Origin of the sequence: Pseudomonas sp. B21-051 (genome assembly GCF_024748795.1) — a bacterium.
GTDB classification, from domain to species: domain Bacteria; phylum Pseudomonadota; class Gammaproteobacteria; order Pseudomonadales; family Pseudomonadaceae; genus Aquipseudomonas; species Aquipseudomonas putida_A.
On the sequence record NZ_CP087166.1, the window covers coordinates 3089688 to 3147358 of the forward strand.

Genomic DNA, 57671 nt, shown 5'->3' on the forward strand with positions numbered 1-57671 from the left:
GAAGTCGCCGCGAAAGCTGAAGTTGTCCTGGCTCCAGATCCCGCGCAGCGAGCGAATGAATTCCTCGGAACGCCGATAGCGCTCGTCGTGTTCCAGCCAATGTTCGCCGATGGCCTGGAATTCGCCCTTGAACCAACCGCTGACGATGTTCACCGCAATCCGGCCGCTGGTGAGTTGATCGATGGTCGCCAGTTGCTTGGCCGCCAGCGCCGGTTGCCATGGGCCCGGCAGAATCGCCGCGATCACCTTCAGCTTGGTGGTAGCCGCCAGCAGCGCATGACTGAACGCCACCGACTCATGCTGGAACTCGGCACCGTAACCGGCGGTAAAGCGGATCTGCGTCAGGGCGTACTCGAACCCCGCCGCTTCGGCGAGTTGCGCCAGTTTGCGGTTGTAGTCGATGCCCCAGTCGGTGCGCTGCTCGATCTTGCTGACCACCAGGCCACCACTGACGTTCGGCACCCAGTAGGCGAATTTCACGGCTTGCTTGCTCATTGGCGTGTCCTCGGGACATTGGGAAGGTCAATGGGACAGAGCAGCAAGCGTGCCAGGCTTCGGGCGCCCGGTTTTATTGTGCTTGAGGCTGATGGAGTTGCGTTGTTGGAGGGTGATTTGTTGTCGAGGTGTTGGTTGGGCAACAGTTTAATAGTTGGTGTCTGAGCTGACCTCATCGCTGGCAAGCCAGCTCCCACAGGTTTCCGGTATGTTCGCAAAATTTGTGTTCACTAGAGATCTCTGTGGGAGCTGGCTTACCAGCGATGGGGCTTTACGGGTCGCCGCAACACTTGGAAATGAGTAACATGTCAGCCCTTCCCCGCAGCCCTTCTGCGCCCTGCCGAATAAGCCGATTCCATGCCTTTCGAACTCAGCGTTGACCTCACCACCCTGGCCGTTCTGGCCCTTGTCGCTTTCATTGCCGGTTTCATCGACGCCATTGCCGGCGGCGGCGGTCTGTTGACCACCCCGGCGCTGCTCACTGCCGGCCTGCCACCGCACCTGGTGCTGGGCACCAACAAACTGAGTTCGACTTTCGGCTCGGCCACCGCCAGTTTCACCTTCTACCGACGCAAACTGTTCCACCCTCGACAGTGGATGCACGCGATCGTCGGCACCCTGGTCGGTGCGCTCACCGGTGCCATCGTCGCGCACTACCTGCCGGCGGAATGGCTGAACAAGATGCTGCCGGCGATCGTCTTCGCCTGTGGCCTGTATCTGTTGTTCGGCGGCACGCCCAAAGCGCCGCTGGACAGCGACGCGCCGATCAAGAAGAAATGGCAATCGACCCAAGGCTTCAGCCTCGGTTTCTACGACGGCGTGGCTGGCCCTGGCACGGGTGCGTTCTGGACCGTCAGCAGCCTGCTGCTCTACCCGATCGACCTGGTCAAGGCCAGCGGTGTGGCGCGCAGCATGAACTTCGTCAGCAACATCGCGGCGTTGTCGGTATTCGTGTTTTCCGGGCAAGTGGACTGGATCATCGGCCTGAGCATGGGCCTGTCGGTGATGGTCGGCGCATTCTTCGGGGCGCGCACCGCGATCAGCGGCGGCGCCAAGTTCATTCGTCCGGTGTTCATCACCGTGGTATTGGGTTTGACCGTGCGCCTAGCCTGGCAACACTGGTTCAGCGTGGCCTAAGCGGCGCGCCACGTAGACGTCGATCAGGTAACGGGCAATCGATTTTGACGCCGGCAACGGCGGCAGATCGTGCACGTTGAACCATTGGGCGTCCTCGATCTCGTCCTCCTGACAGACGATCTCGCCCCCGGCATATTCGGCATGGAAGCCGAGCATCATCGAATGCGGGAACGGCCAGCACTGGCTGCCCATGTACTGGATGTTCTTCACTTCGATGCTGACTTCCTCGCGTACTTCGCGAATCAGGCAATCCTCCGCCGACTCGCCCGGCTCGGCGAACCCGGCCAGCGTGCTGTAGACCCCGGTGACGAAACGCGGTGAACGCGCCAGCAAAATCTCGTCTCCGCGCGTGATCAGCACGATCATGCTCGGCGAAATCCGTGGATAACTGCGCAGGTCGCACGGCTGGCAATACATCGCTCGCTCACGCGGCACCTGCGTCATCGCCTGCCCACAGTTGCCGCAAAAGCGATGTTCACGCGCCCAGGTACCGATCTGCGCGGCATAACCCAGCACTTTGTAAATCGTGTGATCGCCTTCGAGCATGAACGCCCGCAGACCTTTCCAGTTGCAGCCCGGCACGTCGCTGGAACTGCGCAGCTCCAGCAGATACACCGGCTCGCCATCAAGATGGCCGATGCCATGTTCGGCGAGGACTGACAGGTCTTGACGCTTGAGCCATTCCCGCGGGAACAGCGCGCCGTTGTCATCGAACAGAAAGCCTTCGGGGCTGCGCGCCACGGCCCAGCCGCCGGGTTGATCGGTGTCCAGTACTGCAGTGGTCCAGCGAGCTGTCATGGTTTCTCAATCCAGAAATTCGGGTTTCTGTTTACTCATATGGGCGGCCATGGCCACGCGCAAGTCGGTGGATTGCAACATGGCGGCGTTCCAGGTGGCAACGTATTCGAGGCCGTCGTCGATGCGATGATCGCGCATGTAGCTGATCATTTCCTTGGTGCCGGTGACCGCGATTGGCGATTTGCTGGCAATGTCGCGAGCAATGTCCATCACGCCTTCAAGCAGCAGCTCCTTGTCAGCGTAAACGCGATTGACCAGACCGATGCTGCGCGCCTCTTCGGCGCCAAAGGTACGCCCGGTGTAAGCCAGTTCACGCAGCATGCCGTCACCGATGATCCGTGGCAACCGTTGCAAAGTGCCAACATCGGCGGCCATGCCGATATCGATTTCCTTGATCGAGAATTGTGCGTCTTCGGCAGCGTAGCGCATGTCGCACGCGGCGATCAGGTCGATCGCACCGCCGAGGCAATAGCCCTGAATCGCCGCCAGTACCGGTTTGCGGCAGTTGTCGACGGCGTTGAACGAGGCTTGCAGGGTGAGGATCTTGCGCCGCAGCAGGCGCGCGTTACGGCCGACGTCCTTGCCCAGTTCGTTGGCGACGCCAGCGAGCATCATCAGGTCGATGCCGGAGGAAAAGTGTTTGCCGTTGCCGCTCAGCACCACCACCCGCACCTCATCGGTGTCATCGATCCACTGGAAAATCTCGACGATCTCGCTCCAGAACGCGGCGTTCATCGAGTTGATCTTTTCCGGGCGATTGATCTGCACATGCGCGATGTTGTCGGCCAGTTCGACGCTGAAGGCGGTGTATTGAGTCATGGCAGTGATCCTTTACCGGGCAGAAAATGAGGCCCGAACTATAACAAGGCATCACGATGGCGGTTCGGCCAAATGCGGGACTGACTGCCACAAGGTCAGGTAGGTGCCATCAATCCGTGTAGGAGCTGCCGAAGGCTGCGATCTTTTGACTTTGAAGATCAAAAGATCGCAGCCTGCGGCAGCTCCTACAGGGTTTTGTATGTGCAGCAAAGAATCTAACCGCCCTTCACCGCCACATACGCCGCCGTCTCATAAGGCACTGTCAGCACATGCCGGCCACGCAACGCCGGCTCCGAGGCAATCAGCGCGCGGATCTGCTCATCGACCTTGTCGCGCTGCGCCTGCGGCAAGGCCGCAATGAAACTGGTGGAGCGCACCCGATTGAAGATCACGTCTTCCGGCGAGCCGGTGTGCCCGTGATGAAACTGCTGCAACTGCAACGGCCCGAACGCCGGATGCGGAAACGCCTGACGCCACTGGCCGGTGTAATAACGCGGCGTGTCCCCTTCCAGCGCATTGACGATAGCGTCGAGTTTCGGTACCCAGCTGACCTGCGTATCGCGCAGGTTCCAGATCAGCCCGAGTCTGCCGCCAGGCTTGAGCACGCGGGCGATTTCCGTCAGGGCTTCCGGGGTGGCGAACCAATGGAACGCCTGTGCGCAGACCACTGCATCCACCGAAGCGTCGGGCAGTGGCAGATCGGTCGCGGTGCCGCTCACCGCCAACACCTGCGGCCAGGCAGCGGAAAGTTTTTCCAGCATCTGCGCCACCGGCTCCACGGCGATCACCTGCGCGTCGGTGGCCGCCAGCCGTCCGGTGAACTTGCCGGTACCGGCGCCCAGATCGATGACAGTCTTGTGACTGTCCAGACCCAACGTCTGCGTCAGCCACTGACTGACCTGCGGCGGGTAGTCCGGGCGGCCCTTGATGTAGGTGTCGGCGGCAGTCTTGTAGCCGGCAGCAGCGGAGTGATGGACCTGATCTTTCATGGCAGTTCCTCATGTGTCAGCGCCGGGTGATGGCAAAGCGCTGGATGGACGGCAGGCGTTCCCGAGCATAACGCCGAGATTTGCGCGTACCTTGAACAGAGCCTGACAAAGCAATGAATAAAATGCCGGGCTGTGGTGTTCAAAGTGAAACATAACCCTCAGTGGAGCCTTGCCCATGACTATCCGTTCCGTTATGTTCGCCGCCCCGTTGCTGCTTGTGACCGCACTGTCTGCGTCGATGGCGTTTGCCAACGGTGATGAAAGTGCGCCCGTGCAGAAACCCAACTGCCCCAAAGGCCAGGTCTGGGACAGCAAATCGCAGAAATGCGTGCTGCAGACCAGTAGCGCCGTACCGGATGCCGATCGTACCGATTACGCCTACAGATTGGCCAAGGACGGTCGCTACGAAGAGGCCCTGGCCCTGCTCGACACCCTGAAACAACCGAACACCGCCAAAGCCCTCAACTATCGCGGTTACGCCACACGAAAACTGGGGCGTACCGATGAAGGCATCGGCTATTACCTGCAATCGGTGAAACTCGATCCGCAGTACGCGCAAGTGCGTGAATACCTCGGCGAGGCCTATGTGATCAAAGGCCGCGTCGACCTGGCGCAGGAGCAGTTGCAGCAGATCAAATCGATTTGCGGCACATCCTGCGAGGAATACCAGGACCTGGCTGAAGCCATCAACGATTCATCGAAAACCTGACATAGATAAAGGAACGCCATCATCGTCAGCGATCAGGCATTCAGGGCGGAACTCGGACAGCATCTGGCACGGCTGTGGCGCTACGGCCTGCTGCTGTCGCGCAATCGGCACGTGGCCGAGGATCTGGTGCAGGCCACGTGTGTACGGGCGCTGGAGCGTGCCGGCCAATATGTGGCCGGCACGCGCATGGATCGCTGGTTGCTGAGCATCCTGCATTCGATCTGGCTCAACGAAGTGCGCGCGCGTCGGGTGCGTCAGGGTGCGGGACAAGTCGATGCCGACGGGCAACTGGCGTTCGACGGCGAATACGCCGCACAAACTCACGTGATGGCGGCGCAGGTGATTCGCCGGGTCGATGCGTTGCCGGAAACCCAGCGTGAAACCGTGTACCTGGCTTACGTCGAAGGCCTGTCCTATCGCGAAGTCGCCGAGATCCTGCAAGTGCCGATCGGTACCGTGATGAGCCGTCTGGCCACCGCGCGCCTGAAACTGGCCGAGTACCCGCCGCTGCAAGCGGTGCCGAAAACCACCGGAGGTGACCACCCATGAACAAGCCCTCCGACGAACAACTGGTGGCCTACCTCGACGACGAGCTGGACCCCGCGTATCGCGCCCAACTCGACAGCGCGATTGCCGACGACCCGTTGCTCAGCCTGCGCGTGCAATGGTTCGAACGCAGCAGCTTGCCTTACAAGGATGCCTATGACGAACTGGCGCAACAGGCACCGCTGGAACGTTTGCAGGCGCGCCTCAATGCCATCCCCGCCCCTCAGCGGCCTGGCCTGAGTCGACGCTGGTTTATCGGTGCGGCCGCCGCGAGTCTGCTGGCTGGCGGTGTATTGGCTGATCGTCTGTTTCTCGCCTGGCAGTCACAGCCAGCGCATAACTGGCGCGCCCTGGTTGGCGACTACATGGCGCTGTATGTGCCGCAAACGCTCGATCATTTGCCGAGCGACGAGGCCAGCCAACGCGCGCAATTGCGTACGGTGGACGCGCGGCTCGGCCTGAACCTGTCACCGGCGCTACTGAAGTTGCCGGGTGCCGAACTCAAGCGCGCACAAATGCTCGAGTACGACGGCGTACCGATTGCGCAACTCACCTATCTGGACGCCAGACATGGGCCGCTGGCCTTGTGCGTGACCCGCTCCAACAGCGGCAGCCGGCCATTGGCGCACGAACGACGGCATGAAATGAACGTGGTGTACTGGACCGAAGGTGAGCATGCGTGGATGTTGATCGGGCACAACCCGGCGCCGGAACTGGAAGATCTGGCCAAGCGCTTGATCGGTCGGTTGAGCGCATGAGTGCTGCTGCCATTATGCTGAGCGCGTGATTATCCAAGGAGGAAGCATCGATGCAGATTTCACCCCGCAGCGCCCTGCTGGTCATTGACGTGCAGAACGACTTCACCCCGGGCGGCCAACTGGCCGTCCCCGAAGGCGATCTGATTGTCCCGCTGATCAATCGCCTCAGCGGCTTGTTCAAACAAGTGATCATTGCCCAGGACTGGCACCCGACCGGCCACGCGTCATTTGCCTCCAGTCATCCCGGACGCAAACCGTATGAGGTCATTCAGTTGCCCTACGGCGAGCAGACCCTCTGGCCGGATCATTGCGTGCAAGGCACGTCCGGTGCCGAGTTTCATCCGAAGCTGGATCTGCCTCACGCGCAACTGATCATCCGCAAGGGCTGCAATCCGGACATCGACAGCTATTCGGCGTTTCTCGAGGCGGACCGGCGCACCACCACCGGTCTGGCCGGATACCTGAAAGAACGCGGTATCGATACGGTGTACATGGTCGGCCTGGCGCTGGACTTCTGTGTGATGTTCTCGGCGCTGGATGCGCGGGCGGAGGGGTTCAACGCGTTTGTAGTGCTGGATGCCTGTCGCGCCATTGATATGGATGGATCACGGGCGACGGCGATGGAACGAATGCAGACGGCCGGGGTTGGCCTGATTCAGTCAAACCAACTCCTCTGAGCAACACGCCACTCCCAGTAGGAGCTGCGGCACGCTGCGATCTTTTGATTCTGATTTCAAGAACAAGATCAAAAGATCGCAGCCTCGTTTCACTCGACAGCTCCTACAGGGGCTTGATGCTCAGCTGGCAGTGGGCAACCACAATCTGAACCTCGCCCCACCCAATGGCGAACTCTCCACCGTCAACGTCCCGCCTTGCGCCTCCAGCGCCCGACGGCTGATGGCCAGACCCAGGCCAAACCCACCAGTAGCCCGATCACGACTGCGATCGAGGCGATAGAACGGTTCGAAAATCCGCTCGCGCTCGTCATCCGGGATGCCAATGCCATCATCGTCGACCCAGATCCCGCAGCCATCAGGGGTGACCTGCACGCCAATCTGAATGCGTTTTTCGCAATAGCGCATGGCATTGCGCAGCAGATTCTGGATCGCCCGGGCAGTCAGGCGCGGATCCAGCGAAAAGCGTTCGAGCTGACCATTCAGCAACACATCAATGACGATGTCCGGTGATTCCAGCTCTTCATCGACGCTGCCCAGAATGCTGTCGATGAACTCATCCAGCGAAACCTCAACCTGTTCGGGCAATTGCGCCGGGTTCTGCAGACGGCTGTAAGACAGCAATTCCAGCACCAACTCATCCAGTTCGCGAATGTGCGCAACCAGCCCTTGCAGGCGCTCGCGACTGGTCGCCGGTAAGTCATCCGATAGCGCCAGGGCCAGACCGAAGTCCAGACGGGTCAGCGGTGTACGCAACTCATGGGACACCGCATTGAGCAGGTCGCGCTGCTGATTGAGCAGATTTTCGATGTCGCCGGCCATGGTGTCGAACACGTTGGCCAGGCTGCCGATGTTGGAACTGGCGGGGATTTGCGTGCGCTCGTTCAGATGCCCCTTGCCGAAGCGTTCGGCAGCACCCTTGAGACGTTCCAGATCGCGCCAGTGCGGGCGAATCCACAGCAGCAGGCAGGCGAGCATGCTCGCGCCGATCAGCACGTTGATGCTCCAGTACAACAGATTGACGTCCAGCGGATCCGGCGGCACCACCATTTGCACGGCGACGTCATCGTTCAGCGGCGTGACCGCCAAGGTGCGCCAGCCCCAATCGCCAATGCGCACCACGTTTTCCCCTGCGCGCAAACGCACCTGCTCTGCGGCGGTGAACCCGGCGTCGTCGATGCGCGCCAGATCGATGTGCAGCGGCTGGAAGTCCTTGTCCATCGACTGCGCCAGTGCCGGCCACTGATCCTGCGGCACCGAGTGAAACTGCCGGGTGATCAGCGATTGCAGGCCGCGCGAATAGTCGAGGTTGTAAGTGATGAAGCGCTCGCGGAACGCCATGATCACCAGATCCGGCACCAGATAGATCGCCGCACTGTAGGAGACGATCGTCACCAGATACAGGCGAAAGAGAATTCTGAACATCAGCTCAGCATTCCCACTCGGAGCGGCTGAACAGGTAGCCCTTGCCCCATACCGTCTTGATCTTGCGCGCCTCGCCGGCGTGGTCGTCGAACTTGCGCCGCAGCTTGGAGATCGCCACGTCCACCGAGCGGTCGGTGCCGTTGAACTCGATGCCGCGCAGGCGTTGCAGGATCTGGTCGCGGCTCAGCACTTCACCGGCATGCCGGGCCAGCACCACCAGCAAATTGTATTCGCCGCTGGACAGCTCCACCGGTTGCTCGCGCCAGGTCACGGTGCGCTCGGACAAGTCGATGCACAGATTGCCCATCACAATCCGGTCATTGACCGTCATCGGTTCACCGAGGCTGCTGCGCCGCAGCAAAGTACGCACCCGGGCCAGCAGAACCCGTGGCTCGCAGGGTTTGGTGACGTAATCGTCGGCGCCCATTTCCAGGCCCAGCACCTGATCGTGGCTGTCGTCGCGCGCGGTCAGCATCAGGATCGGCAGCGTCGCCGAATCGGCCCGCAGCAAGCGGCAGACTTGCAAGCCGTCGAGGCCCGGCAGCATCAGGTCGAGGATCACCAGATCGGGCGGATTGATCCGTGCCCGCTCACGCACGTGGTCACCACGGCCGATCACGCTGACGGAATAGCCGTTGCGCTCCAGGTAGCTGGAAATCAGTTCGGCGAGGGCGGTGTCGTCTTCGACCAGGAGGATGTTGGGCATGGGGGTGTTCCAGATATTGCTGTGGTGGATGTCAGACCCTCTTCGCGAGCAGGCTCGCTCCCACCTTGATTTTGCGTCGATCACAAAACCTGTGTGGGAGCGAGCCTGCTCGCGAAAGCGGTCCAACCGTCACAAAAGAATTCAAGGCGTAAAGGATATACGCCCTCACCCGTCACTGAGTAAAACCCTTACACAATTTCACACAGCGCCTACAAAGCTTCACCGCTACCCTCGGCGTCTGGCCTTAGGATGCGGGCTTCAATATTGGGGGTGGTACATGTCGAAAAATCTGCTGGCCGGGCTCGGCCTCATCGCCGCTGCGCTGTTGCTGAGCGCCTGTGATTCGTCCTCGAAGGCCGAAGAAGAAGCGCCGCCGGCCACCGTGCGCATCGAGACCATCGAGGCCCGCCCCCTGTCGATCAGCAGCGAACTGAGCGGGCGTATCGCCGCCCCGCGCATCGCCGAGGTGCGCGCCCGGGTGGCCGGTGTGGTGTTGCAACGGACCTTTCGTGAAGGCAGCGACGTGAAGAAGGGCGACGTGCTGTTTCGCATCGACCCGGCGCCATTCAAGGCTGATCTCGATAGCGCCGAAGCCGCGCTGCGCAAGGCCGAGGCCAATGCCTTCCAGGCCAGGCTGCAGGAACAACGCTACGCGCAGTTGATCGACGACAAGGCCATCAGCGCTCAGGATTACGACAACGCCCGCGCCAATGCCCGGCAAACCGCCGCCGATGTGGCAGCCAATAAGGCTGCGGTAGAACGCGCGAAGCTGAACCTCGGCTACGCCACCGTCACCGCGCCGATTTCCGGGCGTGTCGGCCGCGCCCTGGTCACCGAAGGTGCGCTGGTCGGGCAAAACGAAACCACGCCGCTGGCGCTGATTCAGCAGCTCAATCCGATCTACGCCGACCTCACCCAGTCGACCCGTGAGCTCAACGAATTGCGCCGCGCGTTCCGCTCCGGGCAATTGCAGGAAGTCGGTCAGGATCAGGTCAAGGCCACGCTGATTCAGGATGACGGCAGCCTCTATCCGTTGCCGGGCAAGTTGCTGTTCAGCGACATCACGGTCGACCCGGGCACTGGCCAGATCATCCTGCGCAGCGAGTTCCCCAATCCCGATCTCGATCTGTTGCCGGGCAGTTTCATCCGCGTACGCCTGCAACAAGCGACCGTGCAGAACGGCATCACCGTACCGCAACGTGCAGTGCAGCGTGACAGCGCCGGTATCGCTCAGGTGCTGACCGTCGACCAGCAGATGCGAGTGGCCCAGCAGCCGGTGCAACTGGGCGCGGTGCAAAACGACCGCTGGATCGTCATCGGCGGCCTCAAGCCCGGCGACCGCATTGTCATTGAAGGCCTGCAGCACGCCCGTCCAGGCGAAAAAGTGCAGATCGACGACACCCCTCTTCCACTTGCCCAGACCTCTGGTCAGTAAGCAGGACGCTTTCTTATGCCGCAGTTTTTTATCGATCGCCCGGTGTTCGCCTGGGTTGTCGCCCTGTTCATCCTGTTGGCCGGTGCGCTGGCCATTCCGCAATTGCCGGTGGCGCAGTACCCCGACGTCGCGCCGCCACAGATCGAAATCTACGCCGTGTACCCTGGCGCCTCGGCGCAGACCGTCGATGAAAGCGTGGTCAGCCTGATCGAAGAAGAGCTCAACGGCGCCGATCACCTGCTGTACTTCGAATCGCAGAGCAGCCTCGGCAGCGCGACGATCAAGGCCACCTTCCAGCCAGGCACCAACCCGGAACTGGCGCAGGTCGATGTGCAGAACCGTCTCAAAGTGGTCGAGTCGCGCCTGCCGCAGGCGGTGAACCAGCAAGGTTTGCAGGTGGAGAAAGTCTCTGCCGGTTTCCTGCTGCTGATCACCCTGACCTCCAGCGACGGCAAGCTCGATGACGTGGCGCTCAGTGATTATCTGGCTCGCAACGTGATGAACGAGATCAAACGCATCGACGGCGTCGGCAAGGCGCAGCTGTACGGCGCCGAACGGGCGATGCGGATCTGGATCGACCCGCAGAAGCTGATCGGTTTCAACCTGACGCCAGCTGACGTCAACGCGGCCATCGTCGCGCAGAACGCGCAGGTTTCGGCAGGCAGCATCGGCGATTTACCCAACCCGTCTACGCAGGAAATCACCGCGACCATTCTGGTCAAGGGTCAGTTGTCGACGCCGGAAGAATTCGCCGACATCGTGCTCAAGGCCAACCCCGACGGCTCCACCGTGCGCATCGGCGATGTGGCACGGGTCGAAGTCGGCAGTCAGGAATACCAGTTCGGCACGCGCCTGAACGGCAAGCCGTCCACCGCCGTCGGCGTGCAGTTGGCGCCTGGGGCCAATGCGCTGGCGACCGCCACATTGATCCGGGCGAAGATGGACGAGCTGTCGCGCTACTTCCCGGCCGGCGTCGAATACAAAATTCCGTACGACACCTCGCCGTTCGTCAAAGTCTCGATCACCAAGGTTGTCTACACCCTCGGTGAAGCGATGCTGCTGGTGTTTGCGGTGATGTTCCTGTTCCTGCAGAACATCCGCTACACGCTGATCCCGACGCTGGTGGTGCCGGTGGCCCTGATGGGCACCTTCGCCACCATGCTCGCGCTGGGTTTCTCGATCAACGTTCTGACCATGTTCGGCATGGTGCTGGCGATCGGCATTCTGGTGGACGACGCCATCGTCGTGGTGGAGAACGTCGAGCGGATCATGGCCACTGAAGGCCTGTCGCCGAAGGAGGCTACGCGCAAGGCCATGAAACAGATTACCGGGGCGATCATCGGTATTACCCTGGTGCTGGTGGCGGTATTCATCCCGATGGCGTTCATGCAGGGTTCGGTGGGCGTGATTTACCGACAGTTCTCGCTGTCGATGGCGACTTCGATCCTGTTCTCGGCATTCCTCGCCCTGACTCTGACGCCTGCACTGTGCGCCACGCTGCTCAAGCCGATTGCCAAGGGCGAGCCCCACCAGAAGAGCGGATTCTTCGGCTGGTTCAACCGCCGCTTCGAGCAACTGACCGATCGCTATCAAGGCTGGGTCGGCTACGCCCTGAAGCGCAGCGGACGTTATCTGCTGATCTACGGCGTGCTGCTGATCGGTATGGGCTTGTGCTTTGCACGCCTGCCCTCCTCGTTCCTGCCGGTTGAGGATCAGGGGTACACCATCACCGATATCCAGTTGCCGCCGGGTGCAAGCAAGAACCGTACGGTGCAGGTGGTCGAGCAGATCGAAGCGCACAACGCCAGTGAACCGGGGGTGGGCGACAGCACGGTGATTCTCGGCTTCAGCTTCTCCGGTAGCGGGCAGAATGCGGCGCTGGCGTTCACCACCCTCAAGGACTGGTCGGAGCGCGGCAGCGACGATTCGGCTACTTCGATTGCCGACCGCGCCAATATCGCCCTGAGTCAGATCAAGGATGCCATCGCGTTCGCGGTGTTGCCGCCGCCGGTTGACGGCCTGGGGACGTCGAGCGGCTTCGAATTCCGTCTGCAGGATCGCGGCGGTCTCGGTCACGCCACACTGATGCAGGCGCGCACTGAACTGCTCGCCGCCGCAGAAAAAAGCCCGGTGCTGATGAACGTGCGCGAAAGCGCGCTGGCCGAAGCGCCGCAGGTACAGCTGGAAGTGGACCGCAAACAGGCCAACGCATTGGGCGTGTCGTTCGCCGACATCGGCAACGTGTTGTCTACCGCCGTGGGTTCCTCCTACATCAATGACTTCCCCAATCAGGGGCGCATGCAGCGGGTGGTGGTACAGGCCGAAGGCGATCAGCGCAGTCAGGTCGATGATTTGCTGAAAATGCATGTGCGCAATAACGCCGGGCACATGGTGCCGCTGTCGGCGTTCGTTCAGGCCAAGTGGACGCAAGGCCCGGCGCAACTTACCCGTTATAACGGTTATCCGGCGATTGCGATTTCCGGCGAACCGTCGCCTGGCCACAGCACCGGTGAAGCAATGGCGGAGATTGAACGGCTGGTCGCTCAGGGGCCGAAAGGTCTGGGTCAGGAATGGACCGGGCTGTCATTGCAGGAGCGGTTGTCCGGCAGCCAGGCGCCGATCCTGCTCGGTCTGTCGCTGCTGATCGTGTTCCTGTGCCTGGCGGCGCTGTACGAGAGCTGGTCGATTCCGACCTCGGTGCTGCTGGTGGTGCCGCTAGGTGTGCTCGGCGCAGTGTTGGCGGTGACCTTGCGCGGCATGCCCAACGATGTGTTCTTCAAGGTCGGGCTGATTACCATCATCGGTCTGTCGGCGAAGAACGCAATCCTGATCATCGAATTCGCCAAGAGCCTGTATGACGAGGGCCACGATCTGATCGATGCGACGCTGCAGGCAGCGCGCCTGCGCCTGCGGCCGATCGTGATGACTTCGCTGGCGTTCATCCTGGGCGTGGTGCCGTTGGCCATCGCCACCGGCGCCAGCTCGGCAAGCCAGCAGGCAATCGGTACCGGGGTGATCGGAGGGATGATCACCGCAACCCTGGCGGTGATCTTCGTGCCGTTGTTCTTCGTGGTGGTGATGAAGCTCGTACAACGCTTCACCAGACACCACTGATCCCACTGTAGGAGCTGCCGAAGGCTGCGATCTTTTGATCTTGATAAAAAAGACTCAAAAGATCGCAGCCTGCGGCAGCTCCTACAAAAGCACGGTTGCGTGCGCTAAGGTGCAGGGATTGATCATCACTGTGAGTCCCCATGCGCTTTCTCGCCCGCACCCACCCTCGCCTGTCCGCTGCCGCCCTGGTCGGCCTTGCCTCCGGCCTGCTGGTTCCTGCCGACTCCATCGTCAGCAAAATCCTCATCGGCTGGAATGCCGGCGTCTGGACTTATTTGATCCTGATGTTCTGGCTGACCGTTCGCGCCAAGGCGCCAGACGTCAAGCGTATCGCCGTCGTCGAAGACGAAAATGCCGGACTGGTGCTGTTCGTGGTGTGTATCGCGGCGTTGGCCAGTCTGGCCGCCATCACGCTTGAACTGGCAGGTACCAAGGATCTGGATACCCATCGCAAACTGCTGCATTACGCTTTCACTGCCGTCACCGTGGTGGGGTCATGGCTGGTGATCGGGGTGATCTTCTGTGTGCACTACGCGCGCCTGTTTTACACCTGGGACGGCAAGGAACCAGCCCTGCGTTTTGCCGAAGGCCTGACCACACCCAATTATTGGGACTTCCTTTACTTTTCGTTCACCATCGGCGTGGCGGTGCAGACTGCCGATGTCGGCGTCGCTACCCGCGACATTCGCAAGATCGTGCTGGCACAGTCATTGATCGGGTTTGTGTTCAACACGGCGATTCTGGGCTTCTCGATCAATATTGCGGCAGGGTTGTTTGGTTGAAGGTCATTCAGCAACACAAGAATCGACGCCAATAAAAAATCACATGAAAACGGCGTTGTATACCTGTCAAGTCTGACAGTTTACAGCTTCGCCCGGCTGGCATCTCATAGGCTATCCCGCCTCTATTGAGTGGCGAGATATCACTTGTCATGACAGCCGAGGATGTTTTTATGAACGCAATAGCAAAAGTGACACACCAATCAGTGATGGCAGGCACATGTAAAGGAACAATCAATGGAACGGAGGATTTCGAGGCCGGTTTGGTTGTACTTTCTGAGGCGCACTACCCCCCGCCTCTTGGTGTGGCGCACGTCATGCAGGCCACACAGAGGGGGGCAGCTCCGAAATACGAAACCAAGGAACTCAAGGTTTCTTTTACCAAGGGTCTCGCGGACGGCAAATATGGATTGTTGCCCGACTCTACCAGCGTCCGTGTACTTTTTGTCGATAGTTCTACACCCGACAAACCAGTCGCCTATACCAACAGCATTGGAATAGCTGAACTCGCATTCGACGCTGACAATTCCATTTTCAGTGGCACTATTAGCGCCACACTCGAAAATCGGGATGAGGACACAATTAGAAACGTCAATCTGCGAGTCGACTTTAAAGCCCTGCCAACACCACCTACGCGGCGAATTCCGCGTCCACCGTCATCCCGCAGGGGTCCATGCTGATTGATCGACGCCAGGCCAGTTAGCCATCTAAAAGAAAAGGAGGCCGAAGCCTCCTTCTCTCATTTCCAGGACGCCGATCAGAACGCGTATCGCAAGCCCAGGGTCAATCCGGCGGGTTGACGGAAGTTCTTGCCGTGGCTGTATTCATAGTCGGCATGCATTTGCAGGTTTTTCGATACCGATGCCGCGATACCGGCTCCGACCATTCCCCGAGCCCCGGAAAGATCGTTCTTGAACACGTTGTCATTGACCTTCACTTCGTTGTTTTTGGCGAACTCATAGCCGCCACCCACCCGCAGATAAGGTTGCAGTTCAACGTCATTGTTCAGTTTGAAGTTGCGACCCGCCGTCACACCCGCTTCACCGAGGAGTGAACGTGCGCGGCCACCGTCTGCCTGCAAATCGTTGTCCAGCGAAAAGTCCTTGCCTTGAATGACCACAGTCGACCACTTGGTGAACAGCTCGACGAAATAACCGTCGTCAAGCTTGATGTGCCGACCGAATTCCACCGATCCGCCTACCCCCGTGTTGTCATAGTCACCTTTGGCCCGGGCGCCGTCGCTCAGGCTGACCTTCGCTTCGTTGCGAAACCGGTTCACTTTCAACACTGCATCGGCGTAGTAACCGCTTGCATCCAGCCAGGTGGCGTAGGTGCCCAGGTAGTAACTGTCGACATTGCCCGACGTGCCCGCATCCAGATCGAGGTCGGACTTGCTGTGGCCGCCCATCACACCAACCAGCCACTGACCGTCCCCTACCGGCAGGATGGTGTCAGCCCCCAGGGTGAACCCCACCTGACTCTGCCGGTAGCCGACACCGGATCCGTCAGCGATCTGATATTGATTGCCATAGGTCCGTCCCCAGGCGCCGCCCTGCCCGCCATTGAAACGCAACTCACCCATCCGGCTGCGCAACGAGGTCAGCTCGCCATACCAGGTCGGCAGCGGCGTATTGAACAGGGCCAGTACCGAGCGTGCGCCCGGGCTGACAATGCGAGAGGTCGGGTCGAGAATCCAGTCGTTGCCACTCTTGGCCAATGCGTAGGAATACGCGCCTTGATCGACGACATTGCCCTGCAGCGAAAATTGTGCGGAGCCACCGTTGGTCTTGACCACCGTCACTGGCTGACCCGCAGGCGGTTCCGTACCGCTGCTGTCGATGAGCAATTCGTGCGAACCGCTGGCTGTGCCGGTGACGTTGAGCAAATCGGTCTGGCCGGTCGCCAGATCGGTACCCATGATGAAACGGCCGTTGCCGGACAGATTGGTCACATCCAGTTGATAGAACGCGTTGTCTGCCCCGAATTTGACGGAACCGCCATTGAGCACAAGATTTCCGACTTGGCTGTTGTCCACCAGCACCCATTGTGAGTTGTCGTTGATCGTGGCGTTGGCCACGTTTCCAAGGCGGCCAGTCAGCACCGAACTGTTCTGCAAGGTCAGCCCGAACGTGCTGCCCGCCTCCGTCACGATATCGCCGTTGAGTGTGCTGCTGTTGACGGTCATCGAGACATCGGAACCGCCCCTGACCTCAACCAAGGTGTTGTTGCTCGCCAGAAGTCTGGAGTTGGAGAGTGTCAATGTCGCGGTGGTCCGCTCGACATTAGCGAAATCCACCAGAATGGCGGAACCGTTTTTACCCTGAACAGTGGTGTTGTCCAGATTCAACGTGGCGGGTGCTACGCCCGTTACATCCAGCGCGATGAAGACACCGTTCCGAGCACCCGTGAGGGTACTGTTTCTGGCAACGGCATCAGCACTCTGCAGCCACAGGCCATAACCCGAAGGGCCGGTTCCCTCAAGGGTCGAGTCGGCGACATTGATCAGGCTGTGGGAGGTGGCCAGGGCGCCAGCGGTCACGCCGGTGATGATGCTGTTATTGGTGACATTGGCTGTCGAGCCCGCCTGCGTGCCGGACACGCGCGCCGCCGACAGGCCGATTCTGTCCGCATTGATCGTGCTGTTGTCGACGTTGCCCAGACTTGAGACAAGCTGCAAACCCGCTCGGGCACCTACGCTCGACAGGTTGGCGCCGCTCAGATTGACCGTCGAGTTGTTGGTGGCACTGATACCCTGAGTTCGGCTACCAGCGTTGACATTCACCGTCGAGCGGTTGGCGGTGATTGCCAGGGTCTCGGCATTGTTGACGTTCAGCGTGGCATTTTGAGTGAGATCCCAGCGTTCGATGGCATCCCCTGTATTGACGTTCGCGGTGCCTCCTACTACGGGTGCTGCACTGGCAAAGGGAGAGATCACCAGGAATGGCAAGCACAATCCTTTCAATGAAAAGCCATGGAACGAACGTAAATACATACTGGTCACCTGCTCCGAAAAATAAACGATCGAATACGACGAGATGCCTGCATCTCGTTTCTGAAGGGGCGCAAGGCTATAGAGCAATTACTTTGTTATCTGTAGGACTTATCCTTATTTCATGAGCGATAACTCTATGCACACGAAGATCAAAACGCAGATGTGAACATGAGGGCGTGAAACGAATACACGCCCCCATTGATTCACACGTCAATCAAGGGTTGACTTCCTCACAAAATTGACCTTCGTTATTGAGCAGGAATACGCCGTGAATGGCAGGTGTCGATTCCGGTATAACGCTGGAGATTGTGTAGGTCAGTTTGCCCCAGCCTCCTGATACAGGTTTCAGATGAGTTGCGTATACGCCGATTTCAAACTCCATATCTACAACAGGATCCGGAACCGGTCTGTCAATTACTTGCACGCGGGTTCCCGGAATAGGAACGGTAGCGTTTGCATCCGAGAACCCTTCCCAAGTCAAAGTCACGGTACGCCCGACAACCATTGAAGGACTTTGCGGCACAGTCACTTTGAGATTGCGTCGAGCAGTACCATCCCCAGTCGGTGGGAAGTTCAATGTCGCGCAGGAAATCCGGTTCCTGAACAGACCGTTTACCACCGGGGCCGGCAAGTCGATTTTTGTGATGTTTACAACAACATCCTCTTCTCTCGAAAATACCGGGTTGTTCCCGCCAATCCGGGAAAGTCTCCACTTGGTCTTGATAGTTGCGTTTTGTTTCAACTCGATAAGACTCCATGGCACCACAACAGGCCCCAGTTCCTTTCCCTCATCGCCAGGCTGCAACAGGATATCCGGCGTTAACGGTACATCGTCATAAAACACGGTGACTGACAGCGCGGATTCGGCAGGAGGGGCGGCGTAGAGTTTTACGAAGATGTCCGCATCCTCGCCATGGTCGTTATCGTCGAGGATGTTATCGACGCCTTGAGAAGAAACCAGTCGTGGCAACTCAAAGTCCGGATTGACGTCACTCGGCTCATCGCGATTTGGGGGACCATCCTGGAAGATATCGACGTCGATATCGGTGTCTTCCTTGGCAATCGGCGCGCCAGCTCCCCGGAACATTTCATAACGGACATTCGTTGGAACGGGCCCGTCAGTGACACCGTATTCTGCTTTGATGATTGCGTAATCCACCGGAAAGACCAGCATCGTATTGGCGCCCACAGGTTGCTCGGAACCTGCTTGCGTACTGCCCCAATAGACCCTGATGGAGTCGGAAGGCGCGCTGGGTTGCGGAACGGGCACGTCGACGGTGACCCCAGTCACGCAATCCGCCACATTAATCAAAGTATCGCCATCCTTGCCATCTGCCAGCGGAACAACAGGTTTCTCCGCCACAGGGGGAGCAAGGTGCCTGACCACTCGCGTATCGGCTCTTGACCTGCGACTGATATTGCCCGCCCGATCCTTGACCGTGAACGTCAGCGTATTCACCCCATCCTTCAGAGCACTGAGAATACTGAGAGGAATGTTGATAAACCCGGTCGGCGGAACAACCACATCTTTCAGAACGGGCGTGGCATAGTCCGGATCGGTCGTGATGCCAAAGTAAATATCACAAACGTCTGTCGCTTCGGCATTCAACCTTGCGAGCGTGATTCTGACGTCGATACCGCCAGGGTGGGAGCCCAGGTAGACATCATCGATCTCCCGATCGTGTGGCAAATCTGCGGGAAAAGCGATCGCGGGTGGCGACAGGTCCGAGGCTGGTTCCTTGACCTTGTAAGGATAGGTCCTGTCGATGCGGTATTGGGTGGTATCGGCCGGAGTCGGGTTAGTGCCTCCGGCCTGGATGATGTATTCAAGGACATATTCGGTGGGCGTTTCCGGTGTTCGCAATTCTACAAGCCGGGTCAGTGGTATCTCGAGCGGCAGGGGCCAGAGGCGACCGGCAACTGGACCCAGCTCATGATCGAATAAAAGCTGGACGGGGGTTGTACTACCATTGATGTATAGATTGACGTCCAGCGTATCGCCCTCGTATTCCTCAGGTGGCTGAGGAATCGTATAAGGCAGCGGCAGGTTTTTATCCAAGATTTCCTTCGGAATACGCCCATCTCCAGGAATTCTGTCGGGAATAGTGGCACCGGGCAAATCCAATTGGCCTTTACCTTGCAACCGAACCTGTTTATTGAAGGCAGTATTTCTTACTCTGGTGTTCATGACGTGATCTCCGTTTCTCATGCATAAAGGCACCTTATCCAGCGAGTCGCGAAAGTCGGTGCTAGGGTTTGACGCTTTGTACCAATACTTTCAAGGACCGCACGGCAAGTTTTCACCGGCAATTATCCGGTCAATCTTGACCACTCCGCTGCTTGAGGACCCGATCAATCTGAAGCCACGATAAATTGAATAAACGGCCTTGCCCGATGCACGCATTTTCATAGGTTCTATATGCGGCACAAATGGCTCTACGGTGATAGAGAAGCCAACAGCAATTTCCTGAGCACTCAACAATGTTTTGTCGATTCGTTTGTAAGTACCCGGAATGACAGTTCCACTGCCATTCAGACTTAAATAACCGAACCATTCCACAGCACAGACATCACCAATCTGACAAAAAGCCGGCAGTGGCGGTACCTTGACCTCAATCCCGTCCCAGACTGGAGGGTTAGAACTGCAATTGAGATACCCCTGTATAGTGGCTGCGGGGAACATTGGCTCGGGCAGATCGTCCGGAACGGGAGTGTGATTAATGGTTAAAGTTCGAGGATCAGAGTGAGCCGGGTTACCCACAAAGTTTTTTGTCTCATAAGACAGCTCCACGACGCCATCATTGATCAGAAACTGTGGACCAATGGGAATAATGATCTCGAGCGCTGTAATAGGCGTTGTATAAGTCGTTGTAGAAGTAAACTCGACAACACCGCTTCGTGTCAGTCGAACAATCAGAGTGTCTTGCTCTCCGGGTGGCGACTGTTCCGGCCAGACAGGAATAATGACCTCAATGCCTTTCAGCAGGAGATCAGGCGGAATGTTCCCGGCAGGATCGCTTTGCGGGATACCACGAACCTGCGGAGCGTCATAGACGAGAATATTGCCGGACATGTCATTCCCCGTTGATTTCCAGAGCGGTACTGGAATCAATTAGGCGCCAGTTCTCGGCATCGGCCTACTGTCATATCTGACAGGTCAAACTACCGTCTGTCAGATTTCGTCTAATCACTCGCCGAATATCCGGTTGACGTAGCGCGGCTGATGAGGTTTCCTGAAACCGGTTTCATGACATAAAAACAAGGCCCACCTAGATGAACGACTTCTCCGCCGCCCAGCGCAGCCGCGTGACCATGCTTGATGTCGCCGAACGCGCCGGCGTCTCCAAGGCCAGCGTCTCGCGCTTCATCGGCGACGACCGCGCCCTGCTTTCTGATGCCATTGCCCAGCGTATCGAGCAGGCGATTGCCGAACTCGGCTACAGTCCCAATCAGATGGCCCGAGGCCTGAAGCGCGGCCGCACGCGCCTGATCGGCATGCTCGTGGCCGATATTCGCAACCCTTATTCGATTGCCGTGATGCACGGGGTGGAAACCGCCTGCCGTGCACAGGGTTACAGCCTGGTGGTGTGCAACACCGACCGCGACGACGAGCAGGAGCGCCAGCACCTGGCGCTGTTGCGCTCGTACAACATCGAAGGGCTGATCGTGAACACCCTCGGCCATCACCGTGACGAGCTCCACGAACTGCACCGGGAAATGCCGCTGGTGTTGGTGGACCGCAAGGTCGAAGGCCTCGCCAGCGACATGCTCGGGCTGAATAACCCGCAGGCTGTCGAGATAGCGCTGACGCATCTTGAGCAGCGCGGCTATCGCGATGTTTTGCTGGTGACTGAGCCTTATGACGGCACCAGTTCGCGGATCGAGCGGGTCAGCAGTTTTCAGACGCAGATCGCCCAGCGCTCCGGGCTGACCGGGGCGGTGCTGGAAACCAGCGACGCACTCGCCACTCATCTTCAAATCTTTTTGGACACACCGGCGACCGGGCCTAAAGCACTGTTCTGCGCCAATGGCGTGGCAGCGCTGGCCTGCACCCTCGCCTTGCGCGAAATCGGTTGCAGGTTATTCGAGGATGTCGGGCTGATTGCCCTGGACGATCTGGATTGGTACCCGTTGGTGGGCAGCGGAATTACCGCCCTCGCCCAGCCGACAGCCGAGATTGGCGCGCGGGCGTTTGAGTGTTTGTTGAAGCGCTTGCGGGGGGATAGCGAAGCACCGCGCAGGGTAGATTTTGCGCCAGTGCTGATTGAGCGGGGCTCTACCCGAGGGATGGGTGGTGTTTGAGCGGACGCCTTCGCTGGCAAGCCAGCTCCCACGGGTTTTTGTGGTGTTAATGCAGTCTATCCAGTCCCCTGAACATTGTGGGAGCTGGCTTGCCAGCGATGAGGCCCGTAAGGCCATCACAGAACCACCTGATTTTTTTTGAACAAAAATGAAACCGGTTTCAGAGGTCGATAACAATGAATAAACCTGCCGTTTCCATCAGCCTGTCCAGCTACGGCGCCGAGCTCGTGCGCCAACGCGGTCAGGACTTCTTCATCGACGTGCTGGCCGCTGCCGGCGCTGATCGCATCGAATGGCGCGAAGAGTTGCTGACCCGCGAAGTGCCGACTCAACTGAACGCCGCCACGCAGGCGCAGGGCCTGCAAAGCATCTATTCCTCGCCGAGCGAACTGTGGCTCGCCGGCCAGGCACGGCCCAATCCCGAGCTGATCAGCGCCCTGCAACATGCAGAGGCGTTTGGCTCAAAATGGCTGAAAGTCTCGCTCGGTTACTTCACCGACAATTGTGATCTGCAAGTGCTGAAACAACTGCTGGCCAACAGCCCGGTGCAGCTGCTGGTGGAAAACGATCAGACCTTGCATGGCGGGCGCATCGAGCCGTTCCAGCGTTTTTTCGCGGCGGTCGAGCAGCATCACTTGCCGATCAAGATGACCTTCGACATCGGCAACTGGCAGTGGCAGGACCAGTCCGCCGCTAACGCCGCACGTCTGCTCGGACGCCACGTCGGCTACGTGCACTGCAAAGCAGTGGCCCGCCGCGCCGACGGCAAACTGGTCGCCGTGCCACCGGCCGTCAGCGACCTGCATTTGTGGGAACAACTGCTGCGGCACATGGCCCAAGGCGTTATGCGCGCCGCCGAATATCCGTTGCAGGGCGATGACCTGGTGGCGTTGACCACCGAGCACGTCGCCGCCCTCGCCCGCCTCGGCCAATCGCGCCTGGAGCCTGCCCATGTCTGATCTCGATATTCTGTCGTTCGGCGAAACCATGGCGATGCTGGTCGCCGAGCAGACCGGTGATCTGGCCGAAGTCCAACACTTCCACCGGCGCATTGCCGGCGCCGACAGCAATGTGGCGATCGGTCTGTCGCGCCTGGGCTTCAATGTGGCGTGGCTGAGCCGGGTCGGCGCCGATTCCCTCGGACGTTTTGTAGTCGAAACCTTGATCAAGGAGGGTCTGGATTGCAGCCATGTCGCGGTCGATCACCAGCACCCTACCGGTTTCCAGTTCAAGTCGCGTACCGACGATGGCAGCGATCCGCAGGTCGAGTATTTCCGCCGTGGCTCGGCGGCCAGTCATCTGTCATCGCTGTCGATCACTGACAGCCTGTTAAGCGCCCGCCACCTGCACGCCACCGGGATTCCACCGGCGCTGTCAGCGAGCGCCCGGGAAATGTCGTTCGAGCTGATGACACGCATGCGTCATGCCGGGCGCAGCGTGTCGTTCGACCCCAATTTGCGCCCGAGCCTGTGGGCCACCGAGCAAGAGATGATCCGCGAGATCAATCGCCTCGCCGCCCTCGCCCACTGGGTGCTGCCGGGTTTGAGTGAAGGACGGCTGCTGACCGGGTTCGAAGACCCGGCGGACATCGCCGCGTTTTATCTCGATCAGGGTGCCGAAGCCGTAGCGATCAAGCTCGGGCCGCAAGGTGCCTATTACCGCACGCAACTGGATCAGGGTTTTGTCGCCGGGGTGCCGGTGGCCAAAGTGGTCGACACCGTGGGTGCGGGCGACGGATTTGCCGTCGGCATGATCAGTGCCCTGCTTGAGCATCAGAGTTTTGCCGAGGCGGTGCAACGCGCGAACTGGATTGGCAGTCGGGCGGTGCAGAGTCGCGGGGACATGGAGGGGCTGCCGACCCGGTCTGAACTCTCCGCTGAATTCGAAACCGCCTTCGCGAGCAGGTCGAATCGTTGCACCGTCGCTCCCACATTTGGAATGCATTCCCCTGTGGGAGCGACGGTGCGACGATTCGACCTGCTCGCGAAGAGGCCCGCTTGATCACCGCAAAAATTTGAACCTGCTGCGACAAAAACAACAAGCTCAGGAGCAACACCATGAAAACCGCAACCCTCGCCGCCCGCCGCTGGTGGTACATCATGCCGATCGTGTTCATCACCTACAGCCTGGCGTATCTGGATCGCGCCAACTACGGTTTCGCCGCCGCGTCCGGCATGGCCGCCGACCTGATGATCACCCCGGGCCTGTCGTCATTGCTCGGCGCGCTGTTCTTCCTCGGTTACTTTTTCTTCCAGGTGCCGGGGGCGATCTACGCGCAGAAGCACAGCGTGAAGAAGCTGATTTTCTTCAGCCTGATTTTCTGGGGCGGCCTCGCCACCCTGACCGGCGTCGTGTCCAACGCCTATTGGCTGATCGTGATCCGCTTCATGCTCGGTGTGGTCGAAGCCGCGGTGATGCCGGCGATGCTGGTCTACCTGTGCCACTGGTTCACTCGCGCCGAACGCTCGCGGGCCAACACCTTTCTGATCCTCGGCAACCCGGTGACGATGCTGTGGATGTCGGTGGTCTCGGGCTATCTGGTGCAGCACTTCAGCTGGCGCTGGATGTTCATCATCGAAGGTTTGCCGGCGGTGCTCTGGGCGTTTATCTGGTGGAAGCTCGCCGATGATCGTCCTGCTCAGGCCAAGTGGCTGAGCGAACAGGAAAAGCACGACCTGGAAAGCGCCCTCGCCGCCGAACAGGTCGGGATCAAAGCAGTGAAGAACTACGCCGAAGCCTTCCGCTCGCCAAAGGTGATCATTCTGGCGCTGCAGTTTTTCTGCTGGAGCATCGGCGTCTACGGCTTTGTGCTGTGGCTGCCGTCGATCCTCAAGGCCGGCGCGCAAATGGACATGATCGAGGCCGGCTGGCTGTCGGCGCTGCCGTATCTGGCGGCGGTGATCGGCATGCTCGCGGTGTCGTGGGGCTCGGACAAACTGCAAAAGCGCAAACGCTTCGTCTGGCCGCCGCTGCTGATCGCCTCCATTGCGTTCTACGGCTCCTACGCCTTGGGCGCGGAACATTTCTGGTGGTCGTACACGCTGCTGGTGATCGCCGGTGCCTGCATGTACGCGCCGTACGGGCCGTTCTTCGCCATTGTTCCGGAGATCCTGCCGGCCAATGTTGCCGGCGGGGCCATGGCGCTGATCAACAGCATGGGCGCGCTCGGTTCATTCGGCGGCTCGTATCTGGTCGGCTACCTGAACAGCTCCACCGGTTCGCCCGGTGCGTCGTACCTGCTGATGAGCGGCGCGTTGCTGCTGTCGGTGATGCTGACGATTTTTCTCAAGCCCGGCGCCAGTGACCGCGTCGTGGCCAAAGCCGTTGCCACGCGTTCTGTGCCAGCGCATTCCTGAAAGGATTTTTCGCCCATGAAAAAGCAAGTCGTGCTGTACAAGAAACTCTCGCCAGCGCTGATGACGCGTCTGCAGCAGCAGTGTGAAGTGACGTTGATCGAAAGCCTCGACGCCGACGGCCTGATGAAGCTGCGTGACGCCCTGCCCGGCGCCCACGGTTTGCTCGGCGCCAGCCTGAAACTCGATGCCGCGCTGCTCGATCTGGCACCACAACTTGAGGCGATTGCCAGCGTCTCGGTGGGTGTCGACAACTATGACATCGACTACCTGACTCAGCGCAAGATCCTTCTGAGCAATACCCCGGACGTGCTCACCGAAACCACCGCCGACACCGGTTTCGCCCTGATCCTCGCCACGGCCCGGCGCGTGGTCGAGCTGGCGAATATGGTGCGCAGCGGCCAGTGGCATCGCAACATCGGCTCGACGCATTTCGGCACCGATGTGCACGGCAAGACCCTGGGCATCATCGGCATGGGTCGCATCGGCGAAGCGCTGGCGCAGCGCGGGCATTTCGGTTTTGGCATGCCGGTGCTCTATCACAGTCAGTCGCGCAAACCGGCGGTCGAGGCGCGTTTTGACGCGCAGTACCGTAGCCTTGAGGCGCTGCTGCAAGAGGCGGATTTCATCTGCCTCACCCTGCCGCTGACTGCGCAGACCGAAGGTTTGATCGGCGCCGAGCAGTTTGCGCTGATGCGCCCCGAGAGCATCTTCATCAATATCTCGCGCGGCAAAGTGGTGGATGAAGCGGCACTGATCGACGCGTTGCGCCACCAGCGGATTCGCGCAGCGGGGCTGGATGTATTCGAGCGTGAACCGCTGAATCATGATTCGCCGTTGTTGCAGCTGAATAATGTGGTGGCAACCCCGCACATGGGTTCGGCGACGCATGAGACGCGGGAGGCGATGGCGCGGTGTGCGGTGGAGAATCTGTTGCAGGCTTTGGCTGGGGAGAAGCCGGTGAATCTGGTGAATCCGGTGGCTTGGCAGGGCTGAAACAATCGCCGACTGAGAGTCCGTCTTCGCGAGCAAGCTCGCTCCCACAGGGTTCGGGTTGCACATAAAATTTTGTGTACCCCCCCCCAATTCACTGTGGGAGCGAGCTTGCTCGCGAAAGGGCCAGCCTCGACAACACAAAACTGTCAGGCACTACGCGCCTGCAACAGCTGCACCGCACACAACGCAATCCGCGCACAGGCATCCGCCAGCTGCACCCGATCCAGCACCAGCCCGATACGAATATGCCCCGCCGCACTCGGCCCGAACGCTTCACCTGCCAGCACCGATACGCCATAACCTTCCAGCAAGCGCTCGGCAAACGCCTGCGCACCAAACCCGGTCTGGCGCACATCGACCATCACGAACATCCCGCCATCGGGCCGGATCGGCTGCAATCCCGGACAACCGCGCAAGCGCTCGCACACCAGGTCGCGGCGCAAACGATATTCCTCGCGCATCTGCGTCACTTCCGGCAGATCACTTTCCAAGGCCACCTGCGCGGCTTTCTGCACGAAATCCGGCAGACCGAACAGCATGCTCAACGACAGGTTCACCAGATGCTCAGCCAAGGCTTTCGGCCCGATCGACCAGCCAATGCGCCAGCCGGTCATGGCATGGGATTTCGACAGGCTGTTGATGGTCGCCGTGCGTTCGGCCATGCCCGGCAGACTCGCCGGGCTGATGTGTTCGCCCTCATAGAGCAGATCGCTGTAGACCTCGTCACTGATCAGCCATAAATCTTGGCGCACGCAAAGCGCTGCCAGCTCTTGCCAGATCAGCAGAGACAGGCTCGCGCCGGAAGGATTATTCGGACTGTTGAGCAACATCGCGCGGGTCTTCGGCGTGATCCGCGCGGCGACATCGGCGGGGTCAACGCGAAAGCCGTTTTCCGGCCTGACCGGCACCGGCACCACTGTCGCGCCGCACGCGCCGAACACACCCTCATACGTCACGTACATCGGCTCGGCGACGATCACTTCGTCACCCGGATCCAGCAGGCATTGCGCGACCGAATACACCGCGCATTGCGCGCCGGGCAGCACGATCACGTGCTCGGCATCCACCACCTGACCGCTGCGCCGCTGGTGGCGGGCGGCGATCAATTTGCGCAGCGCCAAGCGGCCACGCACTTCGGAATAATGCGTATCGCCGGCCAGCAGACTGTCGATGGCGCCATGAATGATCGGCAGCGGCGTATCGAAATCCGGATCCCCCACGCTCAGCAGCAGGATATCGACACCCTCGGCGCGCAGCTCCAGCGCTCGGTCATGAATCTGCCAGGCTGCGGCTCCCTCCCCGGCGATTCGTTGGGTCAAGGCTGAATAACGCATGCACGTCTCCTGATTGCGCGGTCTCCAGCCTTCACCCTAGGTCAAATCACAAACCGCGCCAGCCGCTTTGTCCTTTGGATGAATTTAAAGAAGAACTTCGTACTGTGGTCGATCAGCGGTCGGCTGACTACCTGTCAGAGTTGACAGTAGAACCACTTCACAAACGCTCGCTTAATCAACATGAGGAAACAACTGCGTCCCCCTCTAATAGAAACGACGGAGTGTTGAAACGATGACGAATCTGAATGAAAAAACCCTCTTATTGGACGCACCGGAAATCCCCGATGCGCTACCCAATTTTCCTGGCAGTCAGGTTAACCTGTTGCCATTGAGTGCATTGGGATCTTCCCTGAAAGTTTTAATTCCGCAGTGGCCGGATTCAACTCCTTTTCCGGGCGAGGACGTACTGTTAACGCTGCTGTTAAACGGACACTGGGTGGCGGACTATCTTTTCACGACACCCATCGACCCGGGGCTTTTCCCATTTGAGGCCCATATTCCTGAGACACACCTGTTACGAGACGGCGTATATGAGGTTTCATACACCGTCGATATTGGCGGGATTATAGAGCAGGCCGCGAGCACGCCGATTACGGTCGATCTAACGGCTCCCAACTCCGGCATTCCGGGAGAGCCTCCGCAATTTCCACCAGAAATCGACAGTGAGGGGATCACACAGCGGTATCTCGACGCTAACAATGATGAAGTTGTGGTAACCATTGCCACCTATATGCAGCAGCGAGCCTGCGACAGCATCGAATTTCACTTTGGCTCACTTGCGGCGAAGCCAGTCATCATTAAAACGGTGCATGACGAAACTTCACCTACCGTTATCAAACTGAGTGGCGCGATTATCCGTGGGATAGGCTCCGGCACCATGTTCGCGTTTTACAGGCTGCGCGATCGTGCAGGAAACCTTGGGCAACAATCTTTGTTTAAGGAAGTCAGCGTGGTCCTGTCTTGAAGCGGTGACTCTTCGAGGTGGGCCGAACACTCATCTGGTTCGGCCCACTTCAGGCAACTGCGTATTTCTCAAATCACAAACCGCGCCACCATCGCATTCAAATCCACCGCCAGACGCGACAGTTCATGGGTCGCAGCGCTGGTCTGGTTGGCCCCGGCGGCCGATTGGGTTGCCAAGTCGCGAATATTGACCAGGTTGCGATCAACTTCACGGGATACCTGCGCCTGTTCTTCCGAGGCGCTGGCGATCACCAGGTTGCGCTCGTTGATCTGGTGGATCGACTGGGTGATCTGTTCCAGCGCGACGCCGGCAGCGCGGGCCATTTCCAGGGTGGTTTGGGTACGCTGGTTGCTTTGCTGCATCGACGAAACCGCTTCGCCGGTACCGTTCTGGATGCCAGCGACCATTTTTTCGATTTCCTGAGTCGATTGCGCGGTGCGATGCGCCAATGCGCGAACTTCGTCCGCTACCACCGCAAAACCGCGTCCGGCCTCACCGGCACGCGCCGCTTCGATCGCGGCGTTGAGGGCCAGCAGGTTGGTCTGTTCGGCGATGGCGCGGATCACATCCAGCACCTTGCCGATGTCGCGGCCCTGTGCGGCGAGGCCTTCGATCATTTGCGCAGTGCTCTGCACGTCATGGGTCATGGTCTGGATCGCGTCGACGGTTTTCACCACTTGATCGCGACCTTCGCGAGCGGCCTGGGTCGACTGGTTCGAGGCTTCGGAGGTCGATACCGCGTTGCGTGCGACTTCCTCCACAGCGGCGGTCATTTCGTTGACGGCGGTGGCGGCCTGTTCGATCTCGTTGTTCTGTTGTTGCAGGCCACGGGAGGCTTCTTCGGTGACCGCGCTCAGCTCTTCGGCCGCCGCGCCCAACTGAGTCGCGGAACCGGCGATCTGTTCGATGGTTTTGCGCAGGTTGATCTGCATCGTGGACAGGGCTTGCAGCAGTTGGGTGGCTTCGTCCTTGCCATCGACTTCGATGGACTGGGTCAAGTTGCCGCCGGCGATGGTTTGCGCAGCCTGTACGGCACGATTCAATGGGGTGACGATGCTGCGAGTCAGCAACAGGGCCAGCAGTACCGTGGCGAGCGCGGCGACCACGGCAACAACGATGATGCCGGTAATGGCGCTGTCGTAATGCTCACCGGCCTGGGTGGAGGCGACTTTCGCACCCGCCGCGTTGATCGCGATCAGCTTGTTGAGCTGTTCGCCCATCTGGTCGGTGCCGTCCTTGATCCGCGTGTTGATCAAGGTGCGCATCTCGTCGACCTTGTCCTGACGCGACAGCTCCATCATCTGGTTTTGCGCTTGCAGGTAGTTGTCGAGCGTGGTCGCGAACGTCTGATACAACGCACGCTCTTCGCCCTCTGCCGGCAACGCGGCGTAACTGGCCTGAGCGCTGCGAACCTTGTCCACCAGCACGCCGATGCGCGTTTGCGCTTCTTGCAGACCTGCCGGGTCGCGGTTGACCAGAATCCGGAACGACAGAATCCGCAGGCGCAGAACGTTTTCCGTCACCACGCCAAGGTAGGTGACGCTGGGCAGTTGGTTGGTCTCCATGTCGATGGAAGCCTGGCGGATGGTCGACATGCGGTTGACGGCGAACACGCCAAGGACAATCACCAGCAAGGCGATAAAGGCAAAACCGAGGAAGGCACGGGGCGCGATATTCAGGTTACGCAAGGACATGGTAGGACTCTCGGATAGAGGTAACTGCGAGCGTCCGTGCCGTCATCACTGGCCCTTGGGGGCGGGACCAGTCAGGCGTCACTGTTCGAGGGAATCTGTGTGCGCCTGATCTCTGTATCGGCTGGGCTTTAGGAAGATTTCGTGTAAAGCACAAATATTTTTCAAGGTGTTTCAGTGCTGCAACAGGTCCCCGCCCCAGTAGGAGCTGCCGAAGGCTGCGATCTTTTGATCTTGTTTTTTGCACATCAAAATCAAAAGATCGCAGCCTTCGGCAGCTCCTACAGGGTTTGCTCAGGATTTCGCTGCCATCTGCCAGACACGGGCAATGTCAGTCGCCCGTTCGCGCAACAAGCGTGGGGCTTCGGCGCAGGCCTGCTCCAAGGTCATCGGGCCGCTGGTGACGGCAAATGCGGCGTCGATGCCGTGCTCGTAGAGTTCCTGATAACCCTCACCCAAAGTGCCGGCGATGACGATCACCGGCACGCCGTGCTGCTTGGCAATCCGCGCCACGCCGAACGGGGTCTTGCCGCGCAAGGTCTGCGCGTCGAAGCGCCCTTCGCCAGTGATCACCAGGTCGGCGCCGTTGACCGCTTCAGCCAGGCCCACCAGTTCCGCCACGACCTCAACACCTGCCTGAAATTGCGCGCCTAGAAACGCCTTGGCCGCAAAACCCAGTCCGCCCGCTGCACCACTACCCGGCTCATCGCGAACGTCCTTGCCCAACGCTTGCGCGCAGAGCTCGGCGAAGTGCCCCAGCGCCTGATCCAGTTGCTGCACTTGTGCCGGTGAAGCGCCCTTTTGCGGGCCGAAAATCGCCGAGGCGCCGTGCGGGCCGCACAGCGGATTGTTGACGTCGGCGGCGATGTCGAAGCGCACTTGGACCAGACGCGGATCAAGCTCGATCAGGTCCAGTCGAGCCAGTTGCGCCAGCGCCAGGCCGCCCGGCACCAGTGGCTGGCCTTGCGCATCGAGCAATTTCACCCCAAGTGCCTGCATCGCGCCGGCGCCGCCGTCGTTGGTGGCGCTGCCACCAATTGCCAGAATCACCCGTTGCGCGCCGGCATCCAGCGCGGCGCGAATCAGTTCACCGGTGCCGAAAGTGCTGGTGATGCAGGCATCGCGTTGCCCCGTAGGCACTAATTGCAAACCACTGGCCTCGGCCATTTCGATAATCGCGGTGTGATTGTGTGGCAACCAGCCCCATGCGGCATCGACCGGCGCACCCAGCGGCCCGCGCACCCGGGTACGGCGCAGTTCACCTTCACAAGCAGCAAGAATCGATTCCACCGTGCCCTCGCCGCCGTCGGCCATCGGGCATTTGACCAGTGTTGCTTGCGGCCAGACTTGCGCCAGCCCCAGCGCAATGGCTTCGGCAACGCCTTGGGCACTCAGGCTGTCCTTGAACGAATCGGGGGCGATGACGATCTTCATGCAATTTCTCCAGTTCCAATACGCCTCATGCTGCCAGTCGGCCTGCGCATTGACGCCTGTCCGCTGCACAAGGGCGGTTGGCGTTTATTGTTCATTTCTACAAAAGCCTGTGTCGGTGAAAACACCCGATCAGTCCGGCTCAGTCTGAGGAAGCAACTGCACCCCGAGATATAGCGCCAGCATCCCGTCGAGTTTCAGCGGATCAACCCCGCTCAACTCGGCAATCCGCTCCATCCGATAACGCAGACTGTTGCGATGAATGCCCAGCGCATCGGCGCAGGCCTGGCTCTGCCCGTCGTGTTCACACCAGCTGCGCAGGGTCGCGAGCAACTGGCCATTGCCGTCCTTGGCGATGACTTTGCGCAGCGGTTTGAGCAATTCATCCAGCGCATCATCGTTGCGATGGCGCCAGAGCATCACCGGCAGGCGATAGCGATTGAGCGTCAGCAAGCGCGAATTCGGCAGCACATCCCGGCCATAGGCGAGCAGATCGCCAACCCGCCGATAACAGCGGCGTAACCCGGCCAGCCCATCCGCCTGCCCACCCACAGCGATGCGCAGAATGTTCCAGCCGAGGCCATCAAGTTTTTCCAGCAAACGATCATGCTCAACCGTCTGACTTGCGGGTCGGCACCACAGCAGCGACGACTTGGCCGAACTCACGCACCAGCTATCCGGATAGCGCGAAGTCAGCCACGCACTCAACGCCTCGACGGTTTGCCCCGGCCCATGTTCCAGACCCAGTTCGAACAGATACGGCACCCGGCTCAATTGCGGTTTGAGTCCCAGTTGCTGCGCCTCATCGACCAGGCGCGGCGAGTCGCCGGCTTCGCTCAACAGCAACGCCAGCAGGTCATCGCAACGCTGGCGCCGCCATTGCTGCTCGGCCTGCTGGTTGCGCTGACCGACGAGCATTTCGGCGGTCATGCGCACCAGTTCAGCGTAGGTGCGCAGTTGCTCCGGTTCGCCGGTGATGCCAAGTACGCCGATCAACCACTGATCGAGCATCAGCGGCAGGTTGATCCCCGGCTGCACGCCCTTCAAATGCACGGCGGTTTGCGCGTCGATCTCCACCACCCGCCCGTTGGCCAGCACCAGTTGCGCGCCTTCATGACGAGTGTTGATGCGCTCCGGCTCGCCACTGCCGAGGATCAGGCCCTGACTGTCCATGACGTTGACGTTGTAGGGCAAAATGGCCATGGCCCGGTCGACGATATCCTGAGCGAGGTCGTGATCGAGTTCGAACATGATCGGCAAAATCCTTAAGCAGCGGCGGCGGACGGTTGTTCACCCGCACAGGGTCTGGCGGCAAACCCTGTGCTCAGGCACAAAGACAATCCGGCCACAGGTGGCCGAGACTCTCGGGGCGATCAACGTTAACCTGTGCATCGCAAAAAATCATAATAAAGAGAGAGCCGCTATGTCGCAGAGCGCCGCAGCTACCCAGACCATCGACGACGGTAAAAACGCCGTCTACAAGCGCATTACCCTGCGTTTGATTCCCTTCATCTTCATCTGCTACCTGTTCAACTACCTCGACCGGGTCAACGTTGGATTCGCCAAACTGCAGATGCTCGACGCGCTGAAGTTCAGCGAAACCGTGTACGGCCTCGGTGCCGGGATCTTCTTCATCGGCTATGTGCTGTGCGGCGTACCGAGCAATCTGGCCCTGACCCGATTCGGCCCGCGCCGCTGGATCGCGCTGATGATGATCACCTGGGGCACGCTGTCGACCTGTCTGTTGTTTGTCACCACCCCGACCCAGTTCTACACCCTGCGCCTGTTCACCGGTGCGGCCGAAGCCGGGTTCTTCCCGGGCGTGGTGCTGTATCTTTCGCAATGGTTTCCGACGTTCCGCCGTGGACGGATCATGGCGCTGTTCATGTCGGCGATCCCGGTCTCGGGCCTGCTTGGCAGCCCCTTCTCCGGCTGGATCCTCAATCACTTCGCCGCCGGGCAAGGTGGACTGGCCGGCTGGCAGTGGATGTTCCTGCTGCAAGGCATCCCGACCGTGATCCTCGGCGCCCTCGCCTATTTCCTGCTCAGCGACAGCTTCGCCAATGCCAAGTGGCTGAGCCCGCATGAGCGCGCGGTGCTTGAGGCGGATCAGGCCGAAGACCTGGCGAACAAACCGAAAACCACTTCCGACTCGCTGCTCGCAGTGTTCAAGAACCCGGCGATCTGGGCCTTTGGCCTGATCTACTTCTGCATCCAGAGCGGCGTGTACGCGATCAACTTCTGGCTGCCGTCGATCATCAAGAACCTTGGCTTCAGCGACAACCTGGTGATCGGTTGGTTGAGTGCGATTCCGTATCTGCTGGCGGCGGTGTTCATGTTGCTGGTCGGGCGCTCGGCGGACTTGCGCAAAGAACGGCGCTGGCACTTGGTGGTGCCGATGCTGATGGGCGCGCTCGGTCTGCTGATTGCGGTGAACTTCGCCGCCAACCCGGCCATCGCCATTCTCGGCCTGACCCTTGCGACCATGGGCGCCCTGACCGGCCTGCCGATGTTCTGGCCGGTGCCGACCGCGCTGTTGAGTGCGGGCGCGGCGGCCGGTGGTCTGGCGTTGATCAACTCGATGGGGCAGATGGCCGGTTTCCTCAGCCCGTACCTGGTGGGTTGGGTCAAGGACAGCACCGGTTCGACCGACGCGGCGTTGTATTTGCTGGCAGGGGTGATTGTCGGCGGCAGCTTGCTGGCGTTGCGCATGACGCGGACTCTGCGGGCTTAATCATCACGCATCAAGATCAAAAGATCGCAGCCTACGGCAGCTCCTACACGCAAATACGCGTTTCCCTGTAGGAGCTGCCGCAGGCTGCGATCTTTTTTTGCTCATTGATTGATGCGCCGATGCTTGCCAATCACGGAGAAATCCCGCAAAAACGCACAGATCTTTAAAGGATTTTTACCAATGAGCTCGATTCTCGATCTGGAGATCTTCGTCCGCGTGGCCGACTCCGGCAGTATTTCTTCCGCTGCCCGCACGCTTGAACTGACGTCTGCCGCCGCAAGCATCGCCTTGAAGCGCCTGGAAACCCGACTCGGTATCCGCCTGCTTGCGCGCTCCACCCGCAGCATGCGCCTGACCGAAGAAGGTCGGCGTTATCTCGACAGCGTACGCATTGCCCTCGGCGCACTGGCCGAAGGTGAACAAGCGCTCAGGCAACACGGCGAAGGCCTCAGCGGTGTGCTGCAACTGGCGGCGCCTTCGGACTTCGGGCGCAACGTGTTGTTGCCGTGGCTGGACGATTTCAAACGCGAACACCCGAATATTCAGCTGCAACTGCTGCTCAACGATCGCCACGCCGATCTGTTCCGCGAAACCGTGGACGTCGCACTGCGCTTTGGCGTGCCCAGCGATTCGACATTGGTGGCGATACCGATTCTGCCCGAACATCGCCGTGTTGCCTGCGCCAGTCCGGACTATCTGGATCGCCACGGAACACCGCAACATCCCGGCGAACTGCGCGAACACAGCGCCCTGCTCTACCTGCGCAATGGTCGGCCCTACAACTCCTGGCGTTTCAGTCGCGAGGACGAAACGCTGGAAACTGAAGTCCACGGCGACTACTTCAGCGATGACGGCGAAGTCGCACGACGCTGGGCACTGGCCGGGCATGGCATTGCCTACAAAGCCTGGCTGGACGTCGCCGAAGACGTGCGCGGCGGACGCCTGTTGACGCTGTTCGATGACTGGCAAGGTGAGAGCGTGCCGTTCAATCTGCTGTGCCCGCATCGGGTGCAGGTGTCGGAACGCGTTCGAGTGTTGCAGGCGTTTTTGCAGGCGCGTTGCGCAGCGCTCAGTCGATAATTCACTTTGCGGCGTCGGACGCTTCTGGTATTTGATTGGAGTTTTCCCACCGATAAAAGGATTTCGGCATGAGCTATCGCACACTGGGGCATTCGGGGTTGCAGGTGTCCACCCTCACCCTCGGCACGATGATGTTTGGCGAGCAGACCAGCGCCGAGGACTCGCTGCGCATCATCGACAAGGCCTGGGATCAGGGCATCAATTTCATCGACACTGCCGACGTCTACACCAACGGCCGCTCGGAAGAAATCGTCGGCGAGGCGATCGCCAGCCATCGACACGAATGGGTGTTGGCGACCAAGGTCGGTTTCGGCCCGGCGGATGGCGTGCCGAACCGCAGCGGCTTGAGCCGCAAGCACATCTTCAATGGTCTGGAGGCCAGCCTGACGCGTCTTGGCACCGACTATCTCGACATCTATTACCTGCACCGCGAAGACCACAATACCCCGCTGGAAGTGACGGTGTCGGCGATTGGCGATCTGATTCGCCAGGGCAAGATTCGCTACTGGGGCCTGTCGAACTATCGCGGCTGGCGCATCGCCGAAGTGATTCGCATCGCTGACAAGCTCGGTATCGACCGCCCGGTGATCAGTCAGCCGCTGTACAACATCGTCAACCGTCAGGCCGAGACCGAGCAGATCAGCGCCGCGCAAACCTATGGCCTCGGCGTGGTGCCCTACAGTCCGCTGGCTCGCGGCGTGCTTAGTGGCAAGTACGCACCCGACGCCACTCCCGACGCCAACAGCCGCGCCGGGCGTCAGGACAAACGCATTCTGGAAACCGAATGGCGCGTGGAATCGCTGCGCATCGCCCAACAGATTCAGCAGTACACCCAGGGCCGTGGCGTCGGTATTGTCGAATTCGCGATTGCCTGGGTGTTGAACAACAGCGCGGTGACCTCGGCGATTGTCGGGCCGCGTACCGAACAGCAGTGGGATGCTTACACCAAGGCGCAGGCGGTGCAGATCACGGCGGAGGATGAGGCGTTTATCGACTCGCTGGTGACACCGGGGCATGCATCGACACCGGGGTTCAACGATGTGAGCCATTTTGTGTCGGGTCGTAAACCGCGTCAGGCCTGAAAGCCTCACAAGCCGGGCATCAGCGGCGTCAGCAGATTACGAGGGCAACACAAATCCATTGTGGGAGCGAGCCTGCTCGCGAAGAGGCCGGCACATTCAACATCTGCGTTGTCTGGCACACCGCTTTCGCGAGCAGGCTCGCTCCCACAGGTTTTGTGCTTATCTTCAGGATGTGGGAAATATTGATCACTCGGCCAATATTCAGCACAAAAACCACGTATCCTGCGCGCCCTGTTTGATCACCCATCCGCGAGGACAGTTTGTCTAAAGGTATCGCTTTATCGGTTTCAGCCTCGGTGCTGTTTGCCGTCATGTATTACTACACCTCGCTGCTCACCCCGTTGAGCGGCGTGGAAATCTTTGGCTGGCGGATGCTGCTGACCGTGCCGTGCATGACCGTGTTCATGCTGGTGTCGGGTGAATGGCGGCGGGTGCTGGAGTTGGTGCGCCGCGTGGCCGGCTATCCAAAGCTGATCGGCGGCCTGATCGTGTCGGCGGCGTTGCTCGGCGTGCAGTTGTGGCTGTTCATGTGGGCGCCGCTCAACGGTTACAGCCTTGACGTGTCGCTGGGCTATTTCCTGCTTCCGCTGGCGATGGTACTGACCGGGCGCATCGTGTACGGCGACAGCCTGTCGTACCTGCAGAAAATCGCGGTGTTCTTTGCCATTCTCGGCGTGGCCAACGAGCTGTATCGGGTCGGCGGATTTTCCTGGGCGACCCTGGTGGTCGTGGTCGGTTACCCGCTGTATTTCGTCCTGCGCAAACGCCTGAAGACCGACAACCTGGGCGGGCTGTGGGTCGACATGACCTTGATGCTGCCGGTGGCGTACTGGTTCGTGCGCGGCGGTGAGCAAGGCTTTGCCGTGTTCGATCAGTATCCGGGCCTGCTCTGGCTGATTCCGCTGCTCGGGCTGATCAGTGCTTCGGCGCTGGTGGTGTACATCATTGCCAGCCGCTTGCTGCCGTTCAGCCTGTTTGGCCTGCTCAGTTACGTCGAGCCGGTGTTGCTGCTCGGCGTGGCACTGTTGCTCGGTGAAAGCATAAAGGCGGGTGAGTGGCTGACGTACATTCCGATCTGGCTGGCGGTGGTGGTGCTGGTGTTTGAAGGTTTCAAGCACTTGATGCGGCAACGCCGCTCTTAAAGCAAAAGATCGCAGCCTCCGGCAGCTCCTACAGGGAATGCATTCCAATGTAGGAGCTGCCGCAGGCTGCGATCTTTTGATCTTGAAAAAGCCTGGCATACGCCAGGCTTTTTCATGGCTTACTCGGTAGCGAGCACACCACGACGCACCTGGTCACGCTCGATCGATTCGAACAGTGCCTTGAAGTTGCCCTCGCCGAAACCATCATCGCCTTTACGCTGGATGAATTCGAAGAATACCGGGCCCATCAGGGTTTCAGAGAAGATCTGCAGCAGCAGTCGCTTGTCGTCCGGGTTCGACGAGCCGTCGAGCAGGATGCCGCGCGATTGCAGTTGATCAACCGGCTCACCGTGATTCGGCAGACGGCCTTCGAGCATTTCGTAGTAGGTGTCCGGCGGCGCGGTCATGAAGCGCATGCCGATCTTCTTCAACTGATCCCAGGTCTTGATCAGGTCGTCGGTGAGGAACGCCACGTGCTGGATGCCCTCGCCGTTGAACTGCATCAGGAACTCTTCGATCTGCCCCGCGCCCTTGGACGACTCTTCGTTCAGCGGGATGCGGATCATGCCGTCCGGAGCGGTCATCGCTTTCGAGGTCAGGCCGGTGTATTCGCCCTTGATGTCGAAGTAGCGGATCTCGCGGAAGTTGAACAGTTTCTCGTAGAAGTTGGCCCAGTAGGCCATGCGGCCGCGGTACACGTTGTGGGTCAGGTGGTCGATGATCTTCAGACCGGCACCGACCGGGTTGCGATCAACGCCTTCAAGGAACACAAAGTCGATGTCATAGATCGAGCTGCCTTCGCCAAAACGGTCGATCAGGTACAGTGGCGCGCCGCCGATGCCCTTGATCGCTGGCAGGTTCAGCTCCATCGGACCGGTTTCGATGTGGATCGGCTGAGCACCGAGTTCCAGTGCGCGGCTGTAGGCCTTTTGCGAATCCTTGACGCGGAACGCCATGCCGCACACCGACGGGCCGTGCTCGGCCGCGAAATACGAGGCCACACTGTGCGGTTCGTTGTTGAGGATCAGGTTGATCGCGCCCTGACGGTACAGGTGCACGTTCTTGGAGCGATGGGTCGCGACTTTGGTGAAGCCCATGATCTCGAAGATCGGCTCCAGCGTGCCAGGAGTCGGCGATGCGAACTCGATGAACTCAAAGCCCATCAGGCCCATTGGGTTTTCGTATAAATCGGTCATGGTGACGCCTCATCATTCTTATCAATTAACCAGAGTTATTTGTCAGTAATGCTGAGACCGGCGGGAGGTGCGCAGGAGATGCCTCGCACACTGCGGGCGAGGAAGTCACCGTAGATCAGTTGAAACCCGAATATCTTCATTGTCGACCCAAGGCTCTTGCGGGCGAGGCTTCTGCTGCCAGAAGACGATTATTATTGTATGCGTAACCGGATTCTACACAGCGTAAATAGGGTTGTCTGCCCTCTCTATAAAATCCGCCTTTTTCGCATCGGTGCAAGGGGTTTTGCTGTACACGTAAACAAGCTGAACCTGCATCGCACTCGCCCCGCAGATCAATCGCCTGTAAGCGGCACAAGCGGCAACGGCCATCTATCATGCGTTTTGACTCCGCTGTTTTTCACAGGCGCGCCGTTGCCAGCCTGCATTCGAGCGTTTCAATCCATCGCAACAGGATGCGTCCATGCCCTTGACTGTCAAACCCCGCCGCAAACGTAGCGTGCGGATGATTGTGACCCTGCTTTGCGGCCTGCTGCCGGTGCTTTTGGGCACAGGGATTCTGTATCTGCAAGCCGAACGCACCTTGCAACAGAGCACGCAAAATACCGCCGAAGAGGCGTTGCGCCAATTCGAACTGATGCTCGACAACACCGCCCAGGCCGCCAGTGAACTGCTGCCACTCGCCGGCCAACCCTGCGACAGCGTGAAACTGGCGCTGCGTGAACAAGTGACTCGCCGACCCTTCGTGCGTTCGACCAATCTGGTGTGGGACAACAACCTCTATTGCAGCTCGCTGTTCGGGGAGTTCAAGGAAGCCGTGAACCCGGGCGACTATGCGCAGGGCAAACTGTGGTTGATGAACGGCAACCCCGTAACGCCCAACACCGCGCTGCTGGTGTATCGGCTCAGCGAAGGTCGGGGCGGCGCGCTGACCACGCTCGATGGTTATCACCTGAGCAACATCCTGCGCCTGATCGGCCGGCAGACGCTGCTGTTGCTGCAGGTCGGCGACAATTGGCTGTCCGCCGATGGCAAAGTGCATCAGGGCGCCCTGCCGCCGTTGCCGGTGGCCCAAAGCATGCTGGTGTCTTCGCGTTATGCCTTCAGCGTCGCTGCAGGTTTCCCGCACGGCGAAACCTGGCGTTATATGGCCAGTCAATACCCGCCGCTGTTCAGTCTGCTGATGTTTTTCGGGGTGATCTCTGGCGCTATCGCTCATGTCCTGCAGCGGCGCTCAACCTCGCCGAGCCATGAAATGCTGCGTGCACTGGAGGCCGGCGAGTTCATCCCCTACTTCCAGCCAGTGGTGCATGGCGACAGTAAAAAATGGTCCGGCGCTGAAGTGCTGATGCGCTGGAAGCACCCCAAGGAGGGGCTGGTGCGTCCCGACATGTTCATCCCGTTTGCCGAGCATTCGGGCCTGATCGTGCCCATGACTCGTTCGCTGATGCAGCAGACAGCCGCCCTGCTCGGCCCGCTGTCTGCGGGCTTCGAAGAACCCTTCCACATCGGCGTCAACATTACCGCCAGTCATTGTCAGGATCTGCAACTGGTCGAAGATTGCCGCAAGTTTCTCGCAGCATTTGCGCCCGCCAGCGTCAACCTGGTACTGGAGTTGACCGAGCGTGAGTTGATCGAGCCGACGGACATCACGCACCAGTTGTTCGAGCAGTTGCACACGCTCGGGGTGATGATTGCCATCGATGACTTCGGTACCGGGCATTCCAGCCTGGGTTACCTGCGAAAATTCAACGTCGATTTTCTCAAGATCGACCAGAGTTTTGTCGCCATGATCGGCATCGATGCGCTATCCCGGCATATTCTGGACACGATTATCGAACTGTCGGCCAAGCTCGATCTGGGTATTGTTGCCGAAGGTGTAGAAACTCAGGCTCAGGCCGATTATCTGACCGCGCACCACGTCAACTTCCTGCAGGGCTATCTGTACGGGAAACCCATGCCCGGCGCCGACTTCATCGATGCATTAAGTCACCATTAACTAAAAATAAATTAAGCCCGGCGCTGCGACCCGACGCACCAATTTGATACAAAACACCACTGTTGTTACATGACGACAAGAACAGGATTTACTCTTGGCGCATTAACTACTACAATTTTTTCAGCCTGTGCAAGATTGGCAGGTGAGCCATTATCACCGAGTCGCTTCAAGGCTCTTGGCTTATAGCTTTGTTTGCGGTTGGTATCAGCCAAACACACTATTGGAGTAAAGATATTGTCCAGACTCGCTGAATTTCGTGCAGCTGAAAAGGCCCTTCAGGAACAGCTCAAGCAGTTGGAATCGCTGAAGAACGATGCCGGGCTCAAGAAAGAAATCGAATTCGAAGAAAAGCTCCAGGGGCTGATGAAAACCTACGGCAAAGGCCTGAAAGACATCATCGCCATCCTCGATCCGAACCCGTCCAAGTCCGGCTTGCAAGTATCCGCAGCACCAAAAACCCGCCGCGCTCGCGTGGTCAAGGTTTACCACAACCCGCACACTGGTGAACTGATCGAAACCAAAGGCGGTAACCACCGTGGCCTGAAAGCCTGGAAGGAAAAGTACGGTGCAGCCACCGTTGACTCCTGGTTGCGCGGTTAATCTTGCACCAAAAAACAAGCCCTGCTGTATGCAGGGCTTTTTTTTCGACAATATCTAACAAAAGCAACGATTTCCGCCACGCTAGTTATCAATCTGCTTTAACACCCACAAGCCGTGAGGCTAAACATTTTGCTCCGGGATGTTGCAACCGCAACGACCGCTAAACTTTGTGCTTAATTCCTTCGGGTATCTAAACCCGTCGCGGTGCAAACAGACGCTTAAAGTTTCAAGCTGTTTCTCACCGCGACTATTTCCTCGGCGCTCGCTTTATAAACCTCGGCCTGACCCGCGTAAGAAAGTACATAGGCCTTATCCGCCGTGGCCGCAGCAACCAATGTTTGCGACAACACATGTCGACCGTTTTCCGTGATCGTGCAGGTGGTTTCCAGCGCATCCAGAGAGCCGAGCGTCGTCGGGTGCACCTTGTTGCAAACACTTTGATAGCCGCCCTGGAAAAAGTCTTTCTGAATCGACTTGCGCATCTCCAGCAAAACGCCCTGCACGTTGACCTGATGACCCGCTTCGACCTGGCTCATGGTCAACTCCATCACCATCACCTGATTGCCGTCAGTGTCGTTTTTTACCGCGCGCTGGCGTGAAACCTGAGGGGTTTGATCGGGCAGCGCTTCGACTTGCCAGCCTGCGGGCCAGGTGATGCTCGGCTGATCCGCCAGCGCCGGCACGGCAAGCAGCGATGAGAAAAGACAAACGAACAGGGCTTTGAACGGTCGGATCATTACCAGAGGCACTCGCAGATTGAGCTGCAAAGTCTGACGCCCGGCCGCCCACAGAGCAAGCCGCGCATTCGGTTTGGCGATGCTGCCCCGCATGCGTATCATTGCGCCCATTCACTCGCCCCATTGTTACGGAGGGCCTATGAGCCTGCACGAACTGAACACTTTCCCCGGCGTCACCGCCACTCCAGACAGCGCAACCCGCAACTTCGTCTTCAATCACACCATGCTGCGTGTAAAGGACATCACCAAGTCGCTGGATTTCTACACTCGCGTACTGGGCTTCTCGCTGGTTGAAAAGCGTGATTTCCCGGAAGCCGAATTCAGCCTGTACTTCCTCGCGCTGGTCGACAAGGCGCAGATCCCGGCCGACGCCGCTGCCCGCACCGAGTGGATGAAGTCGATTCCCGGCATCCTCGAACTGACCCACAACCATGGCACCGAAAACGACGCCGATTTTGCCTATCACAACGGCAACACCGACCCGCGCGGTTTCGGCCACATCTGCATCTCGGTGCCGGACATCGTTGCCGCGTGTGCACGTTTTGAAGAGCTGGGCTGTGACTTCCAGAAGCGCCTGACTGACGGCCGCATGAAAAGCCTGGCGTTCATCAAGGACCCGGATGGCTACTGGGTTGAAATCATTCAGCCTGCGCCGCTGTAAAAAACACAATCCCTGTAGGAGCTGCCGCAGGCTGCGATCTTTTGCTTCACCCATAAAAAAACCCATGATCGCTCATGGGTTTTTTCGTTTCAGCGGCTGACGTTTACGCCGGCGCCGAAGTACGGATCAAGTGATCGAACGCGCTGAGGGAAGCCTTGGCGCCCTCGCCCACCGCAATCACGATCTGCTTGTAAGGCACGGTGGTCACGTCACCGGCCGCGAAGATCCCCGGGATCGACGTCTCGCCACGGTTGTCGACGATGATTTCACCACGCGGCGACAGCTCGATGGTGCCTTTGAGCCAGTCGGTGTTCGGCAGCAGACCGATCTGTACGAAGATCCCTTCCAGCTCGACGCTGCGCAGTTCGTCAGTATTGCGATCCTTGTAACGCAGGCCGTTGACCTTCTCGCCATTGCCAGTGACTTCAGTGGTTTGCGCACTGGTGATCACGGTGACGTTCGGCAGACTGTGCAGTTTGCGTTGCAGTACCGCGTCGGCACGCAGTTGCACGTCGAACTCAAGCAAGGTTACGTGGGACACGATACCGGCCAGGTCGATGGCCGCTTCAACGCCGGAGTTACCGCCGCCGATCACCGCCACACGCTTGCCTTTGAACAGCGGCCCGTCGCAGTGCGGGCAGTACGCCACACCCTTGTTGCGGTATTCCTGCTCGCCCGGCACGTTCATTTCACGCCAGCGTGCGCCGGTCGCCAGGATCACGCTCTTGGCTTTCAGGGTCGCACCACTGGCAAAGTGGACTTCGTGCAGCTCGCCGTTCTTGCCGGGGATCAGCTTGTCGGCGCGTTGCAGGTTCATGATGTCGACGTCGTACTGCTTGACGTGTTCTTCCAGCGCCGTGGCCAGTTTCGGCCCTTCGGTTTCCTGCACGGAAATGAAGTTCTCGATGGCCATGGTGTCGAGCACCTGACCGCCGAAGCGCTCAGCCGCAACACCGGTGCGGATGCCTTTACGGGCGGCATAGATAGCAGCCGACGCACCGGCCGGGCCACCGCCAACTACGAGCACATCAAAGGCTTGTTTGGCGCTGATTTTCTCGGCCTGACGCTCGATGGCGCCGGTGTCGAGTTTGGCGAGAATTTCTTCCAGGCCCATGCGGCCCTGGCCAAAGTTCTCACCGTTGAGGTAGATGCTCGGCACGGCCATGATCTTGCGATCGTTGACTTCGTCCTGGAACAACGCGCCGTCGATGGCGACGTGACGGATGTTCGGGTTCAGCACGGCCATCAGGTTCAGCGCCTGGACCACGTCCGGGCAGTTCTGGCACGACAGCGAGAAGTAGGTTTCGAAGCTGAACTCGCCCTTGAGCGAACGGATCTGCTCGATCACTTCGGCACTGGCTTTCGATGGGTGGCCGCCGACTTGCAACAGGGCCAGCACCAGCGATGTGAATTCATGGCCCATCGGGATGCCGGCGAAACGCAGGCTGATGTCCGCACCCGGGCGGTTGATCGAGAACGACGGTTTACGCGCATCGGTGCCGCTGTCGATCAAAGTAATCTGGCTCGAAAGACTGGCAACGTCTTTGAGCAGGTCAAGCATTTCCCGGGATTTCGCACCGTCGTCGAGGGAAGCAACGATCTCGATCGGCTGGGTGACCCGTTCCAGGTACGATTTCAACTGGGCTTTAAGATTGGCGTCCAACATACGGGCGATCTCCTGTGTCTTTATTCGAGGCGAAAAAAAGCCCGAGCGAATCTCGCCCGGGCTTTTTCAATGGGCGGTGCAGCTTACTGAAGTAGGTGCGGAGTCCCGCCCTGTGTTGCGTGTCTCACAGACTCAGATCTTGCCGACCAGGTCCAGGGACGGAGCCAGAGTGGCCTCGCCTTCTTTCCACTTGGCCGGGCAAACTTCGCCTGGGTGAGCAGCGACGTACTGAGCAGCCTTGATCTTGCGCAGCAGCTCGGAAGCGTCACGGCCAACGCCGCCATCGTTCAGCTCAACGATTTTGATCTGGCCTTCAGGGTTGATCACGAAGGTGCCACGGTCAGCCAGACCAGCTTCTTCGATCAGTACGTCGAAGTTGCGGGAGATGACGTGGGTCGGGTCGCCGATCATGGTGTATTCGATTTTGCCGATCGCTGGCGAAGTGTTGTGCCAGGCAGCGTGAGCAAAGTGGGTGTCGGTCGAAACGCTGTAGATTTCCACGCCCAGTTTCTGGAACGCAGCGTAGTTGTCGGCCAGGTCTTCCAGCTCGGTTGGGCACACGAAGGTGAAGTCGGCTGGGTAGAAGAACACTACGGACCATTTGCCTTTCAGGTCAGCGTCCGAGACTTGTACGAAGTCGCCGTTTTTGAACGCGGTAGCTTTGAACGGTTTTACTTGGCTGTTGATGATAGGCATTGATGACTCTCCGTCAGGGTTGTGAATTCGATGGGTGAATCCTACCCACTCACTCGACGGATGGCTCATTGGCAAACCTGATGCTGCTGATTTGTTTTCGCTATTAGCAGACTGTATTAATAGAAGAAAACCATATCTACGACGAAGCCGGCTTATCCGTAATCCGAGCCATCCCGTGAAAGGGGCTGGCTTCAACATAGCGCATGGCTGACTTCATATCCTTCCAGCCGACGTAACTCATCAGTGATTTCAGATCCCAGCCGCTTTGATGCGCCCAGGTGGCGAAGCCGCGGCGCAGGGAATGGCTGGTGTAACGCTCGGCCGGGATGCCGGCGCGCTCCAGGGCCTGACGCAGGAGCGGAATGATGCTGTTGGCGTGCAAGCCCTCATCGCTCAGATGGCCCCAGCGGTCAACGCCGCGAAACACCGGACCGCGTACCAGCGCCGCCTCGGTGATCCAGTCGATATAAGCCTGCACCGGGCACAGCTTGAGCAGCGCCGGCGCCTGATACGTCTGCCCGAGGTTCTCCCGGTCGCCCTTGCTGCGCGGCAGGTACAGGGTGATGCCGCTGCCGGAGTGCGCTTGCACATGCTCGATCTGCAGACGACACAACTCGTCACTGCGGAAGCCCCGCCAGAAGCCCAGCAGAATCAGCGCCCGATCGCGATAGGCCTTGAGCAACTGCGGACGATCCTGATTCTGCCTGGCGCTACTGGCTTCCTGCTCCAGCCAGTCGACCACTTGCTGCAGATCGTGCAGTTGCAACGGTTCGGCCTGCTTTTCCTGCGCCGGATGCAGTGCGCGAATGCCTTTGAACACTTTGCGCACCACCGGGGCCTTGGTCGGATCGGCAAAGCCCTGACTGTTGTGCCACTGCGCCAGCGCTGACAGCCGCAGTTTCAACGTGTTGATCGACAGCACGCCGGCATGCTCGACCAGATAACGGGCAACGCTATCGGACGTCGCTGGCAGGAACCCACCCCATTTCACTTCGAAATGTTCGATCGCCGAACGATAGCTGCGGCGGGTGTTGTCACGGGTGGCGGCTTGCAGATAGCGATCGATCTCGCTCATGGGCAGTGTTCTCGCAGGCGTACTGATTGCTGGATGAAAAAACCGATTCAGGGGTCTGACATTGGGTAATACCAGTATATCCCGCCTGTAATTAATCAAACATTTAACTTTATTTTCAGCATGGTACACTGTGTACTTTGGTGGCATGTACCACAGTACGTAATGGTAGGAGTTCACATGGCCCGTGGTGGCGTAAACAAAGCAGTAGTGCAGATCGCGCGTGCAGCGATTCTGGCCCGAGGCGAACACCCCAGCATCGATGCAGTACGCATCGAACTGGGCAACACCGGTTCGAAAACCACGATCCATCGCTATCTGAAAGAGCTGGATGACGGCAGCCAACCGGTCGAAGCGTCCGCAGAACCGATCAATGACGAACTGACCGCACTGGTCTCGCGCCTCGCCCAGCGCCTGAAAGAACAGGCGCAAGAGCCGATCGAACACGCGCGTGAGCAGTTCGAAGAGCAGCGCAAAACCCTGGAAGCGGAACTCAAGCAGGTACGCCAGGCACTCGAACAACTGGAACAACAGCACGACATTCAAGGCGCGGCGCTGGCCAAGGAATCCGAGGCGCTGAAAGAAACCCGCTCAATGCTGCAGACCGAGCAAACCCGCAACGCCGGACTCAATCAGGCGCTGGCCGATTTCGAGTTGCGCCTGCAGGACAAGGACGAGCAGATCCGCTCGCTGGAAGAAAAACACCTGCACGCCCGCGATGCACTTGAGCATTACCGCAACGCCAGCAAAGAGCAGCGCGAGCAGGAACAAGCCCGTCACGAAGGACAGCTGCAGCAGTTGCAGATGGAATTGCGCCAGGCGCAACAAAGTGCGCTGGTGCGTCAGGACGAGATCACTCAGTTGCATCGCGATAACGAACGCCTGCTCACGGAAAACCGTGGAACTCAGCGCGAGCTGAGCCTGTTGCAGGATCAGCTCAAGCACAGCAACCAGCGTCAGGATCAGTTGCTGGAACAAGCCACTCGCGTCGACAACGAACGCACCCTCCTCCAGGAACGCCTGCGCGTGGCCCTGCTGGAAAGTCAGACACTGAAACAGGATGCCGACGAACAGCGGCAGCTCAATCAGTCACTGGAGAAGGAGTTGACCAAGACTCAGGCCAGCCTCGAAGACAGCCTGCGTCTGGCGGCTACCGTTGCGGCAGCGCCAGACACAGCCAAAGCGAAGGACGCTTAAGCGCCGACCGGCGTACGCAGGGTGACGAACTCTTCGGCGGCCGTCGGGTGCACCCCGATTGTGTCGTCGAAGTCACGCTTGGTCGCGCCAGCCTTCAGCGCAATCGCCAAGCCTTGGACGATCTCCCCCGCGTCCGGGCCGACCATGTGGCAACCGAGGACTTTGTCGGTCTTGCCGTCGACCACCAGTTTCATCAGGGTTTTCTCCTGACATTCGGTCAGGGTCAGCTTCATCGGGCGGAAGCGGCTCTCGTAAATCACCACTTCATGCCCCGCTTCCCGCGCCTCTTCTTCGGTCAGACCGACAGTGCCGATGTTCGGCAGACTGAATACGGCGGTCGGGATCATCTTGTAATCCACCGGGCGATATTGCTCCGGCTTGAACAAGCGCCTCGCCACCGCCATGCCTTCGGCCAGTGCCACTGGCGTCAATTGCACCCGACCGATCACATCACCCAGCGCCAGAATCGACGGCTCGCTGGTCTGGTATTGCTCGTCGACCTTGATGAAACCTTTGTCAGTGAGCTGCACATCGGTGTTTTCCAGCCCCAGATTGTCCAGCATCGGACGCCGGCCCGTGGCGTAGAACACGCAATCGGCCTCCAGCACGCGGCCATCCTTGAGAGTCGCTTTCAGGCTGCCGTCTGGCTGTTTGTCGATGCGCGCGATGTCGGCGTTGAATTGCAGATCCATGCCACGCTTGGTCAGCTCTTCCTGCAGATGCTTGCGCACCGAGCCATCGAAACCACGCAGGAACAGATCGCCGCGATACAGCAGCGTGGTGTTCGCGCCGAGGCCGTGGAAAATCCCCGCGAACTCGACAGCGATGTAACCACCACCGACCACCAGCACCCGCTTCGGCAGCTGTTTGAGGAAGAACGCCTGATTGGAACTGATCGCGTGTTCGTGCCCCGGAATCTCCGGAATCTGCGGCCAGCCACCCGTGGCAATCAGAACGTTTTTCGCGGTGAAGCGCTCACCGTTGACCTCGACCTCGTGCGGGCCGACGATCTTCGCGTGAGCTTCGTGCAAGGTCACACCGCTGTTGACCAGCAGGTTGCGATAAATGCCGTTGAGGCGATTGATCTCGCGATCCTTGTTGGCGATCAGGGTCGCCCAGTCGAAATTCGCTTCACCCAGACTCCAGCCAAAACCGGACGACTGTTCGAAGTCTTCGGCGAAATGCGCGCCGTACACCAGCAGTTTCTTCGGCACGCAGCCGACGTTGACGCAGGTGCCGCCCAGATAACGGCTCTCGGCCACCGCCACTTTCGCGCCGAAACCGGCGGCAAAGCGCGCTGCACGTACACCGCCGGAACCGGCGCCAATCACATAAAGGTCAAAATCGTAGGCCATTGCTATCTCCTCGGCAGGCCAACAGCATACCCGCCGCCGTTCATTGGGCAAGCGCTGTGCGCAGCTTTTCGCGCGGATCGGCGATCTCGGGAAACAGCTCCAAATAATAATATTTCTCGTTTGTTGCTAAATCGCCGGGCTGCACCTCGTCTCTGAACCAACGGATTTTTTCCCTCGAAGACAAGGAGTCGGCTGCGATGTTCGCGCCCATTACCCGTTCCATGACCCTGACTGTCGGCTTGTTCAGCATGGCGTTGAGTCCCGATCTGCTGGCTGAAACCGCCCCGGAAACAGCGCCACAATCCGCCGTCCAGGCACTGGAACTGGACGCCACCAGCGTCAGCGCTGAAGGTCTCGGCCTCAACACCGAGAACACCGAGTCCTACACCACTGGCGCGATGAGCACCGCCACGCGGCTGAACCTGTCGATCAAGGAAACCCCGCAATCGGTGTCCGTGGTCACGCGCCAGCAGATGGATGATTTCAAGCTCGGTACATTGTCCGAAGCCATGCGCCAGACCACCGGCATCGTGGTGCAACACAACGACTCGGATCGGGTCAGCTATTCGGCGCGCGGCTATCCGATCAACAACTTCCAGATCGACGGGATGCTCAACACCTTCGGGCGCATGAAGTCAGACTCGGACACCATCATCTACGACCGCATCGAAGTGGTACGCGGCGCCACCGGCCTGACCACCGGCGCGGGTGACCCTTCAGCCACCATCAACATGGTGCGCAAGCGCCCGACTGCCCAGTGGCAGGCACTGGCCGGGGTCAGCGGCGGCAGCTATGACAATTACTACAGCTATGTCGATGTCGGCGGCCCGCTGGCCTTCGACGGTCGGCTGCGCGGGCGCACGGTGCTGGCCTATCGCGACAGCCAGTCGTTCCGTGACAAATACGCGCTGCAGCGCGAGGTCGGCTACGGCATTCTCGAAGCTGATCTGACCGACTCCACGGTGCTTGCCGTCGGTTACGACTATCAGGACAAGCAGGTTCAGGGCACCTCCTGGGGCACCGTGCCGTACTGGAACGCCGACGGCAGCAAGGCTGGCCTGGGCCGGTCGACGAACATGGCGACATCCTGGAGTTCCTGGCCGCTGAAGGACAAGACCGCATTCGTCACCCTTGACCAGCAACTGGGTGATGACTGGAAGTTGAAAGCTGCCTACACCCACCGCGAAAGTGATACCGACGGCAAGGTCTATTACGGCGGTGCCGGTTTTCCCGAAGCCGACCGCAGCGGCATGACGGCTTACATGGGACACATGCTCGGCACGCAGAAAATGAGCGTGTACGACTTCAACCTGTCGGGGCCGTACCAGCTGTTCGGTCGCGAACACGAGATGATGTTCGGCTATGGCGAGGCGGAAAACCGCTCGACTTCGCCCTACGCCTTCAACGGCCCGCAAGCCGCCGACTACGGCAAGATCCGCGACTGGAAATACATGGGCGATATTGGAAAATTCGCCGACACCGTCACCAGCCTGCCGGGCGCGCGAGGCATCACCCGGCAAAAGGCCGGTTACATCGCGACCCGTGTGAGCCTGACCGATGAGCTGCATGCGGTACTCGGCAGCCGCTATGGCAGTTGGGATGAATCCAGCACCGATTACTACTATGACGCGCAGCAAAAACTGACCAGCACCGATGCCACGCATCAACGCCAGAATGATGTCTGGACACCCTACGCCGGCCTGCTTTACGACCTGACGCCGGAGTACACGGTTTACGCCAGCTACACCGACATTTTCAAACCGCAGAGTAAGCGCGACAGCAACCGCAATTACCTCGACCCGGTGATCGGCAGCAACTACGAAGTCGGGCTCAAAGGCAGCCTGCTCGACGAACGCCTGAACCTGGCGACGGCAGTGTTCTGGAGCAAGCAGGACAACGTCGCCGAGCGTGACAACTCGGTGCACCCGGACCCGGTGAGCGGCGAGGAGTTTTTCAAATCCGGCGGCAAGGGTAACAAGGTCAACGGGTTCGAGGCCGAAGTGTCTGGCGAGATTCTCAGCGGCTGGAACATGACCGCCGGCTACACCTATACCCACTCCGTCGACGGCGAAAAACAGCGCAGCAACTCCGCTCAACCACTGAACATGCTGCGGCTGTCCACGGCCTATCGCCTGCCGGGCAACTGGCACGCACTGACCGTGGGTGGCGCGGTGAACTGGCAGAGCGACGTCTATGGCGCGGCCAACCGCCCGGTCGGGCGCGGCGCCAACGGCCGGATCATCACCGAACCGGCACGGATCAACCAGGAGGCCTACACCGTGGTCAAGCTGATGTCGCGCTATGAGTTCGACAGGCATCTATCGGCGTCGCTGAACGTCGATAACCTGTTCGACAAGAAGTATTACGACAACGTCGGCTTCTACAACGGCGTGTACTGGGGCGATCCGCGCACGGTGACCTTGAGCCTGGACTGGAAACTCTGAGCGCACCGGTTCAAACAAAACTCCTGTAGTGAGGAGATTCATCCCCGATGGGTCGCGAAGCGGCCCCACTCTCGAGGTGACGCGCAATGCGTCACCTCCCCCTCGGCACCGCTGTTAACCCCGAGTTAATTCCCCGCCGCGACACTGTGCCCCGAGATCTGCTTCATGGACGAACGGCTCCCACGTTTTTCAGTAGGAGGCACCATGAAAACCACCATCGCCATTCTTGCCGGGCTACTCGCCCTCGGTTCCGCCAGCGCCTTTGCCGAGGGCGGCGCCGAACGCATGCGGCATTACTACGACAACTTCCCGGTCCACCACGCGCCAAGCGAACAGCCGACCGATAGCAAAGCAGCGGAACTGAAGGTTCCGAACGATCAGACCGCGCAAGTCACCGAGTCTTATCGCGACTGATTCCCCGAGCAATCGATGGACCTCCGATGGCTCCGCTCTGGCCTCGGAGACGACAGTTGGGCGCCCTGTCCGGGCGCCTTTTTTTATGCCTGCAGATCCTTGATCCAGAACAGCATGCGGCCATGCTCCGGGTCGAACATGCCGGGGGCGAAGCCGAACTTGCGGTAGGAATTCTGTGCCACCTCGTTGCCTTCGAGTACTTCCAGAGTGATCTTGCAGCAGCCGCGCTGGCGGGAAATCTCCTCGACCTTGCGCAGCATTTTCTGACTCAGGCCGAGGCCGCGAAATTTGCTCACGACCGCCACGTCATGCACATTGACCAACGGCTTGCAGGCAAACGTCGAGAAACCTTCAAAGCAGTTCACCAGGCCTGCCGGCTCGCCACCGACGAACGCCAACACGCTGAACGCGTGAGGCCTGCGGGCCAGCTCTTCCGGCAGACGGCGCAGCAGTTCAGGGGCAAGCGAATGGCCGCCGCCCATGGGGTCTTCTGCGTAATGATTGAGCACGATGCCGATGGCCTCGGCGTGCAGTGGATTGGTGTAACTGGCTTGCAGCACAAGAATTTCTGCGGAATCCATTTCCATCCCCGATCATGGCCCCGGCGTGCAAGGTGCGCACCTGAAAGGCTGCTCGACCTTAACGCGAGGATGTTGCGGGCCACAACCCGAGAAACTCAAATATTGGTCCGATAACAAATCACCGTAGGAGCTGCCGCAGGCTGCGATCTTTTGATTTTTCCAGCGTCAGCGCCCCCAGATCAGCTCTTCCGTCCAGCCCAGCTCGGCAAAATCCTGAGCACGCAACCCACTCTCGCCGGCGCAGAAGAACTCATCCAGTTGCGGCAGTTTCACCGAGGTCGCGCTGAGCATCGCATGCACCTGCCCCCGATGATGGATCTGGTGCTCGAACAGGTGCGAAAGCATGCGCAGGCGACTGTCATGCTGCGGCGTTTCCCGGGCGATGGTGACGATTCGCCCCAGATCGGCATCGCGCAGTTGTTCGCAATAAGCGATCAAACGTCGGTCCACGTGCACCTGTTCCTCACGCAATGCTGCGGCCTCGGTAAAGGGCTCGTCGTGGGTGAAAAACTCGTAGCAGTCGGGATGCGGCTCGTCACCGCGCAACTCACGCTCCAGCGCGTCGACGTAGAACCAGTCGCAGGTGAGGATGTGATTGAGGGTGAGGCGAATACTCGGAAAGAAGCTCTCTCGCGGCGCTGCCAGCGCGTCCGCGTCGAGTTGGCGCCAGGCCTTGCCGAGGCGGTGATTGGCCCACGCGTTCTGGTAGGCCATGGTCAGTAAATGATGCGACAACGGTTGGCTCATGCTCGTGCCCTCTGCGCTCAGGATTCGGCAAAACGCTGCAACTGCATCTCCTGCAAACGGCTGAGAGTGCGCCGGAACGGAAATTCCAGATAACCCTCGGTGTACAGCGCCTCCATCGGTACCTGGGCCTCGATGTACAGCGGGACTTTACGGTCGTAACACTCGTCGACCAAGGCAATGAAGCGACGCACGCCGTCGTCGTGTACCGACAATTGCGGCAACTCACGGTCACCGGCCACCACCTGCGCCGAGCCGTCCTCGGTGCCGCGAGCGATGCGCCCTTCGCGTTTCTGCGCGCTGAGGTTCGGCACGTCGCTCAACAGAATAGACCGATAGCGGTCGCACAGTGCGATGAAGTCCATGGCGGCAAACGGTTGCTCGCAGAGATCGGCGTAGCGGCACCAGAGCACCGATTCGCTGGCCTGCACCACATTCAATACGCGATGGCCGACAGAAACCGGTTCTGCGCTGGCGGGCTGCCCGGCATTCAGTGCCTGGAACACCGGTTCCAGTGCGCTGCCCTGCCCCGGCGCTACGACAAAATAACGCTGCTGACCCGTGCCCGGATGCAGGCGATGATCCTCGGCGCCGTTCACCGCCACCACTTGCATGTGCGCCTTGATCGCGGCAATCGCCGGGACAAACCGGTCGCGGTTGAAGCCATCGGCGTACAGTTCATCCGGCGGCAGGTTGGAGGTGCAGACCACCACCACGCCTTCATCGAACATCACCTGAAACAGCCGACCGAGGATGATCGCGTCGCCGATGTCGTTGACAAACAGTTCGTCGAAACACAGCACCCGCACTTCCGCCGCCAGCTCCTTGGCCAGCGCTCGCAGCGGGTCGGCGATGCCGGTCAACTGGAACGAGCGCTGGTGCACCCAGCCCATGAAATGATGAAAGTGCTGACGTCGGGCCGGCACCCGCAGGCTCTGATAGAAGTGATCCATCAGCCAGGTCTTGCCGCGCCCGACCGGGCCCCACAAGTACACGCCGGTGACCGAACGGGCACCGGCGTGCAAGGCTTCATGGCATTTTTGCAAGGCCCAGACCGCATGCTCCTGGGCTTCATCCTGGATGAAACCCTTGTGCTCGATCGCGTGTTGCCAGGCGCTTAAAGGAGAGTCGAAAGTCATGCGCGGCAGTATATATCCCTGTAGGAGCTGTCGAGTGCAACGAGGCTGCGATCTTTTGATTTTGTTTTTCAAGATCAAGATCAAAAGATCGCAGCCTGCGGCAGCTCCTACATGGGGTTGTGGGTGTCAGCGGTCGACTTTGTGTCGGGCGGCGTAGAGGCAGAGCATTTCCATCGCCAGGGTTGCCGCTGCCAGCGACGTCACGTCCGCATGGTCATAGGCCGGCGCCACTTCCACCACGTCCATGCCGACCAGATTGATCCCGCGCAACCCGCCGAGGATTTCCAGCGCCTGCAGCGTGCTCAACCCGCCACACACCGGAGTGCCGGTGCCCGGTGCAAAGGCCGGGTCGAGGCAGTCGATGTCAAACGTCAGGTATACCGGTTGGTCGCCGACACGCGCGCGAATCGCCTCGACAATTGCCTCGCAGCCACGCCGATGCACTTGGCGGGCGTCGAGCACGGCAAAGCCCTGATGATCGTCATTGGTGGTGCGCAACCCGATCTGCACCGAGCGCGCCGGATCTACCAGCCCTTCCCTGGCCGCGTGCCAGAACATGGTGCCGTGATCGACACGTTTGCCGCCCTCGTCCGGCCAGGTGTCGCTGTGCGCATCGAAGTGGATCAGCGACAGTGCGCCGTGTTTGCGCGCATGAGCCTTGAGCAGCGGATAGGTGATGAAATGGTCGCCGCCAAACGTCAGCATCGCGCTGCCGCCATCAAGAATGCGCTCGGCGTGGGCCTCGATGCTTTCCGGGATGGTGTGCGGCGAGCCGTAATCGAAGTCGCAATCGCCGTAGTCGATCACCGCCAGATGATCGAACGGATCGAACGTCCACGGCCAGTGCCGTTCCCATGCGATCCCGGTGGATGCGGCGCGAATCCCCCGTGGCCCGAAGCGTGCGCCCGGGCGGTTGCTGGTGGCGGTGTCGAACGGCACCCCGCTGACCGCCACGTCGACGCCGCGCAAATCACGGCTGTAGCGGCGACGCATGAAACTGGTGATCCCGGCGTAGGTGCTTTCCGCACTCGTGCCGTACAGGCTGTCGCGGGTCATGGCTTGGTCATTGAGCATCGGCACGTCCATCGGTGTGCTCCTTTTATTATTGATGGCTACGGAAAGTGGTCCACAGGCGCGTGCGCTGGCGCATGTCCTTGAGGCTCATACTGCGGTCGGCGTACAAGCGCTCGCGCATCTCGGCCGGCGGGTAAATGTCCGGGTCGTTGCGCACCGCTTCATCCACCAGCGGCGTCGCGGCCCGATTGGCGGTGGCAAAAAACAGCGTGTTGGTCAGCTCGGCCACCGATTCGGGGCGCAGCATGAATTCGATGAAAGCGCGCGCCGCCTGCGGGTTCGGCGCGTCCTTGGGAATGGCCAGATTGTCCTGCCAGATCAACGTGCCTTCGCGCGGAATCCGGTAGGCGACTTCGTAGGCTTTGTTGGCCTTGTGCGCCTGATCGGCAGCCATGCTCACGTCGCCGTTGTAAGTCAGCGCCAGGCACACGCTGCCATTGGCCAGATCGTTGATCTGCCGGCCGGTGGCGACATATAGCACTGACGGCTGGAGCTTCTGCAACAAGGCTTCGGCGGCGGCCAGATCATTCTTCTCGGTGCTGTAGGGATCTTTACCGAGGTAGTGCAGTGCCAGGCCAATAACTTCCTGCGGCGAGTCGAGCACGGCAATCCCGCAGTCCTTGAGCTTGCTGGCGTACTCGGGTTTGAACAGCAGATCGAGGCTGTTCAGCGGCACGTCCGGCAAGCGCTTTTTCACCGCCTCGACGTTCAGCCCCAAACCGAGTGTGCCCCAGGTATAAGGCACGGCGTAGCGATTGCCGGGATCGACGGCGGCGAGTTTTTCCAGCAGATCGGGATCAAGGTTGGCGTAGCCCTTGAGGCCTTCATGCGGGATTTCCTTCAGCGCGCCCGCAGCCAATCCTCGGGCCAGCACGCTGGACGACGGCACCACCACGTCATAACCGCTGCCACCGGTCAGCAGTTTGGTTTCCAGCACCTCGGACGTATCGAAGGTGTCGTAGCGCACATGAATGCCGGTCTCCTGCTCGAAACGCTGCAGCGTCTGCGCCGGCACGTAGTCAGCCCAACTGTAGAGATTGAGGGTTTTATCCTCGGCCTGGGCATTGAGGGCCACGGACAACAACAGCGCGGGAAAACACAGCTTGAACACGGGAGCCATGACGAACACCTGACCGGAGGAAGTGGTGGCAGGATGCGCCGTCGGATACATTGCAGAAATATCAAGCTTGTTAACCTGACTTTATCCCGGAGTAATGTAATGCTCGGTCAGCTTCACGACATCGATTTGCAGTTGTTGCGCCTGTTTGTGCGAGTCGTGGAATGTGGCGGCTTCAGCGCGGCGCAAGGTGAATTGGGCCTGAGTCAGTCGAGCATCAGTCAGCAAATGGCCAAACTGGAAACCCGTCTCGGCTATCGCCTGTGCAGCCGCGGCAAAGGCGGTTTCAACGTCACGCCCAAGGGTGAGCAACTGCTTATCGCGATTCGTGCACTGTTCCAATCCATCGAGACGTTCCGGCATCAATCCAACGGCGTCGCTGGACGGCTGATCGGTGAGGTGCGGCTGGGCCTGTCCGAGGCGCTTGATCAGTCGGTGCTGCTGCGGGTGGCAGATGCGATCCGGCGCTTTCGCGAGCGCGATGAGTCAGTGCGTATCGAGCTGATCAGCGCGATGCCTGGGGAGATGGAGCGCTTGCTGCTGCAACAGCGACTGGATCTGGCCATCGGTTATTTCTCCCAGGTGCAGAGCGCTTTCGATTATCGCGAGCTGTTCCGGGAAACCCAGCATTTGTATTGCGCGCAGGGGCATCCGCTGTTCAGCGTCGATGAGCCGGACGACGCGGCGTTGCAGGCCTGCGACCGGGTGGATCATCCGTATCGATTCATGCGCACGGGCGAGCCGTTTCCGGACAAGCGCTTTTCCGCGCGTTCGGAGCAGGTCGAGGGCACCCTCGCCTTCATCCTCTCCGGCAAGCATGTCGACTATCTGCCCGATCACTACGCGCGGGTGTGGGAGGAAAAGGGCTTGCTGCGCGCACTGCGGCCTGGGGAATTGAGCTTCGAAGTGGCGTTTCATCTGGCCCGGCATCGCGCGCAGGTGCCGGGGGATGCGCAGAAGGCGTTTGAGGAGGATTTGCTCGCAGCCTTTGTTTAAAGATCAAAAGATCGCAGCCTTCGGCAGCTCCTACAGGAATGCCAAATGTAGGAGCTGCCGAAGGCTGCGATCTTTTGATTTCAAAGAAAACCCTTTGAAACCCAATAAAACCTGACCTTTCAGGCAATTTTTGCTCGTTGCCCTCGCCGTCCTCTTCCGGCATCCTGCGCCTCCATTTTCTGACCCGGCCCCGCCTCGCGGCGCGCAAAACACCATGACCGCCTCTGAAAAAGTCCCGCGCAACAACGATCTGATCTACGGCCTCAACGACCGTCCGCACCTGACTGCAACCGTCTTCGCCGCGCTGCAACACGTGCTGGCAAGCTTCGTCGGCATCATCACCCCGACCCTGATCATGGGCGGCGCCCTCGGTCTGCAAAGTGAAATTCCGTACCTGATCAGCATGGCGCTGTTCGTCTCCGGTCTGGGCACATTCGTCCAAGCCAAGCGTTTCGGCCCGGTCGGTTCCGGTCTGTTGTGCCTGCAAGGCACCAGTTTTTC

General features: G+C 59.7%; 52 protein-coding genes (2 of these 52 cut by a window edge). 27 read left to right on the forward strand and 25 right to left on the reverse strand.

The window, feature by feature from the left end; genetic code table 11:
- Nucleotides 1–495 carry the 5' end (the start) of a dimethylsulfone monooxygenase SfnG gene (sfnG, locus tag LOY52_RS13755; protein ID WP_258674350.1) on the reverse strand. It extends 588 nt beyond the left edge of the window, so the window shows 495 of its 1083 coding nt (coding positions 1–495); it begins with the start codon at nt 493–495; its stop codon lies beyond the left edge, outside the window.
- Between the two features lie 357 nt (nt 496–852).
- Here sfnG and LOY52_RS13760 point away from each other — a divergent pair, with 357 nt between their 5' ends.
- The gene (locus LOY52_RS13760; protein WP_258674352.1) at nt 853–1632 is read left to right on the forward strand and encodes a TSUP family transporter; all 780 of its coding nucleotides are present in this window, start codon (nt 853–855) and stop codon (nt 1630–1632) included.
- Here LOY52_RS13760 and nudC read toward each other — a convergent pair.
- From nudC to LOY52_RS13775, 3 genes are all read right to left on the reverse strand, one after another.
- Nucleotides 1600–2430 carry an NAD(+) diphosphatase gene (gene nudC / locus LOY52_RS13765; RefSeq protein ID WP_258674354.1) on the reverse strand — a complete coding sequence of 277 codons (831 nt, stop codon included), beginning with the start codon at nt 2428–2430 and terminating at the stop codon, nt 1600–1602. The two genes, LOY52_RS13760 and nudC, sit on opposite strands and share 33 nt — an antisense overlap.
- A gap of 6 nt (nt 2431–2436) precedes the next feature.
- Nucleotides 2437–3249 (reverse strand): crotonase/enoyl-CoA hydratase family protein, encoded by an 813-nt coding sequence (locus LOY52_RS13770; protein ID WP_258674356.1) that lies wholly within the window; start codon nt 3247–3249, stop codon nt 2437–2439.
- Between the two features lie 215 nt (nt 3250–3464).
- Nucleotides 3465–4238 (reverse strand): class I SAM-dependent methyltransferase, encoded by a 774-nt coding sequence (locus LOY52_RS13775; RefSeq protein WP_258674357.1) that lies wholly within the window; start codon nt 4236–4238, stop codon nt 3465–3467.
- Nucleotides 4239–4413: 175 nt separating this feature from the next.
- Between LOY52_RS13775 and LOY52_RS13780 the strand changes: the two genes are divergently transcribed.
- From LOY52_RS13780 to pncA, 4 genes are all read left to right on the forward strand, one after another.
- Complete coding sequence (locus LOY52_RS13780; protein WP_007963417.1) at nt 4414–4947, forward strand: tetratricopeptide repeat protein; 534 nt, start codon at nt 4414–4416, stop codon at nt 4945–4947.
- Nucleotides 4948–5010: 63 nt separating this feature from the next.
- A complete protein-coding gene (locus LOY52_RS13785) occupies nt 5011–5496 on the forward strand; it encodes an RNA polymerase sigma factor (protein WP_408980438.1) in 486 nt (161 codons plus the stop codon).
- Entirely contained in the window at nt 5493–6251 is a 759-nt protein-coding gene (locus tag LOY52_RS13790; RefSeq protein ID WP_258674360.1) for an anti-sigma factor, read from the forward strand. Before LOY52_RS13785 ends, LOY52_RS13790 begins: the two co-directional genes overlap by 4 nt.
- A gap of 50 nt (nt 6252–6301) precedes the next feature.
- Complete coding sequence (gene pncA, locus LOY52_RS13795; RefSeq protein WP_258674362.1) at nt 6302–6928, forward strand: bifunctional nicotinamidase/pyrazinamidase; 627 nt, start codon at nt 6302–6304, stop codon at nt 6926–6928.
- Nucleotides 6929–7048: 120 nt separating this feature from the next.
- Here the strand turns inward: pncA and LOY52_RS13800 are convergent, their stop codons facing one another.
- Both LOY52_RS13800 and LOY52_RS13805 read right to left on the reverse strand, forming a co-directional pair.
- On the reverse strand, nt 7049–8350 hold the full coding sequence (locus tag LOY52_RS13800) for an ATP-binding protein (protein WP_258674364.1): 1302 nt from the start codon (nt 8348–8350) through the stop codon (nt 7049–7051).
- A 4-nt stretch (nt 8351–8354) separates the two neighbouring features.
- Nucleotides 8355–9056, reverse strand: coding sequence for a response regulator transcription factor (locus tag LOY52_RS13805; protein ID WP_003224662.1), 702 nt, complete (start codon nt 9054–9056; stop codon nt 8355–8357).
- A 277-nt stretch (nt 9057–9333) separates the two neighbouring features.
- On the opposite strand from LOY52_RS13805, the gene LOY52_RS13810 reads away from it, so the two are divergent.
- From LOY52_RS13810 to LOY52_RS13825, 4 genes are all read left to right on the forward strand, one after another.
- Nucleotides 9334–10491 (forward strand): efflux RND transporter periplasmic adaptor subunit, encoded by a 1158-nt coding sequence (locus LOY52_RS13810; protein ID WP_258674366.1) that lies wholly within the window; start codon nt 9334–9336, stop codon nt 10489–10491.
- A gap of 15 nt (nt 10492–10506) precedes the next feature.
- Entirely contained in the window at nt 10507–13605 is a 3099-nt protein-coding gene (locus LOY52_RS13815) for an efflux RND transporter permease subunit (RefSeq protein ID WP_258674368.1), read from the forward strand.
- 140 nt (nt 13606–13745) lie between these two features.
- Entirely contained in the window at nt 13746–14387 is a 642-nt protein-coding gene (locus LOY52_RS13820; RefSeq protein WP_258674369.1) for a DUF1345 domain-containing protein, read from the forward strand.
- A gap of 170 nt (nt 14388–14557) precedes the next feature.
- Nucleotides 14558–15064, forward strand: a complete 507-nt coding sequence (locus LOY52_RS13825) for a hypothetical protein (protein ID WP_258674371.1) — start codon at nt 14558–14560, stop codon at nt 15062–15064.
- A gap of 77 nt (nt 15065–15141) precedes the next feature.
- Here LOY52_RS13825 and LOY52_RS13830 read toward each other — a convergent pair whose 3' ends face one another.
- From LOY52_RS13830 to LOY52_RS13840, 3 genes are all read right to left on the reverse strand, one after another.
- Nucleotides 15142–17376, reverse strand: coding sequence for an autotransporter outer membrane beta-barrel domain-containing protein (locus tag LOY52_RS13830; RefSeq protein ID WP_258674373.1), 2235 nt, complete (start codon nt 17374–17376; stop codon nt 15142–15144).
- Between the two features lie 214 nt (nt 17377–17590).
- Nucleotides 17591–19564, reverse strand: coding sequence for a hypothetical protein (locus LOY52_RS13835; protein WP_258674375.1), 1974 nt, complete (start codon nt 19562–19564; stop codon nt 17591–17593).
- Between the two features lie 90 nt (nt 19565–19654).
- Nucleotides 19655–20449, reverse strand: coding sequence for a hypothetical protein (locus tag LOY52_RS13840; RefSeq protein ID WP_258674377.1), 795 nt, complete (start codon nt 20447–20449; stop codon nt 19655–19657).
- Nucleotides 20450–20649: 200 nt separating this feature from the next.
- Here LOY52_RS13840 and LOY52_RS13845 point away from each other — a divergent pair, with 200 nt between their 5' ends.
- From LOY52_RS13845 to LOY52_RS13865, 5 genes are all read left to right on the forward strand, one after another.
- A complete protein-coding gene (locus LOY52_RS13845; protein ID WP_258674379.1) occupies nt 20650–21678 on the forward strand; it encodes a LacI family DNA-binding transcriptional regulator in 1029 nt (342 codons plus the stop codon).
- A 176-nt stretch (nt 21679–21854) separates the two neighbouring features.
- Nucleotides 21855–22637, forward strand: coding sequence for a sugar phosphate isomerase/epimerase (locus tag LOY52_RS13850; protein ID WP_258674381.1), 783 nt, complete (start codon nt 21855–21857; stop codon nt 22635–22637).
- Nucleotides 22630–23679, forward strand: a complete 1050-nt coding sequence (locus tag LOY52_RS13855; RefSeq protein ID WP_258674382.1) for a sugar kinase — start codon at nt 22630–22632, stop codon at nt 23677–23679. The genes LOY52_RS13850 and LOY52_RS13855 overlap by 8 nt, the downstream gene beginning before the upstream one ends.
- Nucleotides 23680–23735: 56 nt before the next feature.
- Nucleotides 23736–25034 carry an MFS transporter gene (locus LOY52_RS13860; RefSeq protein ID WP_258674384.1) on the forward strand — a complete coding sequence of 433 codons (1299 nt, stop codon included), beginning with the start codon at nt 23736–23738 and terminating at the stop codon, nt 25032–25034.
- A gap of 15 nt (nt 25035–25049) precedes the next feature.
- Nucleotides 25050–26027, forward strand: a complete 978-nt coding sequence (locus LOY52_RS13865) for a D-glycerate dehydrogenase (RefSeq protein ID WP_258674385.1) — start codon at nt 25050–25052, stop codon at nt 26025–26027.
- Nucleotides 26028–26173: 146 nt separating this feature from the next.
- Here LOY52_RS13865 and LOY52_RS13870 read toward each other — a convergent pair whose 3' ends face one another.
- Nucleotides 26174–27361 (reverse strand): pyridoxal phosphate-dependent aminotransferase, encoded by a 1188-nt coding sequence (locus LOY52_RS13870; RefSeq protein ID WP_258674386.1) that lies wholly within the window; start codon nt 27359–27361, stop codon nt 26174–26176.
- A gap of 232 nt (nt 27362–27593) precedes the next feature.
- Here LOY52_RS13870 and LOY52_RS13875 point away from each other — a divergent pair, with 232 nt between their 5' ends.
- A complete protein-coding gene (locus LOY52_RS13875; RefSeq protein ID WP_258674387.1) occupies nt 27594–28325 on the forward strand; it encodes a hypothetical protein in 732 nt (243 codons plus the stop codon).
- A gap of 68 nt (nt 28326–28393) precedes the next feature.
- Here LOY52_RS13875 and LOY52_RS13880 read toward each other — a convergent pair whose 3' ends face one another.
- The 3 genes from LOY52_RS13880 to LOY52_RS13890 all read right to left on the reverse strand — a co-directional run bounded on the left by LOY52_RS13880 (nt 28394) and on the right by LOY52_RS13890 (nt 32698).
- Nucleotides 28394–30019, reverse strand: coding sequence for a methyl-accepting chemotaxis protein (locus tag LOY52_RS13880; protein WP_258674389.1), 1626 nt, complete (start codon nt 30017–30019; stop codon nt 28394–28396).
- A 291-nt stretch (nt 30020–30310) separates the two neighbouring features.
- A complete protein-coding gene (locus LOY52_RS13885; RefSeq protein ID WP_258674390.1) occupies nt 30311–31450 on the reverse strand; it encodes a glycerate kinase in 1140 nt (379 codons plus the stop codon).
- A gap of 129 nt (nt 31451–31579) precedes the next feature.
- Entirely contained in the window at nt 31580–32698 is a 1119-nt protein-coding gene (locus LOY52_RS13890) for a sugar diacid recognition domain-containing protein (protein ID WP_258674392.1), read from the reverse strand.
- 172 nt (nt 32699–32870) lie between these two features.
- Between LOY52_RS13890 and LOY52_RS13895 the strand changes: the two genes are divergently transcribed.
- From LOY52_RS13895 to rarD, 4 genes are all read left to right on the forward strand, one after another.
- Entirely contained in the window at nt 32871–34181 is a 1311-nt protein-coding gene (locus LOY52_RS13895; RefSeq protein ID WP_103368989.1) for an MFS transporter, read from the forward strand.
- Between the two features lie 180 nt (nt 34182–34361).
- Nucleotides 34362–35261, forward strand: a complete 900-nt coding sequence (locus LOY52_RS13900; RefSeq protein WP_258674396.1) for a LysR family transcriptional regulator — start codon at nt 34362–34364, stop codon at nt 35259–35261.
- Between the two features lie 68 nt (nt 35262–35329).
- Nucleotides 35330–36343 (forward strand): aldo/keto reductase, encoded by a 1014-nt coding sequence (locus tag LOY52_RS13905; RefSeq protein WP_258674399.1) that lies wholly within the window; start codon nt 35330–35332, stop codon nt 36341–36343.
- A gap of 260 nt (nt 36344–36603) precedes the next feature.
- Nucleotides 36604–37485: an EamA family transporter RarD gene (gene rarD, locus LOY52_RS13910; RefSeq protein WP_258674401.1), complete on the forward strand. Its 882-nt coding sequence runs from the start codon at nt 36604–36606 to the stop codon at nt 37483–37485.
- A 119-nt stretch (nt 37486–37604) separates the two neighbouring features.
- Here the strand turns inward: rarD and hppD are convergent, their stop codons facing one another.
- Entirely contained in the window at nt 37605–38681 is a 1077-nt protein-coding gene (gene hppD, locus LOY52_RS13915) for a 4-hydroxyphenylpyruvate dioxygenase (protein WP_258674402.1), read from the reverse strand.
- A gap of 460 nt (nt 38682–39141) precedes the next feature.
- Here hppD and LOY52_RS13920 point away from each other — a divergent pair, with 460 nt between their 5' ends.
- Both LOY52_RS13920 and LOY52_RS13925 read left to right on the forward strand, forming a co-directional pair.
- Entirely contained in the window at nt 39142–40677 is a 1536-nt protein-coding gene (locus tag LOY52_RS13920) for an EAL domain-containing protein (protein ID WP_258674404.1), read from the forward strand.
- Between the two features lie 234 nt (nt 40678–40911).
- Entirely contained in the window at nt 40912–41277 is a 366-nt protein-coding gene (locus LOY52_RS13925; RefSeq protein ID WP_202368084.1) for a histone-like nucleoid-structuring protein, MvaT/MvaU family, read from the forward strand.
- A gap of 218 nt (nt 41278–41495) precedes the next feature.
- Here LOY52_RS13925 and LOY52_RS13930 read toward each other — a convergent pair whose 3' ends face one another.
- Nucleotides 41496–42014 (reverse strand): DUF4946 domain-containing protein, encoded by a 519-nt coding sequence (locus LOY52_RS13930; RefSeq protein WP_258679870.1) that lies wholly within the window; start codon nt 42012–42014, stop codon nt 41496–41498.
- Between the two features lie 139 nt (nt 42015–42153).
- Between LOY52_RS13930 and gloA the strand changes: the two genes are divergently transcribed.
- Nucleotides 42154–42675: a lactoylglutathione lyase gene (gloA, locus tag LOY52_RS13935; RefSeq protein WP_007963339.1), complete on the forward strand. Its 522-nt coding sequence runs from the start codon at nt 42154–42156 to the stop codon at nt 42673–42675.
- 103 nt (nt 42676–42778) lie between these two features.
- Here the strand turns inward: gloA and ahpF are convergent, their stop codons facing one another.
- From ahpF to LOY52_RS13950, 3 genes are all read right to left on the reverse strand, one after another.
- Nucleotides 42779–44341 carry an alkyl hydroperoxide reductase subunit F gene (gene ahpF, locus LOY52_RS13940; RefSeq protein WP_258674407.1) on the reverse strand — a complete coding sequence of 521 codons (1563 nt, stop codon included), beginning with the start codon at nt 44339–44341 and terminating at the stop codon, nt 42779–42781.
- Between the two features lie 132 nt (nt 44342–44473).
- Complete coding sequence (gene ahpC, locus LOY52_RS13945; RefSeq protein WP_003224621.1) at nt 44474–45037, reverse strand: alkyl hydroperoxide reductase subunit C; 564 nt, start codon at nt 45035–45037, stop codon at nt 44474–44476.
- A 136-nt stretch (nt 45038–45173) separates the two neighbouring features.
- Nucleotides 45174–46112, reverse strand: coding sequence for a site-specific integrase (locus LOY52_RS13950; protein ID WP_258674408.1), 939 nt, complete (start codon nt 46110–46112; stop codon nt 45174–45176).
- 177 nt (nt 46113–46289) lie between these two features.
- Between LOY52_RS13950 and LOY52_RS13955 the strand changes: the two genes are divergently transcribed.
- Entirely contained in the window at nt 46290–47306 is a 1017-nt protein-coding gene (locus LOY52_RS13955) for a DNA-binding protein (RefSeq protein WP_258674409.1), read from the forward strand.
- On the opposite strand, the gene gorA is transcribed toward LOY52_RS13955, so the two are convergent.
- A complete protein-coding gene (gorA, locus tag LOY52_RS13960) occupies nt 47303–48661 on the reverse strand; it encodes a glutathione-disulfide reductase (protein WP_258674410.1) in 1359 nt (452 codons plus the stop codon). The two genes, LOY52_RS13955 and gorA, sit on opposite strands and share 4 nt — an antisense overlap.
- 40 nt (nt 48662–48701) lie before the next feature.
- The gene (locus LOY52_RS13965; RefSeq protein ID WP_258674411.1) at nt 48702–48872 is read right to left on the reverse strand and encodes a hypothetical protein; all 171 of its coding nucleotides are present in this window, start codon (nt 48870–48872) and stop codon (nt 48702–48704) included.
- Here LOY52_RS13965 and LOY52_RS13970 point away from each other — a divergent pair.
- A complete protein-coding gene (locus LOY52_RS13970; RefSeq protein WP_258674413.1) occupies nt 48859–51105 on the forward strand; it encodes a TonB-dependent siderophore receptor in 2247 nt (748 codons plus the stop codon). The genes LOY52_RS13965 and LOY52_RS13970 overlap by 14 nt on opposite strands.
- 204 nt (nt 51106–51309) lie before the next feature.
- Nucleotides 51310–51519 carry a hypothetical protein gene (locus LOY52_RS13975; protein WP_258674414.1) on the forward strand — a complete coding sequence of 70 codons (210 nt, stop codon included), beginning with the start codon at nt 51310–51312 and terminating at the stop codon, nt 51517–51519.
- A gap of 83 nt (nt 51520–51602) precedes the next feature.
- On the opposite strand, the gene LOY52_RS13980 is transcribed toward LOY52_RS13975, so the two are convergent.
- The 5 genes from LOY52_RS13980 to LOY52_RS14000 form a co-directional block, all read right to left on the reverse strand.
- Complete coding sequence (locus LOY52_RS13980; RefSeq protein WP_258674416.1) at nt 51603–52100, reverse strand: GNAT family N-acetyltransferase; 498 nt, start codon at nt 52098–52100, stop codon at nt 51603–51605.
- A gap of 165 nt (nt 52101–52265) precedes the next feature.
- A complete protein-coding gene (locus LOY52_RS13985; protein ID WP_258674417.1) occupies nt 52266–52847 on the reverse strand; it encodes a DinB family protein in 582 nt (193 codons plus the stop codon).
- Nucleotides 52848–52864: 17 nt separating this feature from the next.
- A complete protein-coding gene (gene zapE, locus LOY52_RS13990; protein ID WP_258674419.1) occupies nt 52865–53983 on the reverse strand; it encodes a cell division protein ZapE in 1119 nt (372 codons plus the stop codon).
- A 126-nt stretch (nt 53984–54109) separates the two neighbouring features.
- A complete protein-coding gene (speB, locus tag LOY52_RS13995; protein ID WP_258674421.1) occupies nt 54110–55069 on the reverse strand; it encodes an agmatinase in 960 nt (319 codons plus the stop codon).
- A gap of 16 nt (nt 55070–55085) precedes the next feature.
- Complete coding sequence (locus LOY52_RS14000; RefSeq protein ID WP_258674423.1) at nt 55086–56177, reverse strand: polyamine ABC transporter substrate-binding protein; 1092 nt, start codon at nt 56175–56177, stop codon at nt 55086–55088.
- A gap of 99 nt (nt 56178–56276) precedes the next feature.
- Here LOY52_RS14000 and LOY52_RS14005 point away from each other — a divergent pair, with 99 nt between their 5' ends.
- On the forward strand, nt 56277–57170 hold the full coding sequence (locus LOY52_RS14005; RefSeq protein WP_258674425.1) for a LysR family transcriptional regulator: 894 nt from the start codon (nt 56277–56279) through the stop codon (nt 57168–57170).
- A 214-nt stretch (nt 57171–57384) separates the two neighbouring features.
- Nucleotides 57385–57671, forward strand: the 5' portion of a protein-coding gene (locus tag LOY52_RS14010) for a nucleobase:cation symporter-2 family protein (RefSeq protein ID WP_258674427.1). It continues 1180 nt past the right edge of the window; 287 of the gene's 1467 nt are visible here — the first part of the coding sequence; the start codon lies at nt 57385–57387; its stop codon lies off the right edge, out of view.

Excerpts from the sequence above, each read along its gene's own strand:
- LOY52_RS13760 (WP_258674352.1), top strand. The coding sequence starts at position 853 with ATGCCTTTCGAACTCAGCGTTGACCTCACCACCCTGGCCGTTCTGGCC.
- nudC (WP_258674354.1), bottom strand. The coding sequence starts at position 2,430 with ATGACAGCTCGCTGGACCACTGCAGTACTGGACACCGATCAACCCGGC.
- LOY52_RS13770 (WP_258674356.1), bottom strand. The coding sequence starts at position 3,249 with ATGACTCAATACACCGCCTTCAGCGTCGAACTGGCCGACAACATCGCG.
- LOY52_RS13775 (WP_258674357.1), bottom strand. The coding sequence starts at position 4,238 with ATGAAAGATCAGGTCCATCACTCCGCTGCTGCCGGCTACAAGACTGCC.
- LOY52_RS13780 (WP_007963417.1), top strand. The coding sequence starts at position 4,414 with ATGACTATCCGTTCCGTTATGTTCGCCGCCCCGTTGCTGCTTGTGACC.
- LOY52_RS13790 (WP_258674360.1), top strand. The coding sequence starts at position 5,493 with ATGAACAAGCCCTCCGACGAACAACTGGTGGCCTACCTCGACGACGAG.
- pncA (WP_258674362.1), top strand. The coding sequence starts at position 6,302 with ATGCAGATTTCACCCCGCAGCGCCCTGCTGGTCATTGACGTGCAGAAC.
- LOY52_RS13800 (WP_258674364.1), bottom strand. The coding sequence starts at position 8,350 with ATGTTCAGAATTCTCTTTCGCCTGTATCTGGTGACGATCGTCTCCTAC.
- LOY52_RS13805 (WP_003224662.1), bottom strand. The coding sequence starts at position 9,056 with ATGCCCAACATCCTCCTGGTCGAAGACGACACCGCCCTCGCCGAACTG.
- LOY52_RS13810 (WP_258674366.1), top strand. The coding sequence starts at position 9,334 with ATGTCGAAAAATCTGCTGGCCGGGCTCGGCCTCATCGCCGCTGCGCTG.
- LOY52_RS13815 (WP_258674368.1), top strand. The coding sequence starts at position 10,507 with ATGCCGCAGTTTTTTATCGATCGCCCGGTGTTCGCCTGGGTTGTCGCC.
- LOY52_RS13820 (WP_258674369.1), top strand. The coding sequence starts at position 13,746 with ATGCGCTTTCTCGCCCGCACCCACCCTCGCCTGTCCGCTGCCGCCCTG.
- LOY52_RS13825 (WP_258674371.1), top strand. The coding sequence starts at position 14,558 with ATGAACGCAATAGCAAAAGTGACACACCAATCAGTGATGGCAGGCACA.
- LOY52_RS13830 (WP_258674373.1), bottom strand. The coding sequence starts at position 17,376 with ATGTATTTACGTTCGTTCCATGGCTTTTCATTGAAAGGATTGTGCTTG.
- LOY52_RS13835 (WP_258674375.1), bottom strand. The coding sequence starts at position 19,564 with ATGAACACCAGAGTAAGAAATACTGCCTTCAATAAACAGGTTCGGTTG.
- LOY52_RS13840 (WP_258674377.1), bottom strand. The coding sequence starts at position 20,449 with ATGTCCGGCAATATTCTCGTCTATGACGCTCCGCAGGTTCGTGGTATC.
- LOY52_RS13845 (WP_258674379.1), top strand. The coding sequence starts at position 20,650 with ATGAACGACTTCTCCGCCGCCCAGCGCAGCCGCGTGACCATGCTTGAT.
- LOY52_RS13850 (WP_258674381.1), top strand. The coding sequence starts at position 21,855 with ATGAATAAACCTGCCGTTTCCATCAGCCTGTCCAGCTACGGCGCCGAG.
- LOY52_RS13855 (WP_258674382.1), top strand. The coding sequence starts at position 22,630 with ATGTCTGATCTCGATATTCTGTCGTTCGGCGAAACCATGGCGATGCTG.
- LOY52_RS13860 (WP_258674384.1), top strand. The coding sequence starts at position 23,736 with ATGAAAACCGCAACCCTCGCCGCCCGCCGCTGGTGGTACATCATGCCG.
- LOY52_RS13865 (WP_258674385.1), top strand. The coding sequence starts at position 25,050 with ATGAAAAAGCAAGTCGTGCTGTACAAGAAACTCTCGCCAGCGCTGATG.
- LOY52_RS13870 (WP_258674386.1), bottom strand. The coding sequence starts at position 27,361 with ATGCGTTATTCAGCCTTGACCCAACGAATCGCCGGGGAGGGAGCCGCA.
- LOY52_RS13875 (WP_258674387.1), top strand. The coding sequence starts at position 27,594 with ATGACGAATCTGAATGAAAAAACCCTCTTATTGGACGCACCGGAAATC.
- LOY52_RS13880 (WP_258674389.1), bottom strand. The coding sequence starts at position 30,019 with ATGTCCTTGCGTAACCTGAATATCGCGCCCCGTGCCTTCCTCGGTTTT.
- LOY52_RS13885 (WP_258674390.1), bottom strand. The coding sequence starts at position 31,450 with ATGAAGATCGTCATCGCCCCCGATTCGTTCAAGGACAGCCTGAGTGCC.
- LOY52_RS13890 (WP_258674392.1), bottom strand. The coding sequence starts at position 32,698 with ATGTTCGAACTCGATCACGACCTCGCTCAGGATATCGTCGACCGGGCC.
- LOY52_RS13895 (WP_103368989.1), top strand. The coding sequence starts at position 32,871 with ATGTCGCAGAGCGCCGCAGCTACCCAGACCATCGACGACGGTAAAAAC.
- LOY52_RS13900 (WP_258674396.1), top strand. The coding sequence starts at position 34,362 with ATGAGCTCGATTCTCGATCTGGAGATCTTCGTCCGCGTGGCCGACTCC.
- LOY52_RS13905 (WP_258674399.1), top strand. The coding sequence starts at position 35,330 with ATGAGCTATCGCACACTGGGGCATTCGGGGTTGCAGGTGTCCACCCTC.
- hppD (WP_258674402.1), bottom strand. The coding sequence starts at position 38,681 with ATGACCGATTTATACGAAAACCCAATGGGCCTGATGGGCTTTGAGTTC.
- LOY52_RS13920 (WP_258674404.1), top strand. The coding sequence starts at position 39,142 with ATGCCCTTGACTGTCAAACCCCGCCGCAAACGTAGCGTGCGGATGATT.
- LOY52_RS13930 (WP_258679870.1), bottom strand. The coding sequence starts at position 42,014 with ATGATCCGACCGTTCAAAGCCCTGTTCGTTTGTCTTTTCTCATCGCTG.
- gloA (WP_007963339.1), top strand. The coding sequence starts at position 42,154 with ATGAGCCTGCACGAACTGAACACTTTCCCCGGCGTCACCGCCACTCCA.
- ahpF (WP_258674407.1), bottom strand. The coding sequence starts at position 44,341 with ATGTTGGACGCCAATCTTAAAGCCCAGTTGAAATCGTACCTGGAACGG.
- ahpC (WP_003224621.1), bottom strand. The coding sequence starts at position 45,037 with ATGCCTATCATCAACAGCCAAGTAAAACCGTTCAAAGCTACCGCGTTC.
- LOY52_RS13950 (WP_258674408.1), bottom strand. The coding sequence starts at position 46,112 with ATGAGCGAGATCGATCGCTATCTGCAAGCCGCCACCCGTGACAACACC.
- LOY52_RS13955 (WP_258674409.1), top strand. The coding sequence starts at position 46,290 with ATGGCCCGTGGTGGCGTAAACAAAGCAGTAGTGCAGATCGCGCGTGCA.
- gorA (WP_258674410.1), bottom strand. The coding sequence starts at position 48,661 with ATGGCCTACGATTTTGACCTTTATGTGATTGGCGCCGGTTCCGGCGGT.
- LOY52_RS13970 (WP_258674413.1), top strand. The coding sequence starts at position 48,859 with ATGTTCGCGCCCATTACCCGTTCCATGACCCTGACTGTCGGCTTGTTC.
- LOY52_RS13965 (WP_258674411.1), bottom strand. The coding sequence starts at position 48,872 with ATGGGCGCGAACATCGCAGCCGACTCCTTGTCTTCGAGGGAAAAAATC.
- LOY52_RS13975 (WP_258674414.1), top strand. The coding sequence starts at position 51,310 with ATGAAAACCACCATCGCCATTCTTGCCGGGCTACTCGCCCTCGGTTCC.
- LOY52_RS13980 (WP_258674416.1), bottom strand. The coding sequence starts at position 52,100 with ATGGATTCCGCAGAAATTCTTGTGCTGCAAGCCAGTTACACCAATCCA.
- LOY52_RS13985 (WP_258674417.1), bottom strand. The coding sequence starts at position 52,847 with ATGAGCCAACCGTTGTCGCATCATTTACTGACCATGGCCTACCAGAAC.
- zapE (WP_258674419.1), bottom strand. The coding sequence starts at position 53,983 with ATGACTTTCGACTCTCCTTTAAGCGCCTGGCAACACGCGATCGAGCAC.
- speB (WP_258674421.1), bottom strand. The coding sequence starts at position 55,069 with ATGGACGTGCCGATGCTCAATGACCAAGCCATGACCCGCGACAGCCTG.
- LOY52_RS14000 (WP_258674423.1), bottom strand. The coding sequence starts at position 56,177 with ATGGCTCCCGTGTTCAAGCTGTGTTTTCCCGCGCTGTTGTTGTCCGTG.
- LOY52_RS14005 (WP_258674425.1), top strand. The coding sequence starts at position 56,277 with ATGCTCGGTCAGCTTCACGACATCGATTTGCAGTTGTTGCGCCTGTTT.